Here is a 57,671-nt window from a genome sequence, read left to right as displayed (position 1 = left end):
GCCGCCGCGCGAAGGCCTTGGCCAGGCGCACCGCGGCGGTGAGGCTGACGTCGAAGGTGCGGTCCCAGCCGTCATCGGTGCCGTCGAGAAGTGGGGCGCGCTCCTCCGCGTACGCGCAGTTGACCAGGGTGCGCGGCGGCTCGGCCACGGCGTCTGCGGCGTCTGCGGTGTCTGCGGCGTCGAGGATCCGCTCGGGCGCGTCGGCGTCGGTGAGATCGGCGACGACGGGCCGCAGCCCCGCGTCGGCCAGCTCCTCGACCGCCTTCAGGACGTCCACGGCGACGACCCGGTGCCCGCGCGTCGCGAGGTCGAGCGCGATGACGCGTCCGATGCCCCGGGCGGCTCCCGTGACGACCGCGGTGGTGCCGGTGGTACCGGCCGTTCGCTGCTGCGTGCTGTTCATCGTTTCGACAACCCCTTGTTCAATCCGTCGGCGAGCAGATTGAAACCGATCACCAGGCCGGTGACGACGACCATCGGGCCGATCGCGTACGCCGCGTTGTCCCCCAGGAAATTCACACTCGTTCGCAGCAGCGCGCCCAGCGAGGGATCGGGGGGGGTCACGCCGATACCGACGAAGCTCATCGCGCCCTCGATGAAGACGGCGGTGGACAGGGAGAGCGCGCTCTGCACGATGAGCGGGTCGAGGGTGTTGGGGAGGATGTGACGCAGGAGAATCCTGCGGCGGCTCGCGCCGAGGGCGATCGCCGCGACGACGTACTCACGCCCCTTCTGCGAGAGCACGGCGTCGCGCGCGATCCGCCCGAACAGCGGTACGTTCACTCCCGCGACGGTCCAGAAGACGGCGCCGGTGCCAGGACCGAGGATCGCGGCGAGCGTGACGCCGAGGATCAGCGCGGTGAAGGCCAGCATCACGTCGAAGGCCCGCTGCAGCACCAGGTCGACCGCGGGGTGCGCCCCGCAGGCGAACCCGAGCGCGATGCCCGTGACGGCGCCGAGCGGTACCGCGCTGAAGGCGAGGAGCACGTCCAGGCGGATGCCGTACAGGACGCGGCTGAAGAGGTCGCGGCCGAACTCGTCGGTGCCGAGCAGGTGGTGGCCGCCGGGTCCGGCGAGCGCGTCGGAGCTCTGGTCGAGGGGCGACTGTCCGGCGAGCAGCGGCGCGCCGAGGCCGAGCAGCACCAGGAGGGCGACGAGACCGAGTCCGGCGCGGGCGGCGGGGCTGTGCAGGGCGCGGGAGCGGGCGACGCGGCGGAGGCGGCCGGGGTGGGGTTCGGGGGCGGGGCGGACGGCGGCCTCCTGTACGGGCGCTTCGTGCGTGGCCGTCACACCGCACCGCCCGTCCGGACACGCGGGTCGAGCGCCGCCTGCGCCAGATCGGTGAGGGTCTGCACGGCGACGAAGACCGCGACGGCGAACAGCAGCAGGTCCTGCACCAGCAGGTAGTCGCGCCCGATCACCGCCTGGAGCAGCAGCTGTCCGAGGCCCGGCCAGGCATAGACCGCCTCGACGACGATGGCGCCGCCGAGCAACTGGCCGATCTGGATGCCGAGGACGGAGACGACGGGCGGCAGGGCGCCCGGCAGTACGTGCCGGCCGAGCAGCCGCCGCCGAGACAGGCCCTTGGCGGTGGCCGTCTTCACGTACTCGTCCTCGCGCGCCCGGCGCAGCGACGCGGCGAGGAAGCGGGCCAGGACCGCGCCGGTGGGCAGGGCGAGGCAGACGGCGGGCAGCAGCAGGTACTGGACACCTATCTCCGGATCGGCGAGCAGCGATTCGTGCCCGGAGGCGGGCAGCACCCGCCAGGTCACGGCGAAGACGAGGACTAGCAGGACTCCGGTGACGTACGGCGGCACGGCGAGCGCGAGGCTCACGGCCCCGCCAAGGAGCGTCCGCACCGTGCGCCGCCTGCTGGTGCCGAGCGCGATCCCGGCCGCGCCGCCGCCCACAAGCGCCAACGCCACGGCGGCGAGCGCGAGTTCGAGGGTGTTGCCGAGCCCGCGGCCGATGAGGGTGGCGTTCGGCGCGCCGAGGATGAACGACGTGCCCAGGTCGCCGGTGAGGAGACCGGTCAGCCACGTCCAGTACTGGGCGGGCAGTGAACTGTCGAGCCCCAGCGAGGCACGGACCTCGGCGACGGTGTCCGCCGAGGCGTCGGGTCCGGCGAGGACGACGGCGGGGTCCCCCGGCGCGAGCCGCAGGACGCAGAAGACGAGGACGGACGCGACGGCGAGGACGACGAGGGCGGAGGGGACGCGCCGCAGGGAGTATCGGAGCATGGCGCGTCAGCCGATCGTCGTGCGGTCGAGGTCGAGGTAGTCGAACATCGTCCAGTTCAGGCCGCGAACCTGCTCGGAGACGGTGAAGGTGTGGGAGCTCGCGACGAGGTCGGAGACGAACTGCTCATCCAGGAGCTGGTCGTTGAGCTCGTCGGCGGCCTTCCGTGCGGCCGCCTCGTCGCCTGCCTTCCAGAGCCGGTCGGCGAGGGCGCGGTAGGTGTCGCTGTCGAAGTTGGAGGCGTTCTTGTCGGCGTTGAAGGGGAAGGCGCCCTTCACGAGCGTGGCGGGGTGGAGCTGCCCGAAGCCGTGGCCGTTGATGAACAGGCCAGGCAGCTCACCGGATTGCAGCTTGGCGAGGAAGTCCGGGGCCTGGAGGGGTTCGGCCCGCGCCTCCAGGCCGATCTTCCCGAGGTCGTACTGAACGATCTCGGCGATCTTGGCGTTGGTGGGCAGGCCCGCGTTGTAGACGACCTTGACGTGTTTGCCGCGCGCGCCCGCCGCCTCGATCAGCGCCTTCGCCTTCTTCAGGTCGCGGCTGTAGTGGGCGGCCTTCTTCTTGTCGTACGCGGGTGAACTCGTCGACCAGGGAAGGGAGCTGACGGTGCCGATGCCGCCGAGGACCTGTTTGAGGACGCGTTCGCGGTCGACGGCCCAGGCGACAGCCTGCCGGACGCGCTTGTCGTCCAGTGGCTTCACCTTCACGTTGGACGCGACGTAGAAGGCGGAGTCGTGCGCGTCGGAGACGGTCACTTCGAAGCGGCGGTCGCCCTTGATGGCGGCGGCGTCCAGGGGTGCGACGTCGACGAGGAGGTGTGTGCCGCCGGAGCGCAGGCTCGACACCATCGAGGTGGACTGGGCGACGACGGACACCTCGATGCCGTCGAGCAGGGGCGAGCCCTTCTTCCAGTACGTCTCGTTGCGCTTCAGCTCGATGCCGGTTCCGGCCTGGCGGGAGACGACGCGGAAGGGGCCCGTGCCCACGAACTTGGTGCCCTTGACCAGGTCGTCCACGCTCTCCTTGTCGACGATGAGGAGGAGCTCGAAGAGGTCGAAGAGGTTGCTGACGGGGTGGGCGAGTTCGAGGGTGACGGTGTGCTCGTCGTCCTCGACGACCTTCGTGATCGCCTGGGCGACGTGCTTGAGCTGGGAGGCGGTCGTGTCCTTCGTCAGGTTCTCGAGGGCGAAGGCGACGTCGGCCGAGGTGAAGGGGCGGCCGTTGTGGAAGGTCACACCCTTACGGAGTGCGAAGGTGATCGACCTGCCGTCCTCGGCCTCCTGCCACGACCGGGCGAGCGAGGGCTTGGGCTCCAGGGTCTTGTGGTCGTACTCGGTGAGGGTGTTGAAGACGGTGCGGGCCAGGGTGAAGTTCGGATTGTTGTGGCCGAACAGGGTGGCGGGCGCGATGTCGGCGGTCTGCGCGATCTTGAGGGTCCCGCCCTGCGTGGCGCCACCGGCCTTCCCCTCCTCCTCGACGGCGGAGCGGCAGGCGGGAAGCGCGAGCAGGGCGCCTCCGGCGCCGATGGCGGCGAGGAGGGAGCGGCGGGACATCGCGTAGGAGTTGTTCGTGGATGTCGGGAGCATGACGGGGCCTCCAGAAGGGGGCGGGCGTGTGCGAATGCGGGGTGTGGGCGCGGGTGTGGGTGTGGGTGTGCCGATAGGGCTCGCGGAGGGGCTCGTCAGCCGCGACAGGAGGGGTGCGGTTCGAGACGGCCGCTCCACACGCGGGTCACCGCCGGGTGGTCGGTGTCGAGGTCGAGACCGATGCCGGGGGTGTCGTCCGGCAGGGTGAGACGCCCTTCGCCGATCCGCTCGGCGCCGCGCACGACGGCCGAGCGCCAACTCGCCTCTCCGTAGGCGTATTCGAGCGGCTCGACCGAGCCGCCGCACACGCCGGTGAGGTGGGCGGCGTGCAGGGTGGCGACGGGACCGGAGGGATTGTGGAAGGAGATCCTGGTGCCGGGTGCGGAGCGGGCGAGGTCGCGGGCGCGCAGGGTGCCACCGGCGTGCTTGACGTCAGGCATCAGCACATCGACCAGCCCGTCGACTTTCTCGACCTCGCCGACGTCGCTCGCGAACTCGCCACCGGCGAGGGTGAGTTCGGTCAGGGAGCGGAGCTCGGCGAGTTCGTCGGGGCGGGCGATGCCGACGCCGTCCTCCAGCCAGTAGAGCCCCAGGTCGGCCAACGGCCCGAGCAGCGGGGCGAGTTCGTCGAGGGTGAGCCGTTCATGGGCATCGGCCATCAGCGCGACCGAAGCCCCCACGGCGGCGCGGGCGGCGCCGAGCCGGGCGAGCCCCAGCGCGGGCAGCGGGATCTCCGCGCGGGGATCGGCCACGTCGAACGGAGCGAGCTTGACCGCACGGAACCCGTCCCGCACGGCGGCCCACGCGCAGGCCGCGACGTCGTCCGGTGAGCGACCGCCGGGAACGCGGTTGATGTTGGCGTACAGCTCGATCTCACCGGGGTGCTCCCCGCCGAGCCAGTCCCACAGGGGCAGCCCGTCGCGCCGCGCGGCGGCATCGACACGGGCCTGCTCCACACCTCCGGCGACGGTGCGCGAGAGGAAGCCGCCCTCACCGTCCACCGGCAGCCCCGAGGCCAGCCGCTCGACGACTCGCGGCAGGCTCCCGGCATCCGAGCACTCGCCATGGCCCCGCGTGCCGTCTTCACCGGTGACCCGCAGAACCAGCCACTCGGTACGGGCGCCGACCGCAACCCGGAAGAGCTCCCAACGCTCGGGGCCTGCCGAAGCGTTGACGCTCATGAGGCGCACACCGCCCGCGCCTCGAAGCCGAGCACACCCGAGCCGGAGCCCGCGGACACGCCTCGGGAGAGTTCCCTGCTCGCCCGCTCCGACGGCGTGTTCACGTTCACGATGCCGCCACCGCCCGGCCGCCCGGGCCCACCGTGCCTATCGGGTCCTCGTAGACCGCCTCCAGCAGGGGCATCGCCGAGGCCACGAGCAGGGCGCCCGTGCCGAAAGTCGCGGGGACGACGCGGGTTGCGGCGTCCCAGCCGCGGTGGGCTCGCAACGTCACCTCCGCCCGGAGGTCGTCCAGGTATTCGTCCGCGGCGAGTATGCCACCCGCCAACACGACCCTGCTGGGGTTGAGCAGGTCGACCACCGTGGCGACCGCGCGGCCCGCGTGGCGGGCTCTGCGGCGCAGGACGTCCTGGGCGCGGGGGTCGCCGATGCCGCTCCCCTCGGGGCGTGCCGCGGCGACCAGATGCTCCACCGGGAGCCGCCCGGCATCCGGCAACCGCAGCCCCCGCGCCCGCGCCGCCGCGACGACCGCCGTGTCGCTGGCCAGCAGCGAGAGGCAGCCCGTGCCGCACCGGGGGCAGCGGGCGCCCGGCTCGTCGGTGGCGGGCAGGTGCTCGATGCCGCCCGCCGCCGCACCGGGGCCGCGGTGCACCGCGCGGTCGACCACGAGCGCGGCGCCCAGCACGTTACCGAAGAAGATGTGCACGAAGTCGTCGACCTCACGGCCCGCGCCGAACCACAGCTCCGCGCTCGCCGCGGCCCGCACACTCTGTTCCAGACGCACGGGACCGGGCAGACGCCCGTCCAGCAGGTCGACCAGGCGTACGTCGCGCCAGCCGAGCGCACCGTGCTCGACGACGACGCCGCGCTCGCCGTCGACCCAGCCGCCGAGGCTGATGCCGGTGCCGAGCAGTCGCCGCCCGCCGAGCCGGTCGGCGAGGAACTCCCGTGCCCCGTCGGCCGCTTGGTCGGCTATGCGGCGCGGTGCGAGGCCTCCGTCGCCGGGAGCCTCGTGGTCCAGGACGCGCTGCGCGAGCACCGTGCCGTCCAGGCAGACGAGGCCGAGCGTGGTGCGCAGCAGCCCGATGTGGACGCCGAGCGCCACGGCCCCCGAGGGGTCGACGCCGACGGGCACGCGGGGGCGCCCCTGCGTCGCCTCGGCAGGGGCGTGCTCGCGCAGGAGCCCCGCCTGGACGAGGAGGGCCGTCAACTTCGTGACGCTGGGCGCGGAGAGGCCCGTCGAGCGGGCGATGTCCGCGCGCGGCAGCGGCCCTTCGGTGACCACCGCGCGCAGCACCGCCGACGCGTTCCCGCGCCTCATACCTTCGGGCCTCACGCCGTTCCCCCTCATTCCTCGGCCTCGCCCCGGAGCCTCGCCCGGGTGACTTAGTTTCTGAAATTAAGTCACCCGGAGGAGCCCGCACAAGGCTTCGGACGGCCATCCGACGACAGTCCACGAAGCCGCAATACAGCCGTCACACGCCCTGGCCCGCCCTCATCCGGCGCCACATGGCGTCACACCCGCTTCATCCGCGCGCAAGGACCCTCCACAGCTTTGGATCCTCGAAGCCCAGCGCCCACAGCACGGTGTTGCGCACCCCGTGCCGCCGCAGCACGGGCAGATGTGCGGCGGTCCCGCGCGCGTCCTGGTACCAGACCGTCCGCCGCGTTCTACCTTCCTTGTACGTGAAGTGCGGCGTACTGGAGGCGGGATCGATGCGGTACGGCGCCCCGACCTTGCGGCGCAGCGCCTCGGCCTCCCTCGACGTCAAGTGCCGGGCGTGCTCGCGCTTTCCCACGGTCCAGTCCCAGCCATAGGCCGGCAGCCCCACCTCCAGCTTGTGGCGCGGCACTTCGGCCGTGGCCCGGCGCAGGATCTCGTCGTACCAGGCGGGGGTGGACAGGGGCCCCGGCGCGCCTTCGGCCCAGTGCAGGTTGTACGCCATGATCCGCAGCCGGTCGGCGGCGGCGCCGAGCCGCTTGTAGTCCCAGACGCGGCCGGTGCCCGCGGTCTTCGGGGAGACCGTGATGACGCACTGCTTGCGCAGGGCGTGCAGCTCGCGGCAGAGGTCGGTGACCATCGTGGCGTACCCGGCCCGCACCTTCTCGTACGCGGCGTCACCGGTGGGCGCGATGGTCTCGTAGTCGAGGTCGAGGCCGTCGTAGGCGCGGCTCCTGACCACCCGCAGCAGCGTCTCGACGTGCGTGGCGCGGCGGCGCGCGTCGGTCACGACGGCGGCCAGCGCGCCGCGCGGCATCTTCTCCATGACGGTCGGCACGACCTTGATGCCCGCCTTGTGCAGCCCGTCGACGATGCGCCGCTCCCCCGCGCCGGGGTGCGGGTCGACACGCCCGGCCGCCTTCGCCTCATACCAGAAGGGGCTGACGGTGTGCAGCTGGTCCGCGTGGCGCAGGGCGTTCTTGTACGCGGCGTCCTGGTCCCAGTACGGGAGCCAGGCGGAGGTGGTGCGGGGCGGCGCGGCGGCGTGCGCGGCGGTTGCGGGGCCCGGCTCGGAGGCGGAGGCAGAGGCGGAGGCGGCCGGTATCGGCGCGAGCACCGAGCCCGCGACGGCGAGGACGACGAGGGACCGGATGTTGCGCGTGTGTCGTAGCACCATGGACCGAGCCTGCGGGTCATCCGGCGGTCCCGCTCTGCGGATTGGGCCGGACAGGTTCTACGGTGACCCGTGTGACTGCCTACATCGATGACCCGCACATGTCCGCGTCGCCCGGCCGCTCGGGCGCCACCGCGACCACCGAGGCCGAGCCCCGCGAGGTGGGCCGGGTCCGCACGGAGTACGCGCCGGAGCACGACGGCGATCCCGACCCCGGGGAGATCGTCTGGACGTTCGTGCCGTACGAGGAGAACGACGGGCGCGGCAAGGACCGCCCGGTTCTCGTGGTCGCCCGTGAGGCGTCCGGCACGCTGCTCGCCGTACAACTGTCCAGCAAGCGCCACGACAACGACCGTGAGTGGGTGGCCATCGGCAGCGGGCCCTGGGACCGCGAGGGGCGTGACTCCTGGGTGGACATCGACCGGGTGCTGCGGGTGCACGAGCGCGGGATGCGGCGCGAGGCGTGCGCGCTGGACCGCATGCGGTTCAACCTCGTCGTCCACCGTCTCCGGGAACGCTACGGCTGGCGCTGAGCTCGTGCGCGAACGGCGCTGAGTTCGTGCGCGAACGTCTCCTCGAAGGCGCCACGCGTCACCGCGCCCCTGGTGCGGTCCAGAACCCCGAACACGACGTGCGCGAACTGCCCGGCGAACCGACCGCCTTCGCCGAGCAGCGCCCGGAAGGCGCCCGCGACCTGCGCGGGGTCGTTCATGAAGACGCCGCAGCCCCACGCGCCGAGCACCAGTCGGCGGTACCCGCACGCGACGGCCGTCTCCAGGACCCGCTCGGCGCGCGCGGCCAGGGCGCGCGGTATCTCTGCCGTGCGCTCGGGCGTCCTGCGGCGGATCACCCCGGCGTTCGGCGCCGCCGAGGTCAGGAAGCCGACGGTGTACGCCGTGTCGAGGAGCCGCCCGCGGTCGTCGCGGAAGACGGGGACGCCCGGCGAGCAGATCACGCGATCGCTGTAGAAGGGGTCGCGGTCGGCGCGGTGGTGGTCGTAGAACGCGCGGGCCCGAAGGAGGCAGGCGTAGAGCGCGGAGGCCCGGCACAGCGCCTCCTCCTGCGCCTGGGCGCCGTTGAGATAGCCCCCGCCGGGATTGCGCGCGGAGGAGAAGTTCAGCGCGGCCACCGGCGCATCCCCCTCGGCACGGGAGGCCGTGAGCCTGCGGGCCGCTTCCAGCGTGCTCTCGCCCGTGACCTCCAAGAGCGTGGTCACCGGTGCACGGGACGTCACGTCCACCGGATCCGGCCCGAACATGCGCGTACCGGCGCGGGCCGCGGCCACCGCGTCCGCAATCGCCACGTCGCGGCCGCCCGGCGCGGCATACACTCCCGCGGCGACGATCTGCTCGGTCTCCTGCGCCTGTCCGCGCAGGCGGGCGCTCATGCCCGCGCCTCCATGCCGTCCCCCACGCCGTCCCTCGTGTCGTCCCCCGTGTCGTTCATGAACGCATGGTGAGCCGCGTGCGTCGGGCGGCGCAACAGAAATTCCCGGTGCGAGAACGACCTTAGGGGCACTCTTGTGCGAACGCCCTTGAGGGTTTTGGGTGTTACGAGCACAACTCACGAAAGGGATCCCGACCATGCCTGAGGGAGACTGTACGAAGCACCGCACGACGCGCCCCACACGGGCGCGCGACGCGGTGTCCGAGGCCGAGGTGGAGGCGCTGGTCCGCGGCATCTGCTTCAAGACGGGGCCACCTCGCACCACCGGCGTCGAACTGGAATGGCTCGTCCACGAGCCAGGACTGCCCCACCTGCCGGTGCCCACCGCCCGCCTCGAAGCGGCCTACGCCGCACTGCGGGCCCTGCCCCTGCACTCGTCCGTCACCGTCGAACCCGGCGGCCAGCTGGAGCTCAGCTCGCTGCCCGCCGCCTCGCTGACGGAGTGCATTTCGGCCATGCGGGCCGATCTCCGCGTCGTACGCGACGCGTTACGCCCCCACCGCCTCACCCTCAGCGGGTTCGGCACCGACCCCTGGCGCCCGCCGTCACGGATCCTGCGCGAGCCCCGCTACGACGCGCTGGAGTCCTGCCTCGACCGCGGCGGCCCCGCGGGACGCCGCATGATGTGCTCGACCGCGTCCGTGCAGATCTGTCTGGACGCCGGGTACGAGGAGCCGGGGCCGCTCGGCTACGCACGGCGCTGGCGGCTCGCGCACCTCCTTGGCGCCGTCCTGGTCGCCGCGTTCGCCAACTCGCCGCTGCAGGAGGGCCGTCCCACCGGCTGGCGGTCGACCCGGCAGGCCGTGTGGGCGGGCATCGAGCCCGGCAGATCCGGTGCCCCGCCGCTCGACGGGGAGCCGCGCGAGACCTGGACCCGGCACGCCATGGACGCGCCGGTCATGTGTGTCAAGAGGGCGCCGGGAGAAGGACCCTGGAGCGTGCCCGAAGGGCTCAGCTTCCGTACGTGGGCCCGTGACGGCGCATCGCCCCGTGACGGTGTGCCGCGCCCGCCCACCCGCGACGACCTCGACTACCACCTGACCACGCTGTTCCCGCCGGTCCGCCCGCGCGGCCACCTGGAGCTGCGCATGGTCGACGCGCAGCCGGGCGAGGACGGCTGGATCGTGCCGCTCGCCGTGACCGCCGCCCTGTTCGACGACCCGGAGGCGGCCGAGTCCGCCTACCGCGCCGTCAAGCCGCTGGCCGAACGCGAAGGGCCGCCGGGCTCGCCCGCCGCGCCGCACAGTCCGCTCTGGCTGGACGCGGCGCGCCACGGGCCGGCCGACCCCGAGCTGCGCGAGGCCGCGGTCACCTGTTTCGCCGCCGCCGTCGACGCCCTGCCCCGGATGGGCGTGGGCACGACGGTGCGGGACGCCGTCGAGACGTACGCCGCGCAGTACGTGGCGCGCGGCCGCTGCCCGGCCGACGACCTGCTCGACGCCGCGCGCGACACCCCTCGACTTCACGACGCACCTGGGAAGGACGCCCTCCGATGACCGGCTCCACCGCCGACCCGGAAGCCCTGAGGGAGCGCGCGCTCGCCGCGCTCCTGGCCGCCCGGGACCGCACCACCCTCCTCACCACCTGCGTGGAGGACACCGAACTGACCGCGCAGCACTCGCCGTTGATGTCGCCGCTGGTCTGGGACCTCGCGCACATCGGCAACCAGGAGGAGCAGTGGCTGCTGCGCGCGGTCGCGGGCCGCGACGCCATGCGGCCCGAGATCGACGCGCTGTACGACGCCTTCGAGCACCCCCGCGCCGAGCGGCCGAGCCTTCCGCTGCTCGCGCCCGCCGAGGCCCGTGGCTATGCGGCCGAGGTGCGGGGCCGTGCGCTCGACGTCCTGGAGAGGACGCCGTTCCACGGCACCGCGCTGACCGAGGCGGGGTTCGCCTTCGGGATGATCGCGCAGCACGAGCAGCAGCACGACGAGACCATGCTCATCACGCACCAGCTGCGCTCGGGTCCCACCGCGCTCACCGCCCCCGACCCCGAGCCCTGCGCGCCCTTCACGGGGCCGCCCGAAGTCCTCGTCCCCGGCGGCCCGTTCACCATGGGCACCTCCACCGAGCCGTGGGCCCTGGACAACGAACGCCCGGCGCACCACCGCCTGGTCCCGCCGTTCTTCATCGACACCACGCCGGTGACGAACGCCGCATACCAGCGCTTCATCGACGACGGCGGCTACGACGACGAACGCTGGTGGGCCCCCGAGGGCTGGGCGATGGTCCGTCAGAACAGGCTGCGTGCCCCGCTGTTCTGGCGCCACGAGGGAGGCCGATGGCTGCGGCGTCACTTCGGCACGGTCGAGCCGGTGCCCGCCGACGAGCCCGTGCTGCACGTGAGCTGGTACGAGGCCGACGCCTACGCGCGCTGGGCAGGCCGGCGCCTGCCCAGCGAGGAGGAGTGGGAGAAGGCCGCCCGCTACGACCCGGTGGCCGACCGGTCGATGCGCTATCCGTGGGGCGACGCGGACCCCACGCCCGAGCGCGCGAACCTGGGGCAGCGCCATCTGCGGCCCGCGCCTGCCGGAAGCTATCCGGCGGGTGAATCCCCGCTCGGCGTACGGCAGTTGATCGGCGACGCGTGGGAGTGGACGTCGAGCGGCTTCCTGCCCTACCCGGGCTTTTCCGCCTTCCCCTACCGCGAGTACTCGGACGTGTTCTTCGGCGGCGACTACAAGGTGCTGCGCGGCGGGGCGTTCTCCGTCGACGCGGTGGCCTGCCGGGGCACGTTCCGCAACTGGGACCATCCGGTGCGGCGGCAGATCTTCTCCGGGTTCCGCACCGCGCGGGACGTCGGCCCCGCCGAAGCCGCGGCCGCGGGAGCCCTCTGATGTGCCGTCACCTCGCCTTCCTCGGCCCGCCGGAGCCGCTGGGAAGTCTCCTCGTCGAGCCCGCGCACAGCCTGTACCGCCAGTCGTGGGCGCCCCGGATGCAGCGGCACGGCACCGTCAACGCCGATGGATTCGGGGTGGGTTGGTACGCCGACGGGGACCCCGTGCCCGCGCGCTACCGCCGTGCCGCGCCGATCTGGGGCGACCAGTCCTTCGCCGACCTGGCCCGGGTGGTGCGCTCCGGCGCGGTGCTCGGGGCGGTGCGCGACGCGACCCTGGCGGGCGCGGACGGAGAGGCCGCGGCGGCGCCGTTCGCGGCCGGGCCGTGGCTGTTCAGCCACAACGGCGCGGTGGCGGGCTGGCCCCGCTCGGTCGCGCCGCTCACCCGCGAACTGCCGCCCGATGAGCTTCTGTCCATGGAGGCGCGCTGCGACTCCGCGCTGGTGTGGGCGCTCGTCCTGACCCGGCTGCGCCGCGGCGACGAGGAGGGCCAGGCCCTCGCGGACACCGTCCTGGAGATCGCCGAGGCCGCCCCCGCGTCGCGCCTCAACCTCCTTCTCACCAACGGCGAGACGATCGCCGCGACCGCCTGGGGCGACACCCTCTGGTATCTCGCGGAGCCCGGCCGCCGCACCGTCGTGGCCTCCGAGCCCTACGACGACGACCCCCACTGGCGCGAGGTGCCCGACCGCACCCTGCTCGCCGCCAGCCGCACCGACGTACTGCTGACACCGCTCAAGGAGCCCCCTGCGTGAGCCCGTTCCTGCTGACCCGCACCCTGCCCGAGGACGCCACCGACGCCGCGCTGCGCGCCGACGTCCTGCACGGCCTTACCCGCACCCCGAAGTCGCTGCCGCCCAAGTGGTTCTACGACGCCCGCGGCAGCGCCCTCTTCGAGGAGATCACCACCCTGCCCGAGTACTACCCGACCCGCGCCGAGCGCGAGATCCTGGTCACCCGTGCCACCCGCATCGCGGAGGTCACGGGCGCGCGCACGCTGATCGAGCTCGGCTCGGGCTCCTCGGAGAAGACCCGCCACCTCATCGACGCCTTGTCGTCCCTGCACACGTACGTCCCCGTCGACGTGAGCGAGACCGCGCTGACCGGGGCCGCGAACACGCTGCTCGCGCAGCGGCCCTCGCTCGACGTGCACGCCCTGATCGCCGACTTCACGCGCGGCCTCGCGCTGCCGGGCACTCCCGGGCCGCGCCTGGTCGCGTTCCTCGGCGGCACCATCGGCAACCTGCTGCCCGCCGAACGCGCCGCGTTCCTCTCCTCGGTCCGCGGGCTCCTCTCCCCCGGTGACGCGCTGCTCCTCGGCACGGACCTGGTCAAGGACGAGTCGGTGCTCGTATCGGCGTACGACGACGGGGCGGGCGTGACGGCCTCGTTCAACAAGAACGTCCTGTCGGTCATCAACCGCGAGTTGGAGGCGGACTTCGACCCGACCGCCTTCGAGCACGTCGCCGTCTGGGACCGCGAACACGAGTGGATCGAGATGAGGCTGCGCTCCACGGCCGACCAGACGGTGAAGATCCCCGCGCTCGACCTGGCGGTGGACTTCACCGCGGGCGAGGAGATGCGCACGGAGATCTCGGCGAAGTTCAGGGAGGACGGCGTACGGAGTGAACTCGCCGCCGCGGGACTGACGTTGACCCACTGGTGGACGGACGAGAGGAACCGCTTCGCCCTGTCGCTGAGCACGGCGGAGTAGCTGGTCGGCCCCGCCCGCGCGGGCGGGGCCGCACTGCCGTCAGACGCCGCCGAGGCGCAGTGCCCTGGTGATCCTGGCCGACGCCTTGCGGGCCTCGGCCGCCGGATCGCCGCCGGTCAGGACCTTGGTCATATAGCCCTTGATCGGGTTGTCCGCCTCGACGGCGGCCCAGCGCGGGGAGTTGGGGGTCGCCCGGCCGTTGGCCGCGCCCACCGCCATCGCCGCCGCGCCCTCCTCGCCGGCCACGGCAGGCGCCAGCTTGGCCTTGTTCGGGACGTAGTTCATGGTCCGCGCGAGGTCGGTCTGCCACTTCTTGCCCACCAGCGCCTCGATCACCTCGACCGCGCCCTTGTGGTCGTCGCTGCGGTCGGGCACGACCAGGTCGGAGCCGCCGGTGAACACCGCGCCCGGCTTGCCCGCCGCCTTGCCGGGGACCGGGAAGTAGCCGAGCTTGCCCTTCAGTTCAGGGTTCTTCTCCTCGATGGCCCGCGCCGCCCCCGGCACCGCGACGATCTGGGCGACGTCGCCGCCCGCGAACACCCCGGCCTGCGCCGGGTGCTCCTCGTCGGCGTCGCGCGGGCCGTTCCCCAGCGCCTGCAGCTGCCGGTAGAACTCCATGCCGCGCAGCGCGGCCGGGGTGTGCAGGGTGCCGCGCCAGTCGCCGGAGGACTCCTTCGTCTCCGTGGCGAGGTCACCGCCCTCGTCCCAGATGAATCCCGCCAGCGTGTACCAGTCCTGCCCCGCGAGGTAGATGCCCTGGTTCCCGCCGGTGTTGAGCTTCTCCGTGTCCGCGATCCACTCCGCGCGGGTACGCGGCGGACGCTTGATGCCCGCCTCCTCGAACAGCTTCTTGTTGTAGATGACGACGCGGTTGGCGGCGTACCAGGGAATGCCGTACTGCGCGCCGCGGTAGCGCCCCGGCTCGGCCAGACCCGGCAGCCAGTCGTCCATGCCGAGGTCGCGCGCGGACTCCAGGGTGAGGTCGTACAGGCCGCCCTCGTCGACGTACTGCGCGACCTGGGTGTTGCCCACCTCGATGACGTCGGGCCCGTCGCCGTCCTCGTCCTTGAGCGCCTTCTTCACCTTGGCGCCGATGCCGGTCCACTCCTGGATCCTTATGTCCAGGTCGATGTCGTCGTGCTCCTTCTCGAAGTCCTCGGTGAAGCGCTCGACGAACTCGGGGGACGCGCTGCCCCGCATCAGCCAGACCGTCACGGTCCTGGTGTCGTCGCCGCCGGGCAGCATGCCGCACCCGGAGATCAGGACGGTGGAGGAGAGGGCCAGCGCCAGGGACATGGCGGCGCGTCTGTGCGGCTTCACGTGGGTCACTTTCCGTCTGAGGACAGGGAAGGGCAGCCCGACGTGGGGGTGAGCGGGTGGCTCGAACGGGGTACTGGCTGGATTTTGGTATGTACCAATGGGTCGGTCAAGGGGCAAACGCCACCTCGCGCGTCCGCGCGGGCTGGGGCACGGTGGAGTGACGGCACCACACGACGTCCCCCGCCCGGGAGGAACTCCCTCATGTCGAACCACACCTATCGCGTCACCGAAATCGTCGGCACCTCGCACGAGAGTGGTGTCTCACCCGACGTATAGAGCATACGCGCAGGTCAGAGGATCAGACCTCGTCGCCGTCCTCCAGCCGGAAGCCGACCTTCAGCCCCACCTGATAGTGAGCGATCTGCCCGTCCTCAATGTGGCCGCGCACCTGGGTCACCTCGAACCAGTCCAGGCCCCGCAGGGTCTGAGCAGCACGGGCGACGCCGTTACGGATGGCTTCATCCACCCCAGCGTCTGACGTACCAACGATCTCGGTCACGCGGTAGGTGTGGTTCGACATGGGCGCTCCTTCAGGCGGTCAACGAGACCAGACCTAACCACCGTGGCGCACCCGCCAGCGCTCCGCCATACGAAAGGCCCCGACCAGCGCTCACGGGAATGAGAGAACGCCAGCCGGGGCCGTCTGCGTGCGCCGCCTCGGGGGCAGGACGGCACACGGGTCTAAGTCAGGCTCCGCTCACGCGTGCAATGCGCGCACACGTACCGGGCCTTGCACAGCAGCTCCATAGCTTCGGGGTCCTTGTGCTTCGGGCACAGCCAGGACTGTTCGGACTGGTCCACGCTGTGCCGCTTCAGGTACCGCCGCGCCGTCTTGCGGGCGCTGCCGTCGCCTGACCCCTTACGACTGTCCATCTCCCTCTTCGCCCTCCTCGGGCTCCGGCTCGGGCTCCGGCTCCGGCTCAGCGGCCGAAACGACCTCCTCGCCCGCCACGTCGTACCCGTTGACCTCGTCAATCTTGCCGTCGTCTCCACGACTCATGATGCGCTCTCCTGCCTTGGGTCGTAAGCCAGTTGGGCACTCCCGACCCCCACCCCCCGACGGCGGACCTGTCCATTTGTCTCGCACCGTCAGGGGGTGGGGGCGTTCACCCGAGCCCCCGGCCGGGACGGGACCACTCGGACGAGCGGGCCTCACCGGGGGCCGGGGGCCTATCGGTGTCGCTGCGGCATCGACGCCCACAGCGCGAGCGTCCCCCACAGCAACAGCCACAGCATCGCGGCGGCCACCTTCACGACTCCTCGGCCCGCGCGTGCTCCGCCGCCCGCTCCTTGTGCCGCACACGGGCCTCGTACACCTTCCCCGCCCACGGCTTCGCGGCTAGCTCCAGGTCGTGAACCTCAGCCCGCCGCTCCTGCTCCGCGCGGTCCGCCAGGGTCACGCACGCCATGTCTTCCAACCGCCGGTTGAACAGCGCGTGCCCGGTCTCGGCCCTGTGCCTGCGTAGCGCGTCCTCCCCCGCGTCCACATCGGCCGTAGGGCACAGCGACCACTTGCAGTCAGGCGACATGCAGTCGGCCGACATGGTGCGCTCGCCGTCCGGGTGCGACGTGACCGTGTACCGGATCGGGCGCATGGTGCTGCGGGGGCTCATGCCGTCACCGCCGGGGGGTCGATCGGCAACACGATCTTCGGCGGCTTGTGCGGGTGGTTGCGCAACTCGATGTTGCAGTCAGTCACCCTCGACGCGTCCGCGTACCCGTTGGGCGTGCCAATCCCCGTGCGGTACGCCTCCCGCCAAAGCACCGTGTGCGCACAGCGCGCGCACCTCGGGTGGGCCGTTGGCTCCAACAGCGGTAAGGCCAGGTCCAACGGGGCCTCGGCGTGCGAGTGCGGCGGGGAGAAATAGGCCCGGCTCACGACTCACCCACCGGGCGCGACAGCACGCGAGCGCGCGCACGCTCGGCCGCGTTCGGCTCGCGCACCTGGCCGCGCGTCACCTCCCATGCGGCCCCGCCACCGACCGGCCGCAGCCTCACCGTGTCGCCCAGCTCCTCGACCACCTCGCCGAGTCTCCCGAGGTGATCCACCTTGTACGCCATGACGCCTCGCCGTCCCTCGAATCGTCGCTTCCACAACGACCGTAGGAACATCAGGGAGCGAACTCCCAGCCGGTTGCACGAGGTTGCACGCCAATTAGCCCAGCACGCCCCTGGCGGCTGCGATCAGCGTTCGGGCTCCCTCGCCGTAGACCGCCATGTCGGCCAACTCCGCGAACGTATCGGCGTACGCGGCTACCTCGCTCGGCTGCGTGATCGTGAGATAGCCCGATACCAACTCGACGTTGACCTGCGCCGCGTCGTAGATCCAGAACCCCTCAACCGGCATACGGGAACGATCCGGCCGTTTGGGTACGACGCCCAAGCTGACGTTGGGGCGTCTGGCCACCGTCAGCAGGTGGTCAAGCTGCTCGGTCAATACGGCGGGGCCGCACAGGGCGTTGCCCAACACAGCCTCCTCGACGAGGAAGGCGAAACGGCGGTCCCCCTCGTACACGACACGCTGACGCGCCATGCGCGCATCAACCGCCTCGGCCACGTCGTCCACTGCGACGCGCCGCCGTTGCACCGCCCGCAACACGGCCTCGGTGTAGTCGCGTGTCTGGATCAGGCCCGGCACGAGTCCCGGGGAGTACGAGCGGAACCAGTGCGTTCGCTCATACAGCGGCAAGCGCGCTTCCTGCGCCCGCTTGAGCCCTGCCCGCTCCATGCGCCGCCAGCCGATCCACATGCCCTCGGCCGACCGCAGAGACGCGATCAGGTCCTCTGTCTGATCCTCGGCCCCGCACGCCCGGCACCACGCCCGAATGTCCTCAGCAGAAGGGGGAGTTCGAGCATTCATGATCCGCGACGACTTGGACCGGCTCCACCCGCAGCGCGCGGCGATGTCGAGCCCGGTAAGGCCAGCGTCCCGGCACAGCTCCGCGAGACGATCCGCGAGAGCCTGCCGGGCCTGCTGAGCACTGGAAGAAGGGGATACAGCCATGGTTGGAGGTCAGCGCGGCCGGTACTCCTCGTGCGGCGTGGCCCGTTCCCACACGGCATCGAATGCCGAGTTCACCAGTGCCAACACCGCCGGATCTGTGGACCATTCGCGGTCCACAATCTCACCGACGCCCGAGAAGTACGTGAACAGCACTGACGTGCCGTCGAACGCCCAAAGGTCAGTTCCGGGCAAGGCGATGTCAGCCGCCTTGCGCCGGGGAAGCCAGCGCACAAGCTCCCCAGCCCTGACGTTCGGGAACGTCACGTCGTACTCGTACCGGATGTAGTCCGTCACGGGCTCCGAGATGATCCGGGCCCGCCGCATCTCGACCCCGCGCGCCGTCGTCTCCGTCACCACATCCAGGAAGGGCCGCCACCACGACGAACGGTCAGCGGCCGGGTCGAGCCGCTTGCCGTTCTGCCACGCGATGAACTCGGGGTCGTTGGGCTGGTAGGCGTCGCGCATCTCCAGATGCACAGCCGATTTCGTGGCCTTGGCCAGACCCTCAAGTACGGGGTTCGTCACCGTCGTTGCCCTCCGGGCGGGGGATGTACTGGAGCATCACTTTCGGAAGCCGAATGATCGTCTCGTGATCCGGCACGTCCGTCGAGTGACCCGGGATCGAGCCGACCTCCTGACACTCCTTCACCTCCTCCTCGGTCGCCTTGTACGACTGAATCAGGAGGTCTCCGGTCTCCTCGTGAAGCCAAATCGTCGGGGAGTCCGTGTCGGGGGTGTTCGGGATGATGCCTAGGAACCGTAGTGTCACAGCCACTCCCGTTGTCGAGTCGGTTGCACAGGTGTGCACGAGCCTCACCCTTGCGGTGGATCAGCACAAGGGGGCACTTCCCAGGCTGCGACGAGTTGCAGCTACCGGCTAGACAGGTCGTGCCTCAACTCGCCCTGACACAAGGGGTGTCACGGACGCCGGCTCGACCGTGACAGCTCCTCAACTCCAAACAGAAAAATGGCCCCGCGACCTCCCCAGCGAAGGGAAGGCCACAGGGCCAAGTTCATGTACGTCGCGCTCGCCGCGTGCTCAGCACGCGCTCGCGGTTCTCCCAGTAGTGTGCGCGGGCCTCCTCGCACAGGCAGTCCCGACAGCGCGGGCGCAAGCCGTCCGGCGAGAGGCGGAAGCGGTAGAACGCCGACTCGGGCAGCCACTCGCGGCACGCGCGACAGCGCTTGATCACTGCCGTCGCCCCTTCCGCCGGTCCGGGAATGGGCGGTGCCAGATCCCAGCGGAGTCCTGCATCAATCCAACGCGCTCCGGGGCGACGCAATACCGCTCGCCCGGCGGGCCTTTGCGGTGCATGTCGCCCGCCTTCGCGCCGCCGAATGTCTCGCAGCATGCCGGGCAGTGCTCGCGGGTCGCGCCACTCCACGACTTCTGACACTTCGGGTGGGTAATCGTCGTCGCCATCGTGTCTACCTCCTATGACAGAACAGGGATTTGCGGGCCTCTCGCGGGCCCGCTGGGGTGATCGCCCGTGGAAGGGCTGAAAGGCCGTCCACGCCCTCACGCGGGAGCGGGAAACGGCAAGTGACAGGGACCAGGTCCTACATGTGCGTACGCGCGCCCGCGCGCCCGTGCACCCGCGCGTGGATAGCAGCGGAAAAGCACCCTCCAGCACGCAAAGCCGCAGGTCAGCGGCGATTACGGGGAGTCACGGCCTCAGCCGGGCAAAAGCCCCAGACCTGTACCGAGGGTCGCTTGCTATTGGCCCCCGGGCCGGAGCGAGCCACTGAGGGGGGTCCACCCCTACTCTCTGTTACGAGGACACCTAGCGCGTGACGCTTCGTCAACGCGTCGGCGAGGCAGCGCAGATGCGACACACATGCATGATCATGTGTTGTCGTTCGCGCTCGACGAGCGAGCGAGCAAGCGCGCTTCACGCACGCGCATAAGCGTCGTAAAGCGCCATTAGAACGTCGCCCTGATCACTCGTCAGCCTCGGTGATTCATCGAGCCTCTTCGACATCCACAACAGCGCACGAGCATCCGACTCGGCATCGCGGCCAAGAGCCGCGCCGCCGATCTGCAACGCACCAGCAACCTTGATCCAGCGCATGCACATGACCCCGCACGTCGGACGCGGCGACTGCCCCTCATTCCGCCGCATGCGCGGACGGCGACAACCCGGCCGCCGACAACGTGAACTCACAACAGTCCTCCATGAATTGCACGGGCCCGCGAAGCGTGGCCCCACAGCAGAGAGGGCGGGTAACGAAAGGTCGCCCCGATGGCCCCTCAGTTACCCGCCCCCAGCCGAACACTGCCCGGCGGGAATCCCTACCAGGCCGCCAGAAGATACGCCGCCGCACCAAGCGACCACACCGCCAGATAGGCCAGCGCCACCGCATATAGGGCGAGTTGGCGCGGCGTCATTACGCCTTGCTCTTGCGCGTGTCCCCGCCGCCTCCGCCGGTCGCAATCTTCAGCGGCACCATGCGATTAGTGTCCAGCGCAGTCGCACCCACGAACGTCTGAACAACATTCACATGCGAAAGCTGATCCACTACGTACTGACGAACCGTCGTGAGCGCGAAGCCGTTGTGAGTGTTGGAAGCGCCCGACGCGCCTTCCGGAGCAGCCGGAGCGCGAACAGCCAGCGCCACGGCCTCCCGAGTGAAGGCAACAGCGCCGCCCTTGACGAACGGCGACACAACGACCTCGAACCCCAGAACCCGGCCAAGGGAGCCATTCTGAATCACGTTGGCGTCGCCCGCGAACGCAGCGTTCTGAAGCTCCGGAAGGGCAAGGAACGCTTCCTTTAGGTCCGGTCCAATCGCCAGTACCCGCCCGTCCTCGTCGATCTCACGCGCCGTCATCTCGGCGGAGACCTTAGCCAGTGCGGCAAGGGGAGCGTCCTTGGTGATCTCCTCGGTCGCTCCCTCAATTGCCTTGTTCAGAATTCCAGTTACAGCCTTCTCGCAGTGCTTGGCAACACCGGAAGCCTGAGGAGTCAGCACCTGCGCCCCGAAGTTCCGGATGTCGAAGTTCATCTGACGCTCGTTGAGCTTGATTGCGTTGTAAGCGTGATCCGTCAGCTTGACCTTGAACGTCTGCTCGTTCAGGTCCGAATAGTCAATGTTCTTGCCATCGTCCTTGAGCTTCGCCTCAACGACAGTCGGCAGGGTGACAGTCACTTCGTCGCCAACACCTCCGATGAACGACGACTCAGCGTCGCGCCAAACGCGGCTGCCAAGAACCGACTTGGCCTCCAGCAGGCCAAGCGCAGCGGCGACAATCTCGTCAGTCGTAATCGTGTGAGCCATGGTCAGGCCCTCCTTAGTCCTTAGTTATTGGTTGGAGTCTTCGGCGGCCGGTCAGCGGCCCGTAAGGCGATCTCGAATAGCTGATGCGAGTCGCCGGGGGTCCAGCGGCTCGGGCGTATCAACTGCGTCTCTACCGCCGCCAAATTGCGGCACGGGCCTGCTCTTCAGCGCGGACGGCACAGGAGTTGAGGGACGGGAGATCAGGAACTCAGCCAGCTTCCCGGCATTCACCGAAAGCTCCTCAGCAGTGGAACCCCCAAGGATATCTGCGAGTTCATGCGGGACACCCGATTCGATAACAGCGCGGAGCCGGGCCAGTTCAAGCGCATCGCCCTTCAGTGGCGCAGGCTCCGCCGCGCCTTGCTCCTCGCTCTGAGTAGCCTTCTGTGGGTCTTCCTGCACTGATTCGCTCCGCGCGGGCGCGTCCACCGTGGGAATTCCGGCAGTGCCGGAAGTTCCCTCTCCGGGCTTCTCGTCAGCCACGGCCAGACTCCTTACGCACGGCGCGGATGCGGTCCACCAGGAGGGTGTTCGCCGCGTCCTCGTGCGTGCTGATGACCTCGGCGGCCGGGTGCTTCCGGCGCGTCATCTCCGCGCCGTACAGCTCGGCGAACTCGGCGTCGTTCCTGGTCTGCTTCAGCAGCGAGCGGAAGGGCACACGAAGGGCCGTAGCCATGCGGGTGAACACATCCACGCTCGGCGTCCTGTCGCCTGCCTCGTAGGCGTATACGGCGCGTTCGCTGACACCGGCGCGGGCGGCGAACTGGGCCACGCTCAGATTCAGTCGCTCGCGCCGGGCGCGAGCCTTCTTAGGGTCATACATAGTCGTCCCCATCTCGGGTCGCACGATCGTGCGGAGTTCAGGCAAAAAGAGAGAGGCCGCACCTCAGGCCACCGGGAGAGAGTTGGTGCGGGCGCGGGCCTCATAAGAGTTAAGTGGGGTCGGGGGTACATGAGTTGAAGCCCTCGCGCTCCGGGTGGAGCGAGAGCGGTGCGCGCGCTGGCGGCAGGAATCAGAGCACGTCTTACGCATTGGGCCGCCGCGCGCGGGCCTTCGTACGGTCTCCGTGCAGCCTGGGGCAGCGCAGACCGCAATGCCGTTCACGAGTACGTCCAGCGCGCTCTGTACGCTTTCTGCGGCACTGAAGACATCCCCGAGGGCTGCAAGCTCAGCGTTACGGTCGGGGGCCTCGTAGACCGCGATGAGCCCTCTCATGACGATGTCCGCCTCCATGCGGGCCCGTTCCAAGAGGGCGGCTTTGGTTGTCTCGTACGTCACGGGTGGACCTCTCTCGCAACCACGCTGTCACGGGCGGGCCGCTCTTGTTATGGGGGTGTCACGGGTGCGCCCCTCTCGTGACTGAGAGGCAAATGAAGAGCCCCCCCAGCACTCCGCCAGGGGGGTACGTCATGAGAGTTAAGCGGGGGCGGGGGTACGCGCCCCCGCGCCGGAAGCAAGAAAACCGCTTCCCGTTCCTTCTTTCCCTGACACACACATAGGAAAGAAGGAACGGGAAGCGGTTTTCTTGCTTCAGAGGCCGGGCGCGCGCTGATGCGCGAGGGTGTGGCCGCCCCTCTACGGGCTCGAAAAGGCCCCCGTTTTCCAACCTTGGGAGGACGGGGGCCGGGCTGCCAGAACGGCGCTCAGTGACTCACGCGGCAGCCTCCTCAAGTTCGGCAGGCTCGGCCCATTCGATCGACACTCGGTCATCACCGTGGAAGCGGCTACCCCGCCCGTTGGGGGCCTTGCTGACCCGCACGCGAGCGACAGCCACCCGGATCAGGTCACGCCGGGTCTGCAAGTCGGCCCGCGCCCAAGCCTCTTCCAGTAGCCCCGGGTCTACAAACATGGTCAGGTCAACCGTCGGGCCGGTCAGCGCCTCGGCCTGCTGTTGTGCAGCGTCGAGCCGCGCCGTCGCGTCCCGCATCGAACGGGCGAACACGGCGACTCCCCCGCCCTCGTACGCCCCTGCGTCGAATGCTGCCTGTAGGCGGTCCTGCGCCTTCTTGGCGGCCTTCACGGCCGCCACAGCCTCCCGGGCCTCCTCGGTCTCCTCTGGCCGTGTGAGGGCCGCCCAGCGCTGCGCCATGGCGATCATCAGCGGGTCACCCATGCCCAACTCGCCAAGCTTGTCTCGCCACTTGCTGACCACGTAGTCCTCAAGCAGGCCGCAGACCACCGACGCAGGCGCGTCACATCGCTTCGGGGCGTCATCCTCGGCCGCCGAGTCGTTCGCGCAGCATCGGTACGAGCCCCCCGTGGTCGGCATCCCGTACCCGCAGTGCGAGCACTCGCAGAGGTCTGCCAACAGATGCTTCGGGCGTCCATCCCCGCCCCCTGGGATGATGTTGTGCCCGGCAAGGTTCAGCCGGGCACGGGCCACCTTGTCGGCGTCCACCGCCTCAACTCCCTTGGCCAGCACCCAGACCCGCTCCCCCTTGGCGTTCAGGTACGGCTCTGGCTGAGTCTTGCGAGGGTTGACCACCTGCCAACCCTCGTAGACCGGGTGCCAGACGATCCGGCGCACCTGTGTCGCCGACCAGAGCTTGCCCCGGGCGGTGCGCAGGCCGTCAGCGTTCAGCTTCGCCGCCGTCTTCCGCGCCGATAGCCCGTCGGCCACGGCGTCTATGACCCGCTCAACGACTCCCCAGCGGGACGTTCCCGGCCCCGCCGACGCGGTGTCGTGCTTGAGCTGTCGAGTGCCCTTGTCGGCGATCACCAGGCCGTACGGCGGGGTGGCCAGCCACCCGCCCTCGTTACGCTGCCGCGTCTTGGTGCTCCTGACGTTGTAGCTCAGGCGCTCGCTGTACTCCCGCGCGTCCTCGGCCCTCTGGATGATCCATCGGCGGTCCCGCTCGATGGAGCTGTCCAGCCCTTCGTAGTCGAAGACGATCCGCCGCCCGGCATCCAGGATCGGCAGCACGCTCCCCGCGCCCTTCCGCGAGAACCGGTCGAGCGCGTACACCCAGAGTGCCGGGACCTCGCCGTCCTCCAGCGCCTTCATGGCGGCGTCGTACTTCGGCCGCTCCACGTCGGAGTACGCCGACAGGTTCTCTTTCCAGACCTTGCGGACGCGGTACCCCTCCTGGTCGGCCCACGCCCGGCCCCGGTCCTCCTGCGCACGAATGGAGAGCGCCCGCTCTCCCTCACGGACCACCTTGGATTTCCGGAGGAGTAGGTCTACCTCCGGGCGGCTGCCCTCGCTCATGTATCCACCCTCTGACCTGCGGGTTTCCCCCGCAACTTCTGTGATCGTCGGGTGTGACATCACTTGAAGGCGTGGACCAGGCGATCCGCAACGGCATCGCGCGCGCCTCGCAGACGCTGCGTTCACTGGACTGGTTCGAGGTCACACAGGTGCGGGGGCACATCGAGAACGGGGAGATCCAGCACTACCAGGTGGGCCTGAAGGTGGGGTTCCGTCTGGAGGACGGGGACGAGGCGTAGTTCAGGCAGCCCGACAGAGCTCGGGGCAGCCTCAGGTACGGCCCTCGCGCTCCTGGGCGTCCCTCAGCTCCTCCGAGGTGTCCGCCCAGCGTGCCCGCACCACCCTGAACCCCGCGCGCTCCGCGTCCGCGCACACCAGCTCGTCGTCGTCGACCAGCATGCGGACCTCCCGCTTGCGGGCGAGGTCGCGCAGGATCTCCAGCTTGGTGCGGCGGGCCGGGCGCCGGTCGTCGTCGCGACGCATCCAGATGCGCCCGCTCGGCAGGCCCTGGCGCGCCAGCCAGTCCACCGTGTCCGCCCGGCAGCGCTCGGGACGGCCCGTGAGGTAGACGACCTCGCACTCCTCGGCGCTCTCCAGGGCCAGCGCGACGCCGCGCGCGAGCGGCGGGTCCTGGGGAGCCGCGGCGAAGAACCCGTCCCAGTCGCGGGGCCCCCGCTCCAGGAACCGCTGACGGTGCGCGGTATCCGCGAGCGTCCCGTCCAGGTCGAACACGGCCAGAGGTCTGTTGTCTTCGGTCACGTGACCAGCGTAGAAGCGCCCCGGCGCGGCCCGCGAGGCGCACCGGGAATCCTGGCGGCCCGGAGGTGTTGAACCTTTCGTGAGCTCAGTGATCGAAGCAACCCGGTTCTCCGTACTCGACCGCTCCCGTACCCGCGAGGGGCACGAAGGGCCCGAGGCGCTGCGGGACACCGTGCGTCTGGCGCAGGATCTCGAAGCGCTCGGGTACCACCGCTTCTGGGTCTCCGAGCACCACGGTGTGCCGGGGGTCGCGGGGTCGGCGCCCACCGTGCTCGCTGCGGCCGTCGCCGCGGCCACCCGTACCATCCGGGTCGGCACCGGCGGTGTGATGCTGCCGAACCATCAGTCCCTGGTCGTGGCCGAGCAGTTCGGGGTGCTGGAGTCGCTCTTTCCCGGCCGGATCGACATGGGGCTCGGCCGTTCCGTGGGGTTCACGGACGGGGTGCGCAAGGCGCTGGGGCGCGACAAGCACGACGCCGAGGACTTCGCGGTCCAGCTCGGGGAACTGCTCGACTGGTTCCGTGGCACCTCGGGGACGGGGGTGCGGGCCCGCCCCGCCGAGGGGCTGACCGTCCCTCCGTACGTCCTGGCGGTGGGCGAGGGCGCGACGATCGCCGCCGATGCGGGGCTTCCGCTGGTCATCGGGGACATCAGGGGACGCGAGAAGATGCTGGGCAGCATCGAGACGTACCGGGAGGGATTCCGGCCTTCGCCGTGGCTCGCCGAGCCGTATGTCGTCGTCGCGGGCACCGTCGCCGTGGCGGAGAGCGAGGAGGCCGCCCGGCGGCTGCTGATCTCGGAGGCCTGGTCGATGGCGTACTCCCGCACGCACGGCACGTTCCCGCCGCTTCCGCCGGCCGAGCGCGTGGAGTCCCTGACGATGACGGAGAAGGAGCGCGGCTTCTACGAATCGGGGCTGCGCGGCCATGTGGCCGGAACCGAGGAGCAGGTCGCCGACGAGCTGGAGCGGGTGATCAAGGAGAGCGGGGCGCAGGAGGTGCTGGTCACGACGAGTACGTACGACCGCGCGGGCCTGCGGGACTCCTTCCGGAGGCTGGCCCGCGTGGCGGGTCTGACGCCTGCCTGAGGGGTCGGGCGAGGCGGGGCGAGGCCGGGCGGGGCAAGGCGAGGCAAGGCGGGCGGAACGCGCGAGGTCCCGCCCGCGTCGCGACCCGGGGTCGGCCCGGGTGCGGCGCGGACGGGCGCGGTGCCCCCGTGGCACGGGGGACGATTCCAGCGGAAGCACCGCGGTCTCGGGGACCGCGCGGGGCGGTCCTCGGGTGAGCAGTTCCTCAGGTCAGCAGGTCCTCAGGGGTCCTGGGGTGAGCAGGTCCTCAGGTGCGCAGGTCCGCAGGTCCTCGGGTCCTCGGGTCCTCGGGTCCGCAGATCCTCGGGTCCTCCGGTCTGCAGGTCCTCGGGTCCGCAGGTCATCAGCTCCTCAGGTCTGCAGGTGCGCAGGTCCTCGGGTCCGCAGATCCTCAGGTCCGCAGATCCTCAGGTCCGCAGGTCCTCAGGTCCGCAGATCCTCGGGTCCTCCGGTCCTCAGGTCATCCGGTCCACAGGTCCACAGGTCCTCGGACAAGTCCTCACGTCGTCGCCAGCGCCTCCGTAGGAGGCAGCCTCGCCGCTCGTACCGCCGGATAGAAGCCCGCGAGGCCGCCGATGACCAGCGTGGCTCCCACGCCGCCCGCCATCGCCCAGAACGGGACCACGGAGGGCCAGCCCTGGTAGGAGGCGTAGCCGCCGGTGACCGCGATGCCGAGGATCACGCCGCCGAGCCCGCCGAGCGCGGACAGGAGCAGGGCCTCGGCGAGGAACTGGGTGCGGATCTGGCCGCGGGTCGCGCCCTGGGAGCGGCGCAGGCCGATCTCGGAGCGGCGTTCGAGGACGGAGATGACCATGGTGTTGGCCACGCCGACACCACCCACGAGCAGGGCCACCCCGCCGAGGCCGAGCAGCAGTCCGCTGAGGGCGTCGTCGGTGGCTTCCTTGGCGGCCAGCGCGTCGGAGGGCCGGGAGACCGTGGTCTCGCTCGGGGTCTCCGGGTTGGTGGTGGCGCCGAGCACGCTCTGCACGTCGTTGACGTGCGCTTCCTCTGCGCGCGTGTAGATGGTGGTGGGGTACCCGTCGAAGCCCAGTTCCTGCTTCGCTTCGGTCCAGCCGACCAGCGCCGTCGAGTCCATCGAGGGCACGAGCTCATTGGGCGCGAGCAGGCCGATGACGGTGTACCAGCGCCCGCCGAGCCACACCTTCACGTCCGGTCCCGCCTTGTGCACGCCGAGCTGTTCGGCGGCCTTGGGGCCGAGGACGGTGGTCGGGTAGCGGCTGTTGGCGGCGTTGAGCCAGCGGCCGTCGACGACCTCGGCGCCGACGGACTTGGGCAGGTCGGTCCGCGCCGCGGCGACGCTGAGGCCGCCGGTCTCCTGCTTGGGCGTGCGGTCGTTGCGGTAGACCTTGGCGTCGGTCTTGCCGATGGCGGAGACCGACTCCACGTCGTCCATGTTGCCGATCATCTCGACCGACTCCGCGGGCAGATGAGCGGCGTCGCCGGAGAAGGACTGCCCGGGGGTGACGGTCAGGAGGTTGGTCCCGAGGGACTGGAGCCTGCGGTTGAGGTCCTCGGTGGACGACGTGGAGATGCCGACCACGCCGACCATGGCGGCGATGCCGATGGCGATGCCGAGCGCCGAGAGGAACACCCGCATCGGGCGCGAGCGCAGCCCGGAGCCGCCGACCCGCAGCACGTCCACCGGGTTCATCCGGGCGGGTTTGGGCGGCCGCGGCGGCTCCGTGTCCGCCGGCCGTTCCAGCTCCCTGATCGCGTTCGTCGCGCTCATCGCACGGCCTCCTCTGGCACCAGGAGTCGGGGGTCGCCGCCGTCGGGGCCGCCGGAGTCGTGCTCGATGAGGCCGTCCTTGACGCGTACCTCACGGGGCAGGGTCGAGGCGATGTCCCGGTCGTGGGTGATGACGACGACCGTCGTGCCGGCCTCGTGCAGTTCCTGGAGCAGCTCGATCACGATCGCGCCGGAGCGCGAGTCCAGTGCCCCGGTGGGCTCGTCCGCGAGGAGCAGCGGGGGGTCGCCGAGCACGGCCCGCGCGATGGCCACGCGCTGCTTCTCTCCGCCGGAGAGCTGGTGGGGCTGGTGGTAGAGGCGGTGGCCGAGGCCGACCCTGCGCAGCGCCTGCTCGGCGAGGTGGCGCCGTACGCCGCGCGGCCTGCCGCTGTACAGGAGTCCGTCCGCCACGCTGTCCAACGCCGGTATGCCGGAGGCCAGATGGAACTGCTGGAAGACGAACCCGATGGTGCCGGCCCGCAGCGCGGACAGCTCCCGGTCGCTCAGCGTGGCCACGTCGTGCCCGTCGATGCGCACCATGCCGGCCGTGGGTCGGTCCAGGGTGCCCATGATGTTGAGCATCGTGGACTTGCCCGAGCCCGAGGGGCCGACGATGGCGAGGAGTTCACCGCGCCGGATGACCAGGTCCGCGCCGCGCAGCGCGGCGACGTCCCCGTAGGTCTTGGATACCCCTGCCAGTTCGACCACGGGGCGGGCCGGTGCCGTCAACTCCGGTATCTGCGAGGTCACTTCGGGACCCCCACGACTGTTCCTTCCTTGATGCCGGATCCGGAGACCTCGACCTTGCTGTCGGCGAACATGCCGAGCTCGACCGGGCGGTGCTCGGTGCCGTTCGCCGTGACGACCTCCAGGGCGTAGCCGCCGCCCTCGCGCGCCACCAGGGCGTTGACGGGCACGACGAGCACGTCCTTGCGGGTCTCGGCCTTCAGGGTGACGTCGACTGCGGCGGCCTGGTAGCGGCCGAGCCCCTTCTGGTCCTTCACCGTCAACTCGACGGGCAGGGTGGGGTCTTCGTTGCCCGAGTCGCCGGAGCCGGAGTCCTCGGAGCCGCCCGATCCGGAGTCGCCCTTGGAGGTGGACGGCGTGCCGATGTCCGTGACCTCGGCCTGGACCGTCTTGTCGTCGGGGAGCGTGACCGTGGCCTTGGTGCCCTTCTCCACCAGGTCCTCGTACTGCACGTCCAGGTCGACGCCGATGATCCGCTCGGTGCCCGTCCAGGACAGCAGGGTCCCGCTCAGGGCGGCGCCGGGCGTGGCCTTCACGTCCGCGACGCGCCGTGCCCCGTCGGCCACCACGGCGTCGCCGGGCGTCACGGTGCCGGTCTCCTCGCGGTTCAGGTCGTCCTGCCACTTCTTCACCGCGGCGGCCGTCGACGCGTTGTACTCGTCGTCGACGGTGAACCCGTCGTACCCGAGGGCGCTGAGGTTCTTCTCCAGCATCTCGACGTCGGCGCCCTCGCTGCCCGACTTCAGGGTGCGGTACAGCGGGAAGGAGCCGTACAGGAGCGGGATCTTCTTCTGGTCGACGCGGTAGACGGTGTCGCCACGCTTGAGTACGGCGCCGTCCTCGGGCAGCCAGGTGACGGTGCCGCCGGAGGCATCGTCCTGCGCCGGCTGCCCGCCGCCCGAGGACTGGTCGCTGCCGGTGCCCGCCGCGGCGGCAGGTGCCTCGACGGTGGCCGCGTCGCCGTAGCCGAGGTTGCCGTCCACGGTCTCGCTGTCGGTCAGCGTGGTCCGCTCCACCTTCGCCGTCGCGGGCGGCCCGGAGGGGGCCGCGGCGCCGGATTCGTCGCCGTCGCCGCCGAGGGTCCCGGTGGCGGCGAGCCCCGCCGCCGCCGCGACGGCCGTCGCGGCAAGGACGATCAGGGAGGTGCGCAGTGGGCGGCGCTTGCGGCGGGGCGGTGCCTCCGCCGTGTCGCCGGACGGCTTCTCGGCCACGGCCTTCTCCTCGACCGCCGTCTCCAGCTCGGCCGCCGTCTCCTCCTCGACCGCGGTGTCGAGGGCGCCGGCCGTCTTCGTCGACACCTGTCCCGATGTACGACGCTCAAGGGCCCCGGGGGACTCGCTCGACAGGGCCGACCCGTCGGTCTCGTCCGGAGTCACTGTCCGCCACCCCCGGCGGGCCCGAACATGACGCCGCCGCCCGGGTACTTGCTCTGGCAGGTCTGCATGGCCTTGGTGAACGCGGAGTCCTGCGGGTTCACGCCCGCGGAGACGAGGTCGATGTTCATGGTCGAGCCGTTGATCTCGGGGTCGGGGAACTTCGGTACGCCGTTCTTGCGCAGGCACTTGGCCCAGGCCGCGACCTTGGCCGAGTCGAGGGCCTCACCGCCGCCCCCGGCGCCGCCGAGGCCCTGCGGCGCCTTGTCCTTGCAGGCCTCCTGGGCCTTCTTGAACGCGTCCGAGTTGGGGTCGGCCCCGTCATCGCCCGGCACCAGCTTGACGCCTCCGCTGTCCTGCTGCGGGTCGGGGAAGTCGGGAACTCCGTTGCTCCGCATGCACTTCGAGTAGGCAAGGGCCCGGTCGAAGGCGCTCGTCGGCGATGCCTCGTCGTCCTTCGACGCGGCGGAGGAATCGCCGGAGCAGCTCGTCAGGGCGGCCCCCGTGACGAAGACGGAGGCGGCCAGGAGGGCGGGAGCGATGACTCGCTTGTGTGCGGCTCGCTTGTGTGCGACTCGATTGCGCGCGGTCGCTCGCTTGTGTGTGAGGAACATGGATCCAACTTCTACGCGGCGGGCGGTCACACGGCGGACACAAAGCCCGGCGTCCGCACAGACCGCGCGTCACCAGCGGATTCGTGGCCGGGCATGCCGGACGGCCACGTGCCGTTCGCGCGTGGCCGTCACCGTCCCCCGGGTGTGGGACCCCTCTAGTTCTTCTGCTTCTGCCGCCCGTCCTGCGCGTCCCGTGTCAGCAGGGTGATCGCGCCGGTCGGGCACCTGGCGGCCGCGCCCCGTACCGCCGCGGCCGAACCTGCGTCGGGCAGCGGCGCCTTGACCAGGACCTTGCCGTCCTCGTCCGACTGGTCGAAGACGGCGGGCACGGTACTCATGCACAGACCGGAGCCCGCGCACCGGTCACGATCCACGCGTATCTCCATCCCCATCTCTCCTCTCACGCTCACCAGACCACCGGAAGCCGCTCCACTCCGTACGCGGTCGACCGGTCCCGGAACTCCACGTCCCGCGCGGGGATCGCGAGGCGCAGACCGGGGAAGCGGTGCAGCAACTGCCCGTAGGAGATGCGCAGTTCCATCCGGGCGAGGGCCGCTCCCAGGCAGTGGTGGATGCCGTGGCCGAAGGCGACGTGCGGCACGGGCTCACGGGTGACGTCCAACCGGTCGGGCCCGTCCACGAGCGCGGGGTCCCTGTTGGCCATGGGGATCGAGCAGACGAGGGTGTCCCCCGCCTTGATCCGTCTGCCGCCGAGCGTCATGTCCTCCAGCGCGGTGCGAGGCGTGGGGGCGTGCGGTACGGAGAGGTAGCGGAGGAGTTCCTCGATGGCCCGGTCCAGGGCCACGGGGTCGTCGCGGACCAGCGCGAGCTGGTCGGGGTGCTCCAGGAGCGCAAGGACGCCGAGGCCCAGCATCCCGGAGATGTTGTCGAGGCCCGCGAGCATCAACAGGACGCAGATGCCCCGCAGTTCCTTGTCGGTGAACTCGTCGCCGTGGTCGCGCACCAGCATGCCGATGAAGCCCTCGTCGGGGTCTCTGCGCTGCCGTGCCACCAGCGCGGCGAGGTAGCGGGTGAAGGCCGTCCCCGCGGCCGCCCGCGACCCCAGGTCCTTGCCGGTCTCCAGGTGGGCGTGGCAGCGGCGCAGGAAGTCGTCGCGGTCGTCGCGCGGCACCCCGATGAGTTCGCACAGCACGGGACCGGGGATGGCGGACGCGAACAGCTCCACCAGGTCGGCGGGTCGGCCCGCGCGCTCCACCACGTCGAGGCGCTCCGTGATGATCGTCTCGATGCCGGGCTGGAGTCTGCGCATCCGGCGGACGGTGAACTCGGGCGTGAGCATCTTGCGCAGCCGGGTGTGCTCGGGCGGGTCGTAGTCCATGAGCAGCCCGATGCCCTCGTCGGGGCGCTGGGCCGCGTCCCGTCCGCCCGGTGTCCGCGCGCCGAAGCGGCTGGTGGAGAACCGCACCTGGTCGCCGAGGACTTGGCGTACTTCGTCGTAGCCGGTGACCAGCCACAGCGGCCGTTCGCCGGCCCCGGGGGCCAGGCGCACCCGGCTGACGGGTCCTTCGGCGGACAGGCCGCGCAGCTCGTCGGCCGGGTCGAAGCGGGTGCGGCGGGTGTGCAGCGGGAGCGCGCTCTCGTGCGGCATGTCGTCGCTCCCCTACCAGGCCACCGGCAGCGACTCCACGGACTTCGCCGTGAAGCGCAGCTCGTCGCGTTCCACCGCGAGCCGCACCTTCGGGAAGCGGCGCAGCAGTTCCGAGATGGCGACCCGCAGCTCCATGCGGGCAAGCGACGCGCCCAGGCAGTAGTGCAGTCCGTGCCCGAAGGCCATGTGGCCGCTGTTGTCGCGGGTGATGTCCAGGGTGTCCTGGGGCTCTCCCGGCAGCCGGGTCCCGTTGGCCTCGAGGAGCGAACACGCCACGAACTCACCGGACTTGATGACGTGGTCGCCGATGGTCACGTCCTCCTTCGCGGTACGGGGCGAGGCGTGCGGGATGATCGTCACGCTGCGGATCACCTCCTCCACCGCGTGGTCGATCAGCTCGGGCCGCTCGATGAGCACGGCCAGTTGGTCGGGGTTCTCCAGGAGACCGACGAGGCCGAGCCCGAGGGTGCCGCCGGTGATCGGGATGAGCGAGGCGAGGAGCGTCGCGGCGGTGCCGGTCAGCTCCCCCTCGGTGAGGTTCGTCCCGTGCTTGCGGATCAGCCGGCCCAGCAGGTCGTCCCCGGGGTCGCGGCGTTTTTGCCGCATGAGCTTGCCCAGGTAGACGAGGTAGGCGGTGCCCGCCATGTCCCGCTGTTCCCGGTCGGGGTTGTCGACGCGGTTGGTGTCGAGGTGGCGGGCGAGCTCGGCCTGGTCGTCGCGCGGAATGCCGAGCATCGCGCAGCCGATCAGGCTCGTGGTGGGCCAGACGAAGTGCTGGACGAGGTCGACCGGTTGCCCGGCGCCTTCGAGGGCGTCGAGGCGGTCCTTCACGATGCCTTCGACGAGTGGTTCGAGCTCGCGGACCCGCCGGAGCGTGAACTCGGCCGTCAGCATCCGTCGCAGCCGGGTGTGCTCGGGCGGGTCGTACTGCAGCAGGTTGCCGGGCTGGAGGAGCCGCCGGGAGGCCTCGGCGGTGTCCGCGGGCGGCATGGTGCTGAACCGGTCGTCGCTGAGGATCGCCCGCACCTCGTCGTAGCCGTTGGCGATCCAGGCACGGTCCGAGGTCCCTGGCACGACGGTCTCGACGAGCGGCGCCTGATCAGGGTCCTTCAACGGCTTGGGCATGGACGGTCTCCTTTCCTGTACGAGCTCCTGTGCACGTTCCTGTACGGGCTCCCGCGCACGTTCCTGTACGGGCGCGGGTGGGGTTCACCAGGCCACCGGCAGCTCGTCCACTCCGTAGTTGGGCGTCCAGGTCCGGTACCTGAGCTGCTCGGGCGGCACCGCGAGACGCAGCTTCGGGAACCGGTGCAGCAGGGCCGGCAGGCCGATCCGCAGCTCCAGCCTGGCCAGCGAGGCGCCCAGGCAGTGGTGGATGCCGTGCCCGAAGGCCACGTGGCCGGTGCCGTCCCGGGTGATGTCGAGGGTGTCCTGCGACACCCCGGGCAGCCCCGCGCGGTTGACCGCGAGCATGGAGCACATCACCAACTCGCCTGTCCTGATGACCTGGTCGCCGACCTTTACGTCCTTGAGGGCGTAGCGCGGGATGGCGTTCGGCACGGACGAGACGTACCGCAGGAGCTCCTCCACCGCCTGGTCGGTCAGGTCCGGGCGCTCCAGGAAGAGGGCGAGCTGGTCGGGGTACTGGAACAGGGCGAGCGGGGCGAGGGCCAGCATGCCGCCGACGTTCTCGATGCTGGACCCCAGGAGGGTCGCGGCGGTGCCCGTCAGCTCCTCGTCGGTGATGTTGGTGCCGTGGTCGCGGATGAGCATGCCGAGCAGGTCGTCGCCGGGGTCGCGGCGCTTCTGCCGGACGAGCCTCCTCATGTACGTGACGTACGCGTTCCCCGCGGCCCGCTGCCGCTCACGCTCGCGGGGGTCGGTGCGCTGATCGCCGGCGCCCGCCCGGCTGGAGCTGAAGTTGCGGGCCAGGTCGGCCGCGTCGTCGCGGGGCACCCCGAGCAGGGCGCAGCCGACCAGGCCGGGGATGGGCATGGCGAAGGTGCGCATGAGGTCGGCGGGTTGCCCGGCGCTCTCCAGCGCGTCCAGGCAGTCCGCCACGATCTCCGCGACGAAGGGTTCGAGGCGGCGTATCCGCCGGACCGTGAACTCGGGCGCCAGCATCTTGCGCAGCCGGGTGTGGTCCGGCGGGTCGTACTGCAGGAGATTGCCGATCTCGACGTGTCCCGCGGCGCTGTTCATCTGGGTGGGCGGCGGCAGCATGCTGAACCGGTCGTCGCTGAGGATCGCCCGTACCTCGTCGTAGCCGGTGGCGAGCCAGTGCCAGCCCGTGAACGGCCCGTCGGCGTCGACTTGGACGAGCGGTGTCCGCGCGGTGATGTCCGCGAGTTCGGGCATCGGTTCTATGCCGTTCCTTCGCGTGTGCGCGGCGGTCTTCAGTCGCTTCGGCATTCGGGGGTCCTCCCGCTTTCCGTGTTCCGCGTCAGGGGCATGTCCGGATTCACTCCTTCACGGTGTTGCCGGGGTTGCCGGTGTCGCCGGTGTCGCCGGGTTCGTCGGCCGCCAGGAGCTTCGCCGAGAGGACGCGTGCGATGTCCGACGACGGTGCGGGCTGGAGCATGGTGAAGTGCGTCGCCGCGATCTCGTGCGCCTCGACGTTCCCCGCGACGAAGGGCTTCCAGCTCTCCCGCGCGACCGACACGGGCAGCCCCTCGGGGCGTTCCTGGGCCGCGATGAAGAGCAGCAGGTCGCCTCCGAGGCGGCGGGGCGTGTGGGTCGGGGTGATGCGGCCGAGGTTGGCGATCACGTCCCGCATGTTCGACCGCAGGCCTTCGTCCATGCCCTGGCCGACGTCCTGGCCGCTGGGCAGCCGCAGGTCGTCCATGGGCGTGGAGTCGTCGGCCTGGCCGGTCTCGGGCTGGCGGTAGTCGGCGCCGCCGGTGCCCTCGGGGTAGCCGTCGATCACCGCGACGAGCCGTACCTCTTCGCCCTGTTCCTCCAGGTGGGTCGCGACGGCCTGGGCGATCAGACCGCCGAGGGACCAGCCGAGGAGGTGGTAGGGGCCGGTGGGCTGGACGGTCCTGATCTGCTCGGCGTAGTCGGTCGCCATCTCCTCCATGGTCTGCGGCATGGGCTCGGGTTCGGCGAGCCCGCGGGCCTGCACGCCGTGCACGGGCAGGTCCTGCGGCAGGTGCCGCAGCAGTGCCGCGTAGGCCCAGCTCAGTCCCGTACCGGTGTGGATGCAGAACAGCGGGCGACGGCTGCCCCTCGGGCGCAGCGGCAGCAGGATCTCCAGGTCGCCGTGGTCCGTTCCGGCGTGGCGTGCCGACCGGGCGCCCGCCTTGACGTCCCGGCTCTTGCCGCGCAGGGCGAGCAGGCCCGTGGCCGTCCGCTTCGCGCGCTCCCCGGTGCGCAGCATCCGCTCGCCGTCGGCCCCGAAGGGGCAGGCGACGAACCGCTCGCCGGTCGGGACCGGTCCGTCCGCGTACCCGCGCGCCAGCGCGGATCCCGCGACGTACAGGTCGCCGGTGCCGCCGGGCGGGACCGGGCGCAGGAAGTCGTCCAGGACGTAGGCGCGGGTGCCGGGCAGCGGGCGTCCCGCGGGGGCCTCGGCCGGCAGGGGTGCGCCGGCCGCGGTCCTGTGGGCGAGCCACGCGCCCGCGGTCTCGGCGGTGCCGTGCACGCTGAGGAGCGCGGACCGCGGGTTGCGGCCGAGCCAGTCCCGGGTGTCGCCCACGGTCGTCGCCCCGGTGTCGTCCGCCACGGTGACCGAGGTGAACCGCGGTTCTCCGTCGGCCTGTTCGGGGAGCGTGGGCAGCAACTCGCGGGTGGTGACGAGGCGTTGTGAGCGGTCCGGTGTCGTGTCCTGGTCGGGCACCGCCAGCCGGACGCTGCCGCCTTCGCACAGGGCGGACAGCAGCGGCGTCATGAGCGCGGAGACAGGGGCGCGTACGTCGAGGACGGTCACCGCCCGGCCTGTCGGCGCGACCCGCATCCGGTGCGCGGTCTGGTCGAGGAGCGTCCGGTGGTCGACGACCGCGCCCGCGAGGGAGCCGTCGGCGCCGCCGGGTGCGGTGGCGGGGAGCACGAGCGCCGCCTGTCCGGGCAGTGGCAGCCGTCCGGGCGAGCCGTTGCCCGCGCGCCCGGCGTCCGCTCCGCTCGCCCCCACCGTCCGCAGGCCGTCGAGCAGCACCATCGGCACCGTGACGCCGTCGGACAGGAGCGGGGCCATGCCCACGTCGCAGACCAGGGCCTCCGGATTGGCGCGGCGCATGCAGGACGCGATGTCCTCCATGGGCCGGTTGGGGTCGGCGAACAGGCAGGCGGCACCGGACTTGAGCACCCCGAGCAGCGCGACGAAGAGTGCGGACGTGGGTGGCAGCGCCACAAGGACCACGTCCTCCGCGCCGATCCCCCGCTCCGCGAGACGGCGGGCCAGCTGTCCGGCCGCGGCGTCGAGCACGCCGTGGGTGAGCGGTGCGTGCCGGTCGGCGACGGCAGGGGCGTCCGGGTGCAGCGCAGCCTGTTCGGCGAGGAGGGCCACGACGGTGCCGACGGTGCCGTCCAATGCCTCCGGCGCCGTGTCGTTCCAGGCCTCGGCGTCGTTCCAGGCCTCGACGGCTTCGCGGCGCTCGGCCGGGTCGAGCAGGACGTCCACCTGGCTCAGGCGCAGCGTCGGGTCGGCGGCGACCTGTTCCAGGACGCGGACGAACCGCCGCGCGAACGCGGTGACGGTCGGCCGGTCGAAGAGCTCGACGGCGTACCGGACGGTCCCGTCGACACCGCTGGGCCTGCCCTCGACGCCGTGCCGCTCGGTGAGACCGATCGCCAGGTCCAGTTCGCCCGCCGGTGCGCCCATGGGCAGCCGGGTGGTGCTCAGGCCCGGCAGCTCCGGCGACTCCCACACCTCAGCCGCGTCGCCGTGCACTTCGAGCAGGACCTGGAACACGGGGTGCCGTGTCGCGGCGGCGGGCAGCGCGAGGGTGTCCACGAGGCGCGCGAACGGCACGTCCGGGTTCTGTACCGCCCGCTGGTACATGTCCCGTGCCCTGCCGAGCAGTTCGCGGAACGTGGGGTCGCCGGAGACGTCCGTGCGCAGGGCGAGCGGGTCCGCGAAGGGGCCCACCAGGCCGTCCAGGTCGCCCTCCTCGTCGCGCAGCGGAAGCACCGTGCCGAGGGTGACGTCGGGTCCGGCGCCGAGCCCGGAGAGCAGCAGGCTGAGCGCGGCCTGGAGCACCATGAAGAGCGTGGCTCCGTCGGCCTCCGCCGCCTCCATCAGCCGGGCGTGCGTGTCGCCGTCGAGGACGAGCGGCACCGCGTCGGCCCGGTGCGAGGCGACCTGCGGACGCGGCCTGTCGGTCGGCAGCTCCAGCTCCTCGCCGAGACCGGCGAGGGCCTTCTTCCAGTAGGCGAACTGTTCGCCGATGAGGCTGTCCGGGTCCTGCTCGTCCTGGAGCATCTCGCGCTCCCACAGCGCGTAGTCGGCGAACTGCAGGGGCAGCGGGGCCCGTTCGGGGGTCCGGCCCTCCCTGCGTGCGCCGTACGCCGCCGCCAGGTCGCGCACCAGGACGATCAGCGACGCGTCGTCGGTCGCGATCCGGTGCACCACCATCAGCAGCACGTGCTCGGTCTCCGAGAGTGCGAACAGGCGGCTCACCCAGGGCGTCTCCCGGGTGAGGTCGAACTCGTACCCGGCGTGGTCGGTCAGCAGCCGCGGCAGGTCCTCCTCGGTCGCCGGTGTCACCGGCAGGGCGGGCCGGACCTCGTCGACGTCCTGGACGCGCTGGCACGGCTCGGCGCCCTCGTCGGCCGTGAAGAGCGAGCGCAGGAGGTCGTGCCGAGCGGCGACGTCCCCCAGGGCGGCCTGGAGCGCGTCGCGGTTCAGCTTGCCGTTGAGGCGCAGCGCGACCGAGGCACGCCGGGCCGCGGAGCCGGGGTTCTCCCGCTCCTGGTGCCACACGCGGCGCTGGGCCGCGGTGAGGGGGATGTCGTCGGGGTGGTCGACGGGCCGCAGCTCCGGGAGCTCCTTGGAGGTGAGCAGCCGGGCGACACCGAGGGGCGTGGAGGCGCCGAAGAAGCGCCGCATGCTCAGCTCGATGCCGAACTCCTCGCGGACCCGCGCGGCCAGGCGCATCGCGAGGCCCGAGTCGCCGCCGAGGTCGAAGAAGTTGTCGTCGACGCCCACCCGTTCGAGGTCCAGGATCTCCGCGAACAGTGCGCAGAGCCTGGCCTGGGTCTCATTTTCCGGCTCGCGTCCCGAGACGCGTCCCGCGAAGTCCGGGGCGGGCAGCGCCCTGCGGTTGACCTTTCCGTTGCGCGTCAGCGGCAGCTTCTCCAGGACCACGACCGCGACCGGGACCATGTACTCGGGCAGGACGCCCGCCAGGTGCTCGCGGACCGCCTGCACGTCCACGTCCGTGTCCTCGGCGTCGGGCACGACGTAGCCGATGAGCCGCTTCTCCCCCGGCCGGTCCTCCCGCACGATCGCCACGGCCTGACGGACCCCGTCGTACGAGGCGAGCGCGGCCTCGACCTCGCCCAGCTCCACGCGGAAGCCACGGATCTTCACCTGCTCGTCCGCGCGCCCGGCGAACAGCAGCTGCCCGTCGGCCGTCCAGCGGGCCAGGTCCCCGGTGCGGTACATCCGCCCGCCGCCGGCGAACGGGCATGCCACGAAGCGTTCGGCGGTCAGGTCGGGACGGCCCACGTAGCAGCGCGCCACACCGGGCCCGGCGATGTACACCTCGCCGATCACGCCCGGCGCGACCGGCTGGAGGAAGCCGTCCAGGACATAGGTGCGTACGTTGCCGAGCGGGCGCCCGATCGGCGGCGGCTGGTGCTCGGAGCGGATGTCCTCGTCCACGCGTCCCGCGGTGGCCATGACGGTCGCCTCGGTGGGGCCGTAGGTGTTCCAGATGCGCGCCTGCGGGGTCCAGCGGCTGGCCAGGTCGGCGGTCATCAGCTCGGCGCCGAGGACCCAGTTCTCCACCCCGGTGACGGCGTCCGGGTCCAGGAGGCCGAGGAGTGAGGGCACCACGCTCGCGGTGCTCACCCCGGCGGCCTCGATCATCTCGGCCAGCGCGCCCGGCTCCGCCCGCTCCTGGCCCGAGGCGACGGCCAGTGTGCCCCCGCCCGCCAAGGTCACCGCCACGTCCAGCACGGCCGCGTCGAAGCTGAACGACGCGAACTGCAGCACGACCACGCCCTCGGCCACGCCCAGCGCGGGACGCATCACCTCGGCCAGGTTCGCGACGCCACCGTGCGCCACGGCCACGCCCTTGGGGCGCCCCGTCGAGCCCGATGTGTAGATCACGTACGCGAGTTGGTCCGGCAGGACGTGGGTGCCGAGCGGCTCCGCGGACTGTGCCGCGACCGTCCGGACGGTCTCCACCTCGTCGAGCAGTACGAAGCGACTCGCCCCGGCAGGGATGCCGTCCAGGGACTCACCGGCGCCGATGACGACGTCCGCTCCGCTGTCCTCGATCACGTAGCCGAGGCGGTCGGCCGGGTACTCGGGGTCCAGCGGAACGAACGCCCCGCCCGCCTTCCACACCGCCAACTCACCCACGACCATGTCCACCCCACGCGGCAGGCACAGACCCACCCGCGACTCCGGACCGACCCCGAGACCCACCAGGTGCCGAGCCAGACGATTCGCCCGCGCCTCCAACTCCCCGTACGACACCGCGTCCTCGCCGCCGCGCACGGCCACCAGGTCCGGCGAGCGGTCCGCCCGCTCCGTGAACAGCTCGGGCACCAGTGCGTGCGGGGCGCTCGCCACCGCGGCGTTCCAGCCCTCGGTCACCAGCGTCCGTTCCGCGTCGCCCGTCAGCGCGATCCGGCTGACCGCGAGCGAGGGGTCGGCCGCCATCTGCCTCAGGGCCCGCAGCAGCCGGTCGAGCAGGGCGCGGGCCGCCCGCTCCTCGAAGACGTCCGTGCGGTAGGTCAGCCGCATGCGCAGCCCGCCGAGCGGGTCCACCACCAGGCCGAGCGGGTAGTTGATGGACTCCCGCATCCCCGCCTCGGTGAAGCGGAGGCCCGCCGGTTCGGCCTCGCGCGTGCCCCCGCCGGAGCCGTCCGGCGCGTCTGTGCCCGAGGGGAAGCTCTCGAACGCCATGAGGGAGTCGAAGGTGGCGCCGGGCCCCGCGACGCGCTGGATGTCGCCCAGGCTCAGGTACTGGTGGTCCATCAGCGCCGACTGCCGCGCCTGGACGTCCGCGAGGACCTCCGCGACGGTCTGCGGCGGCTCGAACCGCACCCGTACCGGGACGGTGTTGATGAAGAGCCCCAGCATGTCCTCCATGCCCGGCAGGTCCGCGGGCCTGCCCGCCACCGACGCGCCGAACACGACGTCCTGGCGCCCGGCCAACTGGCCGACGACCAGCGCCCAGGCGGCCTGGACCACCGTGTTCAGCGTCACGTCATGGGTGCGGGTCAGCTCGCCGAGCGCCGCGTCGAGCGCGGGCCCGGCGACGGCGAAGACCTCCTGGGAGTCGCCGTCCGGCCTGACCGTCGTGCCGGGCGTCACCGGGACGACCAGCGTCGGCTCCTCGGCCCCTGCCATCTCCTCGCGCCACGCCTCCTGCGCCGCCTCCTTGTCCTGGCGCGACAGCCAGGAGAGGTAGTCGCGGTACGGGGTCACGGGGGGCAGCCCCTCGGCGGTGCTCCCGGCTTCGTAGCAGGCCCACAGCTCGCGCCGCAGCACCGGCAACGACCAGCCGTCCAGGACGATGTGATGCAGCGTCACCATCATCCGGTAACGGTCCTGGCCGGTCTTGACCAGGAGCACCTTCAGCAGCGGCGGCTTGGCCAGGTCGAAGCCCTTGGTCCGCTCGTCCGTGCCGATCCGCTCCGACTCCTCCCAGGCGGCCTCCTCGTCGAGGTCCGAGAGGTCCTCCTCCCGCCACGGCAGGACGACCTTCGGCATGACGATCTGGACGGCCTGCCCGGACCCGGCCACCTGCCGGAAGCCCACGCGCAGGCTGGCGTGCCGGTCGAGGACCGACTGCCAGGAGGCGCGCAGCACTTCGGTGTCCAGCGGCCCTTCCAGGCCGAGGACCATCTGCTCCACGTACACGTCCGGACCCTCGTCCGCGAACATCGAGTGGAACAGGAGGCCTTCCTGCAGCGGCGAGAGCGGCCAGATGTCGGCGAGGTCGGGCGCCGCGTCCTCCAGCTTCTCGACCTGCTTCTGGGTGAGCGCGACCAGCGGGAAGTCGGAGGGGGTGTGGCCGCCCGCGGTGGGCTCCTCCACATGGGTGGCGAGGCCCTTCAGCATCGCCGCCCAGGCCTCGACGAGGCCGCGTGCCGCCGTCTCGTCCAGGAGGTGTTCCGGGCAGGCCAGGGTCAGCGTGAGCCGCGGTCCTCCTTCGACGTCGTGGACGGCGCCGACGACCTCCAGGGGGTGGGTGACCGGCAGCCGGCCGTCGGCGGGCTCGACCGCGGTGGCCCGCTCGTCGTCCGCCGGTGCGCCGGGGACGCGGCCCAGGTAGGTGAAGCCGACCCGGGCGGTGGGCAGGGCGGCGAGCTGCTGCGCGGTCTCGCGGTTGAGGTGGCGCAGCAGGCCGTGGCCGAGGCCGTCGCCGGGGACCGCCCGCAGCTGTTCCTTGACGCGTTTCACGGCCTCGCCCGCGGCCGGGCCGCCGAAGAGGATGTCCTCGAAGTCGGCGTCGCCCGCGTCCAGGCGCACCGGGTGGGTGCCGGTGAACCAGCCGACCGTGCGGGAGAGGTCCATGCCCTCGGTCAGCTCCACCCGGCCGTGTCCCTCCACGTCCACCAGGAAGCCGCCCGGCGGGTCCTCGCCGTCGCGCCACTGCGCGACCGCGGCGGCCAGACCGGTCAGGAGCACGTCGTCGACGCCCGCGTGGAACGCGGCGGGCACACCGGTCAGCAGGGCCGAGGTGACGGGGACCGGCAGCGTCACCGAGACCCGCCGCACGGTGGCCGCGACATCGCGAGCCGGATCGGCGGGCACCGCGGTCAGCTGCGGGTCGGGGCCTTGGAGCAGCTCGGTCCACCGTTCCAGTTCCGCCGTCCGCTCCGCGCTGTCGGCCTGCTCGGCCAGGGCGCGCGCCCAGTGCCTGAACGACGTGGGGACGGGCTCCAGTTCGGGCTTGCGGTCGGCGGCGAGCGCCGCGCAGGCCTGTTCGAGGTCGGGCAGCAGGATCCGCCACGACACCGCGTCCATCACGAGGTGGTCGACGACCACGACGAGCCGTCCGGCGGTGTCGGGGCCCTGGTCGAGCCAGACCACCTGCAGCATGACGCCGGCCCGCGGGTCGAGGCGCTCGACCGCCGCCCGGGTCTGCTCGGCGATCGTCCGCGGCAGTTCGTCGGCGGGTATCGCGGCGGCGTCGACGCGGCGCACCCACGATCCGGCGGGTGCGGTGCCGGGTCCTGACACGACGAGCCGCGCCTCCGGTTCCGTCACGAGCCGCGCGCGCAGGACGTCGTGGTGGTCGACCACGGCCCGCACGGCGTCGGCCAGCGTCTCGGGACGCAGGGCTGCCGGGGCCTCGACCACGGCGGACTGGACGACCCTGCCGACGTCGTCGGCGCCGACGCGTGCGATCAGTTCGTGCATGACGGGTGTGAGCGGCACCTCGCCGGTGCCGGGGTCGCCGCTGACGGCCGCGGTGTCGGACGGCACGGCCACGAGGGCGAGGGCGGCCGGGGTGCGGTGCTCGAAGACCTGGCGCGCGGTGATCGCGAGGCCCGCGCGGCGGGCGGCGGACACCAGCATCATCGACAGGATCGAGTCGCCGCCGAGGGCGAAGAAGGAGTCGTCGGCGCCGACCCGTTCGACGCCGAGCGCCTCGGCGAACAGCCCGCACAGGACCGACTCGACGGGCGTGTGGGGGTCCCTGCCGCCCCGCACGGCGCGTTCGGGCGCGGGCAGCGCGGCGGGGTCGAGCTTGCCGTTGACCGTGAGCGGCAGCGCGTCCAGGACGACCACCGTGGCGGGCACCATGTACTCGGGCAGCCGGGCGCCCACGAACGCGCGCAGTGCCTCGGGGTCGATCGCGCCGTCGATGCCCTCGGCCTCGGCGGCGGCGTCCGTGACGGGCACGACGTACGCGACGAGCCGCTTGTCGCCGGGCAGGTCCTCGCGGGCGATCACCGCGGCCTGGCCCACCGCGGCGTGTCCGGCGAGCACCGCCTCGACCTCGCCGGGCTCGACGCGGAACCCGCGCAGCTTCACCTGCTCGTCGGCCCGTCCGGCGAACACCAGCTGTCCGTCGGTGGTCCAGCGGGCGAGGTCCCCGGTGCGGTACATCCGTCCGCCCGCGCCGAACGGGCAGGCCACGAAGCGTTCCGCGGTCAGCTCGGGCCGTCCCGTGTAGCCGCGTGCCACGCCGGGCCCCGCGACGTACAGTTCGCCGGTCACGCCGGGCGGCACCGGACGCAGGAAGCCGTCGAGCACGTACGTCCGCATGTTGCCGAGCGGGCGTCCGATCGGCGGCGGTTCGTCGTGCGATCCGATGCCGGTGTCCACCGGGCCGACGGTGGCCATGACGGTCGCCTCGGTGGGGCCGTAGGTGTTCCACACGCGCGCCTGCGCGGTCCAGCGGCTCGCCAGGTCGGCGGTCAGGAGCTCGCCGCCGAGCACCCAGTTGCGTACGCCTGGCACGTCCTGGGGGTCCAGGACGCGCAGCACCGACGGCACGACGCTGGCCGCTGCGACGCCCGTCTCGCGGATCATCCCCGTCAGCGCGGCGGGCTCGGTGCGCTCCTCGGCCGAGGCGACGGCGAGGGTCGCTCCGGAGGCCAGGGCGACCGCCACGTCGAGGACGGATCCGTCGAAGCTGAAGGAGGCGAACTGCAGCATGACCACGCCCGCGCGCAGGTCCAGGGCGGGCCGCATCGACTCCGCGAGGTTGACCACGCCGTGGTGCGCGAGGGCCACGCCCTTGGGGCGTCCCGTGGAGCCCGAGGTGTAGATGACGTAGGCGAGTTGGTCGGACAGGACGGTCACGCCAGGCCGTTCGGCGGGCTGCGCGGCGACGGCCCGCTCGGTCTCCGTGTCGTCGAGGCGCACGACGCGTGCCGTGCCGACCGCTACGTCCGCGAGCGCGTCACCGGTGCCGAGGACGACCTCGGCGGCGCTGTCCTCGATCACGTAACCGAGGCGGTCGGCCGGGTACTCGGGGTCCAGCGGGACGAACGCCCCGCCCGCCTTCCACACCGCCAACTCGGCCACGACCATGTCGATCCCGCGCGGCAGGCACAGACCCACCCGGCCCTCACGGCCGACACCCAGGCCCACCAGATGCCGGGCGAGACGGTTGGCCCGCGCGTCCAACTCCCCGTAGGACAGGGCGTCGACGCCGTGTCGTACCGCGATGGCGTCGGGCGATCGGCCCGCCCACTCCTCGAAGGCCTCCACGACCGAACCCGCGGGCACCGGACGCCCGGTGGCGTTCCACCGCTCCACGACCCGGGTCCGCTCGGCCCGGTCGAGTACGTCGATGTCGCCGACCCGGGCCGAAGGGTCGGCCGCGATCCTCTCCAGGACCCGCACGAACCGCGCGAGGATCGACTCCGCGGCGGCGCGGTCGAACAGGTCGGGGCGGTGGTCCAGCTTGAAGCGCATCCGGTCGCCGCCCGGGACGGCGACGAGCGTGAGCGGGTAGTGCGAGGCATCGCGCGAAGCGCCCGCGGGGCTGAGGGAGACGGTGTCGGGTCCGGGGATCGGCCCGGCCGGGGGCAGCGGGTAGTTCTCGTACAGCACGAGGGTGTCGAACACGGCCGCGGGCCCCGCGAGCTTCTGGACCTCGGCGAGTCCGACGTGCTGATGCGGCAACAGTCCGGACTGGCGCTCCTGGAGCCGGGCCAGCATCTCGGCGACCGGCTGGCCGCCGTCCAGCGGCACCCGTACCGGCAGCGTGTTGATGAAGAGGCCGACCATCGACTCCACGCCGGGCAGTTCGGCGGGCCGTCCCGCGACGGTCGCGCCGAACACCACGTCCGTACGACCGGCGAGGCGCGCGAGGAGCAGCGCCCACGCGCCCTGCACCACGGTGTTGAGCGTGAGGCCCTTGCCGCGCGCCAACTCGGCCAGGGCGTCGGTGAGTTCGCGGGAGACGGTGGTGTGGGCCTGTTCCGGCAGCAGGGGCATGCGGCCGGGGTCGGCCGGTGCCACGAGCGTGGATCCGTCGACCCCGGCGAGCTCGGCCCGCCACGCCGCCGACGCCGCCTCCTTGTCCTGGCGCGAGAGCCACGCCACGTATGCGCCGTACGGCGCCACGCGTCCCAGCGTGGCGGTGTCGCCGCCCGCCGCGTACGTCGCCTGCAGCTCGCCCAGGAGGACCGGCATCGACCAGCCGTCGAGCAGGATGTGATGGAGCGTCATGACAAGGCGGTGCCGGTTGTCGCCGAGCTTGACGAGCAGGAGCCTGAGCAGCGGCGGGACCGCGAGGTCGAACCGCTCGGCCCGCTCCTGCGCACAGAGCCGGTCGACCTCGGCGAGGGCGTCGGCCTGGTCGAGGCCGGAGACGTCCGCCTCGCTCCAGGGCAGGACGACCTCGCGCGGAATGACCTGCACCATGTGCGCGCCGGTGACGGGCCTGAAGCAGGCCCGCAGCGCGGCGTGCCTGCTCAGCAGGGCCTCCCACGACGCCCGCAGCCGATCCGTGTCCACGGGGCCGTTGACGTCCACTGCCGACTGCACGGTGTAGACGTCCGGGCCGTGGTCGTCGAAGGAGGCGTGGAACAACATCCCCTCCTGCAACGGCGAGAGGGGCCACACGTCCTCGACGAGGGATCGGGGTCGGGTCATCGTTCTGTCTCCTCACAACGGCTTGTGCTGGGCTACTCGCCGGCGAATCCGGCTTCGAGTTCCTCGATCTGGTGTTGTGCGAGGTCCAGGAGGTGGAAGTCGGACGGGGTGTGTCCGCCCGCCGCGGGATCAGCGGTGTGGGTGGCCAGTCCGTCGAGCATCTTCAGCCAGGTCGCGCCGAGCCGTTCCGCGTCCGCCTCCTCCAGCAGCCGGCTCGTCCAGCTCAGGGTGATCGTCAGCTCGGGTCCTTCGGCGGTGTCCCTGACCACCGCGCCCGCGTCCAGCACGTGTGCGGCGGGCATGCCGAGGTCGACCGAGCCGCCGATCGCGGTCTCGCCCGCCGGCTGCCACGGCCCGACCGGTCCCGCGCCCTGCGCACCGCCCGCTCCCGCGCCGCCGCCCGCGGCGAACCGGCCCAGGTAGTTGAAGCCGATCTGCGCGGTCGGCGCGGCCGCCAGGACGGGGCCCGCCACGGGGTCGAGATGACGCAGCAGTTCATGGCCGAGGCCGTCACCGGGCACCCCCCGGGCCTGTTCCTTGACGGCCTTCACCAAGCTACCCGCAGCCCTGCCACCGGCCATAGCGCCGTCCAACTGCGCACCGGCCAACTCAAGGCGGACCGGTCGCACGCTGGTGAACCAGCCGACCGTGCGCAGCAGATCCACGCCGTCCAGGGGCTCACGGCCGTGCCCCTCGACGTCGACGAGCAGCCCGGTCGTGGTGCTCGGCCGCCAGTGCCCGACGGCGCCCGCGAGCGTCGCGAGCAGCACGTCGTCCACGCCGCAGTGGAAGGCGGCGGGAGTCCGGCCCACGAGCGTGGCCGCCTGCTCGGCCGGCACGACCCACGTCCGGTTCCGCAGGGTGCGTACGGTGTCCACCTCCGGGTCCAAGGGGGCTTTGCCGAGCGGGGGTTGGTGTGCACCGAGCAGGGCGAGCCAGTCGTCCAGTTCGGCCGCCCGCTGCTCGCCGGTCGCCTGGGCCGTGAGCAGCTCGGCCCAGCGGCGGAACGACGTCCCCACCGGGTCCAGCGCCACGTCCTGCCCGGCGGCGGCCGCCTCGCAGGCGATCCGCAGGTCCGGGAGGAGGATCCGCCAGGACACCCCGTCCACCACCAGGTGGTGGACGACGAGCACGACTCGCCCTGTTCGTCCGGGTCCCGCGTCCACCCAGACCGCCCGCGCCATCACACCGGAGGCCGGGTCGAGCCGCTCGACGGCCTCGCGCGCCGCCCGCCCCGCGATCTCGTCCAGGGCGGCGTCGTCCGCCGCTCCGGCCGCTTCCACGCGGGCGACCAGCCGCGCGGCGTCCACCGCGCCGCGTTCGCCGACGACCAGCTTCGGCTCTCCTTCAACGGTCCGCGCCCGCAGCATGTCGTGCGTGTCCAGGACGGTGCCGAGCCCGGTGGCCAGCACGTCGATGCCGAGTGCGGCCGGGGCCCCGACGACCACCCACTGGGCGAAGCCGGGCCGCGCGGAGCGCTCACCGAGCGCCCGCATGACCGGCGTCCAGGGCACCTCGCCGACACCGACGTCGTCGACGGCGGGCTCGTCCTCGGCGAACTCCACGACCTGCGCGAGGCGTTCGGGTGTCTTCTCCTCGAAGACCTGCCGCGAGGTGAGCACGAGCCCCGCCCTGCGCGCCCGGGACGCGAGCTGCATCGACATGATGGAGTCGCCACCCAGCTCGAAGAAACCGTCCCCGACGCCGACGCGTTCCAGGTTCAGCACCTCGGCGAACAGGTCGCACAGGAGCCGCTCGGTGTCCGTGCGCGGCTCGCCGCCCGTGACCCGCTCGGCGAAGTCGGGGGCGGGCAGCGCGGCCCGGTCCACCTTGCCGTTCGCCGTGAGGGGCAGCTGTTCCAGGACGACCACCGCCGCCGGTACCAGGTACTCCGGCAGCCGCTCGGCCACGTACGCGCGCACCTCGTCGGCGTCGACGTCCCGCTGCCTCTCGGGCACGACGTACCCGATCAGACGGCTGCCGTCGGGGCGGTCGCGGCGCGCGACGACCACGGCCTGCACGACGTCCGGGCGGCCGGTCAGGACCGCCTCGATCTCGCCGGGCTCGACACGGTGTCCGCGGATCTTGATCTGGTCGTCGGCGCGGCCGACGAAGAGCAGTTCGCCCTCGTCCGTCCAGCGCGCCACGTCACCGGTGCGGTACATCCGCTCCCCCGCCGCGAACGGGCAGGCCACGAACCGCTCCGCCGTGAGCCCCGCGCGCCCCAGGTACCCGCGCGCGAGCCCGGCACCGGCGACATACAGCTCACCGGCCACGCCGGGCGGCGCGGGCAGCAGGAACTCGTCCAGGACGAACACCCTTGTGTTCGCCGCCGGGTGGCCCAGCGGCACGACGTCCCTGCCCGGTATCAAGGGCTCGCTCATCGCCGCGCAGACCGTCGTCTCGGTGGGCCCGTAGGCGTTCACCATGCGCCGCCCCGGCGACCACCGGTCCACGAGCCCCGGCGGGCAGGCCTCGCCCGCCACCACCACGGTCCGCAGCGTGTCCGGCAGCTCCTCCTCGGCCGCGAGGACGCTGGGGGGCACCGTCACATGGCTCGCGCGCGCCCGGCGCACGGCCTCGTCGAGCGACACCCGGGGCGGCAGGTCGTCGGGGCCCGCCACCACGAGCGCCGCGCCGGACAGGAGCGCCATGCAGAGTTCGGAGACCGCCGCGTCGAAGCTCAGCGAGGCGAACTGCAGCACCCGCGCGTCCGCCCGTACGTCGAAGCGGTCGATCTGGGCCCGCGCGAGGTTGCCGAGGCCCGCGTGGGTGACCGCGACGCCCTTGGGTGTGCCCGTCGATCCCGATGTGTGGATGACGTACGCGGTGTTGGCCGCCCGCAGGGGCGCCGACCGCTCCTCGTCCCGCAGCGGGCCGCCCGCGCACCGCCGCACCTCGTCGGCCACGCACGGGTCGTCGGTCACCACGACGCGGCCCGGGAATCCCGCGGGCACCGTGCCCAGCGAATCGCGTGTGCACAGCGCCACCGCCGGGGCCGCGTCGGCCAGTACGTACGCGATCCGCTCCGCCGGGTATCCGGCGTCCACCGGGACGAACGCGCCACCGGCCATCGACACCGCGAGGAGCGACTCCACCATGGTCGCCGACCGCTCGCCGACGACGGCGACCCGGCACTCCGGGCCGACCCCGACCCGGGTGAGATACCGCGCGAGACGCCCGGCCCTGTCGGTCAACTCCCGGTAGGACAGGGCGCGTTCACCCGACACCAGGGCCATCGCCTCGGGGGTCAGCTCCGCCTGCCGGCCGACGAGTTCGGGCAGCGGCGCCGTGCTCGCCGCCGGGTCGAGCGTGCGGTTCCACTCGCGCACGACGAGATCGCGCCCCTCGGCATCCACCACCTCGACCCGGCCCACGGGCGCCGACGGATCGGCGACCAGCTGCTCGAAGACGCACACCAGCGACCCGACCATCGCCTCGGCCCGCGCACGGTCGCACACGTCCGGGCGGAAGACGAAGTCGCCCTGCATGCGCTCTCCCGGTGACACGACGAAGGTCAGCGGGTAGTGGCCCATGTCCTGCGGCTCCCCGTCGGGGCGGATGCGCAGGGAGTCCGGGGCCGGGGATGCCGCCGAGGGCGGGTGCGGGTAGTTCTCGTAGACCACGAGCGTGTCGAAGACCGCGCCGGGGCCCACGAGTTGGTGGATCTCGGAGAGACCCATGTGCTGATGGGCCATCAACGCGACCTGGCGTTCCTGCAGTTCGGCGAGGAGCTCGGCGACCGGCTGTCCGGCCGCCAGGGGCACACGCACGGGCAGGGTGTTGATGAACAGGCCGATGGCCGACTCCGCGCCGGGCAGGTCCGTGGGCCGGCCCGCCACGGTCGCGCCGAACACCACATCCGTACGCCCCGCGAGCCGTGCGAGGAACAGCGCCCACACGCCCTGCACCACCGTGTTCACCGTGAGGCCGTGGCTGCGGGCCAGCTCGGCGACGCCTTGGGACAGGTCCTTCGAGAAGGCGAACCGGATCCGGTCGGGCACGACAGGTACCCGTACCGACTCGGCGGGCACGACCAGCGTCGGCTCGTCGAGACCGGCGAGCTCCGCCCGCCAGGCCTCCCGCGCGACGCCCTTGTCCTGCCGGTTCAGCCAGGCCAGGTAGTCGCGGTAGGACGTGATCGAGGGGAGGCCGCGGTTGTCGGGGCGGGTGGTGTGTGCCTCGTAGGCCGCGGAGAGCTCTCCGATGAGGACCGGCAGGGACCAGCCGTCCATCGTGATGTGGTGGCTGGTGATGACCAGGCGGTGCCGGTGCTCGCCGAGGCGGATCAGGAGCAGCCGCAGCAGCGGGGCGCGTGTCACGTCGATCCGTTCCGCCGCGTCGGCCGCGGCCAGGCGCTCCGCCTCGGCGAGCGCGGCGGTCTCCGTGAGGCCCGACAAGTCCGCCTCGGTCCACGGCAGTTCCACGTCCCGCGCCACGACCTGCACGGCCTCGCCGGACGCGAGTCGGTGGAAGCTCGCCCGCAGGATCGGGTGCCTGCGCAGCACCGCCTCCCATGCCGCGCGCAGCCTGGCCGCGTCCAGCGGGCCCTCCAGGGCGAGGGCACGCTGCCCTTCGTACACGTCCGGCGCGGCCTCGTCGAAGGTGGCGTGGAAGAGCATGCCCGCCTGGAGGGGCGACAGCGGCCATACGTCTTCCAGGCCGGGGACCGCCCTCTCCAGCTCCTCGACTCCGGTCTGGGTCAGGGCGGCCTGCGTCGACGGCGCCTTCGAGGCGGCCAGGAGGGGGAAGTCGGAGGGGCTGTGTCCGCCCGAGGCCGGGTCGGCGGTGTGCGCGGCCAGGCCGCCAAGCATCTCCACCCAGCTCCGGCCGATCCGTTCGGCCTCGTCCTCCGGCAGCAGGTCGCCGGGCCAGTTCAGGGTGAGCGTCAGCTCGGGCCCGTCCGGGGTGTCCCGCACGGCCGCCCCGGCAGCGAGGACGTGGGTGACGGGCATGTCGGGGTCGACGGAGCCGCCGATGGCGGTCTCGCCGGCCATCTGCCAGGGGGCGCCTGGTCCTGGGGCTGCGCTTGTGTCTGTACCTGAGCCTGAACCTGCGCCTGCGCCTGCGCCTGCGCCTGCGCCTGCGCCTGCGCCTGCGCCTGCGCCGGATGTTGCTCCGAAGCGACCCAGGTAGTTGAAGCTGATCTGCGGGGCCGGTGCGGCCGTGAGGGCAGGGGCCGTCTCGCGGTTGAGGTGGCGCAGGAGTTCGTATCCGAGCCCGTCGCCCGGCACCGCCCGCACCTGTTCCTTGACCGCCTTCAACAGCCGTCCCGCGGCGGGGCCCCCGGCCAGGACCTGCGCCGGGTCCACCCCGTCCGCACTCAGCCGCACCGGGTGGGCGCTGGTGAACCAGCCGACCGTGCGGGACAGGTCCGCGCCCCCAAGGGGCTCGCGCCCGTGTCCCTCGACCTCGACCAGAACCCCGGAGGCGGCATCCGGCCGCCACTGCCCGACGGCACCTGCCAAGGCCGCGAGGAGTACGTCGTCCACACCGCAGTGGAAGGCGTTCGGGGTCCGCCCGACCAGGGTGGCCGTCTGTTCCGGCGGCACGGCCCACGACGTACGGCGCAGGGTCCGCGCGGTGTCCACTGCCGGGTCCAACTCCCGCTGTCCCAAGGGGGACTGGTCCTTGCCGAGCAGGGCAAGCCAGCCGTCCAGTTCGGCCACCCGCCGCTCCTCGGCCGCCTCCGAGGTGAGCACTTCGGCCCAGCGGCGGAACGACGTGCCCGCCGGGTCCAGCTCCGGCACGCGCCCCGCGGCCACCGCCTCGCACGCGGCTTGGAGATCGGGGAGGAGAATCCGCCAGGACACGCCGTCCACCACCAAGTGATGGGCGACGAGGACCAGTCGGCCGACCTCGCCGGGCCCCGCGTCCACCCACACCGCGCGCAGCATCACGCCAGAGGCAGGCTCCAGTTGCCCCACGGCCTCGCGCGCCGCCCGCTCCGCGACCGCACCGACCTCACCGGGCACCGCTTCGACGCGGGACACCAGGACCGAGGCGTCCACCGTTCCCCGCTCGCCGACGATCAGCTTCGGCTCGCCGGGGACCGCGCGGGCCCGCAGCATGTCGTGCGCGTCGAGGACGGCGCCGAGTCCGGCGGCCAGCACATCCAGGCCGAGCCCCGCCGGGGCGCCGACCACCACCCACTGCGCGAGCCCCACGCCCGTGGCGCGGTCGCCGAACGTCCGCATGACCGGGGTCCAGGGAACCTCGCCCACGCCGACGTCGTCGACAGCGGCCGTCCCGTGACCGGCGGCCTCCACGACCAGGGCGAGGCGTTCGGGCGTCTTCTCCTCGAAGACCTGCCGGGGCGTCACCACCAGACCCGCACGACGCGCCCGCGACGCCAGCTGCATCGAGCTGATCGAGTCGCCGCCGAGCGCGAAGAAGCCGTCCTCGACGCCGACCCGCTCCAGGCCGAGGACCTCGGCGAACACCTCGCACAGGACGCGCTCGGTTTCCGTGCGCGGCTCCCGGCCCGACACGCGGGCGGCGAAGTCGGGAGCGGGCAGGGCCGCCCGGTCCACCTTGCCGTTCACGGTCAACGGCAGCGCGTCGAGGACCAGGACCGCCGCCGGAACCATGTACTCCGGCAACCGCTCCCCCACGTACGCGCGCATCTCCTCCGGGACCACCTCCGCCCCGTCCACACCCACCACGTACCCGACCAACCGCTTGTCCCCCGGACCGTCCTGCCGGGCCACCACCACCGCGTGACCCACCGAGCCGTGCCCGGCAAGAACCGACTCCACCTCGCCCAACTCCACCCGGAACCCACGGACCTTCACCTGCTCATCCGCACGCCCCACGAACAACAACTCACCCTCGACAGACCACCGCGCGAGATCCCCCGTGCGATACATCCGACCCGCGCCCCCCGGCATCCCGAACGGACACGCCACGAAACGCCCCGCCGACAACCCCGGCCTGCGGAGATATCCGCGCGCCAGGCCCGGACCCGTCACGTACAGCTCGCCGACGGTCCCGGGGGCGACCGGCTTGAGGAAGTCGTCCAGGACGTAGACCCGGGTGTTGACGAGAGGGCGGCCCACCGGCACCGGCCCGTCGGCCGTGGCCCGCAGCGGCCGACTCATCGCGGCGCAGACGGTCACCTCGGTCGGTCCGTACGCGTTGACGAGGCGCCGTCCCGACCAGCGTTCGGCCAGCCAGGCCGGGCACTCCTCGCCCGCGACCACCAGCGTCTCCACGACCTCCGGCAGCGCGTCGACCGTCGCGAGGACGGACGGCGGCACCGTCATGTGCGTCACCCCGAACTCGGCGGCGACGTCCGCGAGCGAGCCGTGCGGGGGCAGCCGGTCCCCGCCGACCACCACGAGCGCCGCCCCCGACAGAAGCGCCATGCACATCTCGGAGACCGCGGCGTCGAAGCTCCACGACGCCAGCTGCAGGACGCGGGACTCGCCCCGTACGGCGAACCGCTCGATCTGGCCGGTCGCCAGGTTGCCGATGCCGCCGTGGGTGACCACGACGCCCTTCGGCGTTCCCGTCGATCCGGACGTGTAGATGACGTACGCCGGATCCGTCGCGCGGACCGCGGCGCCCTCGGCCCGGCGCCCCCGCCCGGCGAGGGGCACCACGGCACCCGGCGCATCGCCCATGTCGCATGCGTCGTGCGCGTCGCCCACGCCGTATGCGTCGTGCGCCTCTCGCACCCATCGGACCGCCGTCTCGGGAACCACCGCTTCGGTCTCGGGTGTACACACCACGAGCGCCGGGTCGGCGTCGGCCAGCACGTGCGCGATGCGCTCCTCGGGGTACGCCGGGTCGATCGGCACGAAGGCCGCGCCCGCCTTGGCCACGCCGAGGAGGACCGCCACGACGTCGGCCGACCGTTCCATCACGACGCCGACCAGGTCACCCCTGCCCACTCCGCGCGCCGACAGTTGGTGGGCCACGCGGTCGGCGGCCCGGTCGAGTTCGGTGTACGTCCACTGCCGGTCCGCCGCGAGCACGGCCACCGCGTCCGGGGAGCGGCGGGCCTGCGCCTCGAACAGCTCCCCCAACGTCCCCGCGGGGACCGGCCGGTCGGTGGCGTTCCAGCGCCCGACCACCGTGGCGCGCTCGGCCGCCTCCAGTACGTCGATGTCGCCCACCCGCAGCGCCGGATCGTCCGCGAGCTGCTCCAGGACCCGCACCAACTGCCTGCCCACGTGGAGGGCCCGGCGCCCGTCGAACACGTCCGGCCGATAGGTGACGCGGACGCCGAGGCGCTCGTCGGGTACGACTCCGATCGCCAGGGGATAGTGGGTCCCGATCTGGCTGTCCACCTGGACAAGTTCGAGGCTCACGGCGGCCTCGGCGCGATCCGGCTCCGGGGCCGTGCCGCGCGGGTAGTTCTCGAACATCAGCATCGTGTCGAAGACGGCTCCCGCGCCGCCGACCGCCTGGATCTCCGACAGGCCTGCGTGCTGATGCGCCATCAATTCGGTCTGGCGTTCCTGGAGTTGGGTGAGCAACTCCAGGAACGGCTGCCGGGCGTCGAGCCGCACCCGCACCGGTAGCGTGTTGATGAACAGGCCGATCATCGACTCGACGCCGGGGACCTCCGGAGGCCGTCCCGCGACGGTGGTGCCGAACACCACGTCCGTGCGCCGCGCGAGACGCGCGAGGACCAGCGCCCAGGCGCCCTGCAGCACGGTGTTCACCGTCAACCCCTGCGCTCGAGCCAGCTCCGTCACGGCCTGTGTCGCCTCGCGGGACAGGCGCACCGAGCGCTCCTCGGACAGCGTCCGCGCTCCGCCCAGGTCGGCCGGTGCCACGAGGGTCGGCTCGTCCGCCCCTGCCAACTCCGCCCGCCATGCGGCACGGGCCGCCTCCTTGTCCTGGCGGGCCAGCCACGCCAGATAGTCCGCGTAGGAGGCGGTGCGCCCCGGCAGGGCGGGCTCACCGTGCGCCCCGTAGGCCTCCGCGACCTCGCCCAGCAGGATCGGCGTCGACCAGCCGTCCGCCACGATGTGGTGGCTGGTGACGACCAGGCGGTGCCGGTGCTCGCCCAGGCGAATCAGGAGCAGCCGCAGCAGCGGGGCGTGTGTCAGGTCGAGACGCTCCGCCGCGTCGGCCGCGGCCAGGCGCTCCGCCTCGGCGAGCGCGGCGGTCTCCGTGAGGCCCGTCAAGTCGGCCTCGCGCCAGGGCAGTTCCACGTCCCGTGCCACGACCTGCACGGCGTCGCCCGACGCGAGGCGGTGGAAACTCGCACGCAGGGCGTCGTGCCGCGCGAGCAGCGCCTGCCAGGCCGCCCGCAGCCGGGCGGGGTCCAGCGGTCCGTCCACGGCGAGCACGCGCTGGCTCTGGTAGGCGTCAGGGCCTTCGTCGTCGAAGGTGGCGTGGAAGAGCATGCCTTCCTGTAGCGGCGACAGCGGCCATACGTCGATCAGGTCCGGTACGGCCGACTCCAGGCGCTCGACTCCGTCCTGCGTCAGGGCCTCGGCTCCGTCCTGCGTCAGGGCCTCGGCTCCGTCCTGGGGCAAGGCCGCGCGCCCGTCCTGGGGCAAGGCCTCGCGCGCCACCCTGCCGAGGAGGGGGAAGTCGGAGGGGGTGTGTCCGCCGGAGGCCGGGTCGGCGGTGTGCGCGGCCAGGCCTCCGAGCATCTCCACCCAGGTCCGGCCCAGCCGCTCGGCCTCGGTGTCCGCCAGGAGCGTGGCGGGCCAGCTCAGCCGGATCTCCACCTCGGGGCCGTCCGCGGTGTCCCGGACGGTGGCGTTGGCTTGCAGGGTGTGCGGCAGGGGCGTGTCGGGGTCGACCGAGCCGCCGAGCGCGGTGGCGCCGCCCGTCTGCCAGGGGGCGACCTCACCGGTGGTGGTGCCGCCTGTGGCGAAGCGCCCCAGGTAGTTGAAGCCGATCTGCGGGGTCGGCGCGGCGGCGAGGGCGGGGGCGGCCTCGGGGTTGAGGTGGCGCAGGAGTTCATGACCGAGCCCGTCTCCGGGCACGGCGCGCGCCTGCTCCTTGACCGCCTTCAGCAGCCGGCCCGCCGCCGGCCCGCCCGCCAGGACCTGGGCCGGATCGATTCCGGCCGTGTCGAGGCGTGCGGGGCGAGCGGTGGTGAACCATCCGACGGTGCGGGACAGGTCCGCGCCGTCCAGGGGCTCGCGACCGTGCCCCTCGACCTCGACGAGCAGCCCGGAGGCGACATCCGGTCGCCAGTGCCCGACCGCTCCCGCCAGAGCGGCGAGGAGTACGTCGTCGACTCGGCAGTGGAAGGCGTTCGGTGTCCGGCCCACCAGGGTGGCCGCCTGCTCGGGCGGCACCACCCAGGTCTGCTGACGGAGGGTCCGTACGGTGTCCAGGTCAGGGTCCAACTGCCGGTCCCCGAGTGGTGGTTGGTGCTCGCCGAGCAGGGCGAGCCAGTCGTCCAGCTCGGCCGCCCGCCGCTCACTGGTCGCTTCGGCGGACAGGAGCTCGGCCCAGCGGCGGAACGACGTCCCCACCGCGTCCAGCTGCGGCGCACGGCCCGCGGCCGCCGCCTCGCAGGCCGCTTGCAGGTCGGGAAGGAGGATCCGCCAGGACACTCCGTCGACCACCAGGTGGTGTACGACGAGAACGACTCGCCCTGTACGTCCGGGTCCTGCGTCCACCCAGACCGCCTGTGCCATCACACCGGACGCAGGATCGAGGCGCTCGACGGCCTCGCGCGCCGCCTGCCCCGCGCTCTCGTCGAGCGTGGCTGCTGCGTGGCCCACCGCGTCCACGCGCAGGACCAGGCTCCCGGCGTCCACGGCGCCGCGCTCGCCGACGATCAGCTTCGGCTCGCCGGGGACCGCGCGGGCCCGCAGCATGTCGTGCGCGTCGAGGACGGCGCCGAGCCCGGTGGCGAGCACGTCGAGGCCGAGCCCCGCCGGGGCGCCGACCGTCATCCACTGCGCGAATCCCGGCCGTGCGGCGCGCTCCCCCAGGGCCCGCATCACCGGCGTCCAGGGCACCTCGCCCACACCGACGTCATCACGGCCCGAGGCCGCCGCCTTCTCCACGGCCTCCGCCACGACCGCGAGGCGTTCGGGCGTCTTCTCCTCGAAGATCTGCCGGGGCGTCATGACCAGGCCCGCACGACGAGCCCGGGACGCCAGTTGCATCGAGCTGATCGAGTCGCCGCCGAGTGCGAAGAAGCCGTCCTCGACGCCGACCCGCTCCAGGCCGAGGACCTCGGCGAACACCTCGCACAGGACGCGCTCGGCCTCCGTACGCGGCTCCCGGCCCGACACGCGGGCGGCGAAGTCGGGGGCGGGCAGGGCCGCCCGGTCCACCTTGCCGTTCACGGTCAACGGCAGCGCGTCGAGGACCAGGACCGCCGCCGGAACCATGTACTCCGGCAGCCGCTCGGCGACGTACGCGCGCAGCGCCTGGGTGTCGGTTTCGGTGCCGGTGTCATCCGGCTTCTCCGTGACGACGTACCCGATCAGTCGCTTGTCCCCCGGACCGTCCTGCCGGGCCACCACCACCGCCTGACCCACCGAGCCGTGCCCGGCAAGAACCGACTCCACCTCGCCCAACTCCACCCGGAACCCACGGACCTTCACCTGCTCATCCGCACGCCCCACGAACAACAACTC

Annotated in this window: 40 protein-coding genes (1 of these 40 running past the window's edge); 7 read left to right on the top strand and 33 right to left on the bottom strand. The window is 72.1% G+C overall.

Annotation, left to right across the window (positions count from 1 at the left end):
- The 7 genes from AB0B50_RS00200 to AB0B50_RS00170 all read right to left on the bottom strand — a co-directional run.
- Positions 1–403: the 5' portion of an SDR family oxidoreductase gene (locus tag AB0B50_RS00200; RefSeq protein WP_362323156.1), read on the bottom strand. 389 nt of this gene lie to the left of the window's left edge; the window shows 403 of its 792 coding nt (coding positions 1–403); its start codon is at positions 401–403; its stop codon lies off the left edge, out of view.
- Positions 400–1,290, bottom strand: a complete 891-nt coding sequence (locus tag AB0B50_RS00195) for an ABC transporter permease (protein ID WP_362323153.1) — start codon at positions 1,288–1,290, stop codon at positions 400–402. The genes AB0B50_RS00200 and AB0B50_RS00195 overlap by 4 nt, the downstream gene beginning before the upstream one ends.
- Positions 1,287–2,240: an ABC transporter permease gene (locus tag AB0B50_RS00190; protein ID WP_362323150.1), complete on the bottom strand. Its 954-nt coding sequence runs from the start codon at positions 2,238–2,240 to the stop codon at positions 1,287–1,289. The genes AB0B50_RS00195 and AB0B50_RS00190 overlap by 4 nt, the downstream gene beginning before the upstream one ends.
- A gap of 6 nt (positions 2,241–2,246) precedes the next feature.
- Positions 2,247–3,821 carry an ABC transporter substrate-binding protein gene (locus AB0B50_RS00185; protein ID WP_362323148.1) on the bottom strand — a complete coding sequence of 525 codons (1,575 nt, stop codon included), beginning with the start codon at positions 3,819–3,821 and terminating at the stop codon, positions 2,247–2,249.
- Between the two features lie 95 nt (positions 3,822–3,916).
- Complete coding sequence (locus AB0B50_RS00180) at positions 3,917–5,002, bottom strand: enolase C-terminal domain-like protein (RefSeq protein ID WP_362323145.1); 1,086 nt, start codon at positions 5,000–5,002, stop codon at positions 3,917–3,919.
- 106 nt (positions 5,003–5,108) lie between these two features.
- Entirely contained in the window at positions 5,109–6,323 is a 1,215-nt protein-coding gene (locus AB0B50_RS00175) for an ROK family transcriptional regulator (protein WP_362323142.1), read from the bottom strand.
- 205 nt (positions 6,324–6,528) lie between these two features.
- Positions 6,529–7,620: a glycosyl hydrolase family 18 protein gene (locus AB0B50_RS00170; RefSeq protein ID WP_362323139.1), complete on the bottom strand. Its 1,092-nt coding sequence runs from the start codon at positions 7,618–7,620 to the stop codon at positions 6,529–6,531.
- A 98-nt stretch (positions 7,621–7,718) separates the two neighbouring features.
- Here AB0B50_RS00170 and AB0B50_RS00165 point away from each other — a divergent pair, with 98 nt between their 5' ends.
- Complete coding sequence (locus AB0B50_RS00165) at positions 7,719–8,150, top strand: type II toxin-antitoxin system PemK/MazF family toxin (RefSeq protein ID WP_362324984.1); 432 nt, start codon at positions 7,719–7,721, stop codon at positions 8,148–8,150.
- On the opposite strand, the gene AB0B50_RS00160 is transcribed toward AB0B50_RS00165, so the two are convergent.
- Complete coding sequence (locus tag AB0B50_RS00160) at positions 8,135–9,004, bottom strand: TIGR02452 family protein (protein WP_362323136.1); 870 nt, start codon at positions 9,002–9,004, stop codon at positions 8,135–8,137. The two genes, AB0B50_RS00165 and AB0B50_RS00160, sit on opposite strands and share 16 nt — an antisense overlap.
- 196 nt (positions 9,005–9,200) lie before the next feature.
- Here AB0B50_RS00160 and egtA point away from each other — a divergent pair, with 196 nt between their 5' ends.
- The 4 genes from egtA to egtD are packed head-to-tail and all read left to right on the top strand — an operon-like array spanning position 9,201 to position 13,613.
- Positions 9,201–10,559 carry an ergothioneine biosynthesis glutamate--cysteine ligase EgtA gene (egtA, locus tag AB0B50_RS00155; protein WP_362323133.1) on the top strand — a complete coding sequence of 453 codons (1,359 nt, stop codon included), beginning with the start codon at positions 9,201–9,203 and terminating at the stop codon, positions 10,557–10,559.
- Positions 10,556–11,899, top strand: coding sequence for an ergothioneine biosynthesis protein EgtB (egtB, locus tag AB0B50_RS00150; RefSeq protein WP_362323130.1), 1,344 nt, complete (start codon positions 10,556–10,558; stop codon positions 11,897–11,899). The genes egtA and egtB overlap by 4 nt, the downstream gene beginning before the upstream one ends.
- Positions 11,899–12,654, top strand: a complete 756-nt coding sequence (gene egtC / locus AB0B50_RS00145; protein WP_362323127.1) for an ergothioneine biosynthesis protein EgtC — start codon at positions 11,899–11,901, stop codon at positions 12,652–12,654. The genes egtB and egtC overlap by 1 nt, the downstream gene beginning before the upstream one ends.
- Positions 12,651–13,613, top strand: a complete 963-nt coding sequence (gene egtD / locus AB0B50_RS00140) for an L-histidine N(alpha)-methyltransferase (RefSeq protein WP_362323124.1) — start codon at positions 12,651–12,653, stop codon at positions 13,611–13,613. The genes egtC and egtD overlap by 4 nt, the downstream gene beginning before the upstream one ends.
- Before the next feature lie 39 nt (positions 13,614–13,652).
- On the opposite strand, the gene AB0B50_RS00135 is transcribed toward egtD, so the two are convergent.
- From AB0B50_RS00135 to AB0B50_RS00070, 14 genes are all read right to left on the bottom strand, one after another.
- Positions 13,653–14,909: an extracellular solute-binding protein gene (locus AB0B50_RS00135; protein ID WP_362324981.1), complete on the bottom strand. Its 1,257-nt coding sequence runs from the start codon at positions 14,907–14,909 to the stop codon at positions 13,653–13,655.
- A 322-nt stretch (positions 14,910–15,231) separates the two neighbouring features.
- Positions 15,232–15,453, bottom strand: a complete 222-nt coding sequence (locus tag AB0B50_RS00130) for a dodecin (RefSeq protein ID WP_362323121.1) — start codon at positions 15,451–15,453, stop codon at positions 15,232–15,234.
- A 161-nt stretch (positions 15,454–15,614) separates the two neighbouring features.
- A complete protein-coding gene (locus tag AB0B50_RS00125; protein ID WP_362323118.1) occupies positions 15,615–15,806 on the bottom strand; it encodes a hypothetical protein in 192 nt (63 codons plus the stop codon).
- On the bottom strand, positions 15,793–15,933 hold the full coding sequence (locus AB0B50_RS00120; protein ID WP_362323115.1) for a hypothetical protein: 141 nt from the start codon (positions 15,931–15,933) through the stop codon (positions 15,793–15,795). Before AB0B50_RS00120 ends, AB0B50_RS00125 begins: the two co-directional genes overlap by 14 nt.
- 250 nt (positions 15,934–16,183) lie before the next feature.
- Positions 16,184–16,546 carry a hypothetical protein gene (locus tag AB0B50_RS00115; RefSeq protein WP_362323112.1) on the bottom strand — a complete coding sequence of 121 codons (363 nt, stop codon included), beginning with the start codon at positions 16,544–16,546 and terminating at the stop codon, positions 16,184–16,186.
- A gap of 262 nt (positions 16,547–16,808) precedes the next feature.
- On the bottom strand, positions 16,809–16,994 hold the full coding sequence (locus AB0B50_RS00110) for a hypothetical protein (RefSeq protein WP_362323109.1): 186 nt from the start codon (positions 16,992–16,994) through the stop codon (positions 16,809–16,811).
- 94 nt (positions 16,995–17,088) lie between these two features.
- Entirely contained in the window at positions 17,089–17,937 is an 849-nt protein-coding gene (locus AB0B50_RS00105; RefSeq protein ID WP_362323106.1) for a helix-turn-helix transcriptional regulator, read from the bottom strand.
- A 9-nt stretch (positions 17,938–17,946) separates the two neighbouring features.
- A complete protein-coding gene (locus AB0B50_RS00100) occupies positions 17,947–18,462 on the bottom strand; it encodes a DUF6879 family protein (protein ID WP_362323104.1) in 516 nt (171 codons plus the stop codon).
- The gene (locus AB0B50_RS00095) at positions 18,443–18,706 is read right to left on the bottom strand and encodes a hypothetical protein (RefSeq protein ID WP_362323101.1); all 264 of its coding nucleotides are present in this window, start codon (positions 18,704–18,706) and stop codon (positions 18,443–18,445) included. The genes AB0B50_RS00100 and AB0B50_RS00095 overlap by 20 nt, the downstream gene beginning before the upstream one ends.
- A 1,123-nt stretch (positions 18,707–19,829) precedes the next feature.
- Complete coding sequence (locus AB0B50_RS00090; RefSeq protein WP_362323098.1) at positions 19,830–20,009, bottom strand: hypothetical protein; 180 nt, start codon at positions 20,007–20,009, stop codon at positions 19,830–19,832.
- A 316-nt stretch (positions 20,010–20,325) separates the two neighbouring features.
- Positions 20,326–21,216: a hypothetical protein gene (locus AB0B50_RS00085; protein WP_362323095.1), complete on the bottom strand. Its 891-nt coding sequence runs from the start codon at positions 21,214–21,216 to the stop codon at positions 20,326–20,328.
- A gap of 51 nt (positions 21,217–21,267) precedes the next feature.
- Positions 21,268–21,699 (bottom strand): hypothetical protein, encoded by a 432-nt coding sequence (locus tag AB0B50_RS00080; RefSeq protein ID WP_362323092.1) that lies wholly within the window; start codon positions 21,697–21,699, stop codon positions 21,268–21,270.
- Positions 21,692–22,039 carry a helix-turn-helix transcriptional regulator gene (locus tag AB0B50_RS00075; RefSeq protein WP_362323089.1) on the bottom strand — a complete coding sequence of 116 codons (348 nt, stop codon included), beginning with the start codon at positions 22,037–22,039 and terminating at the stop codon, positions 21,692–21,694. Before AB0B50_RS00075 ends, AB0B50_RS00080 begins: the two co-directional genes overlap by 8 nt.
- 829 nt (positions 22,040–22,868) lie before the next feature.
- On the bottom strand, positions 22,869–24,425 hold the full coding sequence (locus AB0B50_RS00070) for a recombinase family protein (RefSeq protein WP_362323086.1): 1,557 nt from the start codon (positions 24,423–24,425) through the stop codon (positions 22,869–22,871).
- A gap of 53 nt (positions 24,426–24,478) precedes the next feature.
- Here AB0B50_RS00070 and AB0B50_RS00065 point away from each other — a divergent pair, with 53 nt between their 5' ends.
- On the top strand, positions 24,479–24,664 hold the full coding sequence (locus tag AB0B50_RS00065) for a dodecin (RefSeq protein WP_362323083.1): 186 nt from the start codon (positions 24,479–24,481) through the stop codon (positions 24,662–24,664).
- Between the two features lie 31 nt (positions 24,665–24,695).
- Here the strand turns inward: AB0B50_RS00065 and AB0B50_RS00060 are convergent, their stop codons facing one another.
- Positions 24,696–25,184: a hypothetical protein gene (locus tag AB0B50_RS00060; RefSeq protein WP_362323080.1), complete on the bottom strand. Its 489-nt coding sequence runs from the start codon at positions 25,182–25,184 to the stop codon at positions 24,696–24,698.
- A gap of 79 nt (positions 25,185–25,263) precedes the next feature.
- Between AB0B50_RS00060 and AB0B50_RS00055 the strand changes: the two genes are divergently transcribed.
- On the top strand, positions 25,264–26,271 hold the full coding sequence (locus tag AB0B50_RS00055; protein WP_362323077.1) for an MsnO8 family LLM class oxidoreductase: 1,008 nt from the start codon (positions 25,264–25,266) through the stop codon (positions 26,269–26,271).
- A gap of 499 nt (positions 26,272–26,770) precedes the next feature.
- Here the strand turns inward: AB0B50_RS00055 and AB0B50_RS00050 are convergent, their stop codons facing one another.
- The 10 genes from AB0B50_RS00050 to AB0B50_RS00005 form a co-directional block, all read right to left on the bottom strand.
- The gene (locus AB0B50_RS00050; protein WP_362323074.1) at positions 26,771–28,021 is read right to left on the bottom strand and encodes an ABC transporter permease; all 1,251 of its coding nucleotides are present in this window, start codon (positions 28,019–28,021) and stop codon (positions 26,771–26,773) included.
- Positions 28,018–28,749 carry an ABC transporter ATP-binding protein gene (locus AB0B50_RS00045; protein WP_362324978.1) on the bottom strand — a complete coding sequence of 244 codons (732 nt, stop codon included), beginning with the start codon at positions 28,747–28,749 and terminating at the stop codon, positions 28,018–28,020. The genes AB0B50_RS00050 and AB0B50_RS00045 overlap by 4 nt, the downstream gene beginning before the upstream one ends.
- Before the next feature lie 17 nt (positions 28,750–28,766).
- Entirely contained in the window at positions 28,767–30,065 is a 1,299-nt protein-coding gene (locus AB0B50_RS00040) for a peptidoglycan-binding protein (protein WP_362323071.1), read from the bottom strand.
- A gap of 74 nt (positions 30,066–30,139) precedes the next feature.
- Complete coding sequence (locus AB0B50_RS00035; protein ID WP_362323068.1) at positions 30,140–30,754, bottom strand: hypothetical protein; 615 nt, start codon at positions 30,752–30,754, stop codon at positions 30,140–30,142.
- A gap of 155 nt (positions 30,755–30,909) precedes the next feature.
- A complete protein-coding gene (locus AB0B50_RS00030) occupies positions 30,910–31,140 on the bottom strand; it encodes a ferredoxin (RefSeq protein ID WP_362323065.1) in 231 nt (76 codons plus the stop codon).
- Between the two features lie 20 nt (positions 31,141–31,160).
- Positions 31,161–32,363 (bottom strand): cytochrome P450, encoded by a 1,203-nt coding sequence (locus AB0B50_RS00025; protein ID WP_362323062.1) that lies wholly within the window; start codon positions 32,361–32,363, stop codon positions 31,161–31,163.
- Between the two features lie 12 nt (positions 32,364–32,375).
- On the bottom strand, positions 32,376–33,488 hold the full coding sequence (locus AB0B50_RS00020) for a cytochrome P450 (protein ID WP_362323059.1): 1,113 nt from the start codon (positions 33,486–33,488) through the stop codon (positions 32,376–32,378).
- An 84-nt stretch (positions 33,489–33,572) separates the two neighbouring features.
- A complete protein-coding gene (locus AB0B50_RS00015) occupies positions 33,573–34,775 on the bottom strand; it encodes a cytochrome P450 (RefSeq protein WP_362323056.1) in 1,203 nt (400 codons plus the stop codon).
- Positions 34,776–34,824: 49 nt separating this feature from the next.
- Positions 34,825–46,101, bottom strand: a complete 11,277-nt coding sequence (locus AB0B50_RS00010) for an amino acid adenylation domain-containing protein (protein WP_362323053.1) — start codon at positions 46,099–46,101, stop codon at positions 34,825–34,827.
- Between the two features lie 32 nt (positions 46,102–46,133).
- The gene (locus AB0B50_RS00005) at positions 46,134–57,659 is read right to left on the bottom strand and encodes an amino acid adenylation domain-containing protein (protein WP_362323050.1); all 11,526 of its coding nucleotides are present in this window, start codon (positions 57,657–57,659) and stop codon (positions 46,134–46,136) included.
- Between the last annotated feature and the right edge of the window lie 12 nt (positions 57,660–57,671).

It is taken from the genome of Streptomyces sp. NPDC041068, from assembly GCF_040647455.1.
Classification (GTDB): domain Bacteria; phylum Actinomycetota; class Actinomycetes; order Streptomycetales; family Streptomycetaceae; genus Streptomyces.
Note: the sequence above shows the minus strand (reverse complement) of the source record. Positions and strands in the feature narration are given on the sequence as shown.

What these genes read in the sequence shown, in the direction of transcription:
- AB0B50_RS00190 (WP_362323150.1), bottom strand. Translation starts at nt 2,240, where the DNA reads ATGCTCCGATACTCCCTGCGGCGCGTCCCCTCCGCCCTCGTCGTCCTC.
- AB0B50_RS00185 (WP_362323148.1), bottom strand. Translation starts at nt 3,821, where the DNA reads ATGCTCCCGACATCCACGAACAACTCCTACGCGATGTCCCGCCGCTCC.
- AB0B50_RS00180 (WP_362323145.1), bottom strand. Translation starts at nt 5,002, where the DNA reads ATGAGCGTCAACGCTTCGGCAGGCCCCGAGCGTTGGGAGCTCTTCCGG.
- AB0B50_RS00175 (WP_362323142.1), bottom strand. Translation starts at nt 6,323, where the DNA reads ATGAGGCGCGGGAACGCGTCGGCGGTGCTGCGCGCGGTGGTCACCGAA.
- AB0B50_RS00170 (WP_362323139.1), bottom strand. Translation starts at nt 7,620, where the DNA reads ATGGTGCTACGACACACGCGCAACATCCGGTCCCTCGTCGTCCTCGCC.
- AB0B50_RS00165 (WP_362324984.1), top strand. Translation starts at nt 7,719, where the DNA reads ATGTCCGCGTCGCCCGGCCGCTCGGGCGCCACCGCGACCACCGAGGCC.
- AB0B50_RS00160 (WP_362323136.1), bottom strand. Translation starts at nt 9,004, where the DNA reads ATGAGCGCCCGCCTGCGCGGACAGGCGCAGGAGACCGAGCAGATCGTC.
- egtA (WP_362323133.1), top strand. Translation starts at nt 9,201, where the DNA reads ATGCCTGAGGGAGACTGTACGAAGCACCGCACGACGCGCCCCACACGG.
- egtB (WP_362323130.1), top strand. Translation starts at nt 10,556, where the DNA reads ATGACCGGCTCCACCGCCGACCCGGAAGCCCTGAGGGAGCGCGCGCTC.
- egtC (WP_362323127.1), top strand. Translation starts at nt 11,899, where the DNA reads ATGTGCCGTCACCTCGCCTTCCTCGGCCCGCCGGAGCCGCTGGGAAGT.
- AB0B50_RS00135 (WP_362324981.1), bottom strand. Translation starts at nt 14,909, where the DNA reads ATGTCCCTGGCGCTGGCCCTCTCCTCCACCGTCCTGATCTCCGGGTGC.
- AB0B50_RS00130 (WP_362323121.1), bottom strand. Translation starts at nt 15,453, where the DNA reads ATGTCGAACCACACCTACCGCGTGACCGAGATCGTTGGTACGTCAGAC.
- AB0B50_RS00125 (WP_362323118.1), bottom strand. Translation starts at nt 15,806, where the DNA reads ATGGACAGTCGTAAGGGGTCAGGCGACGGCAGCGCCCGCAAGACGGCG.
- AB0B50_RS00120 (WP_362323115.1), bottom strand. Translation starts at nt 15,933, where the DNA reads ATGAGTCGTGGAGACGACGGCAAGATTGACGAGGTCAACGGGTACGAC.
- AB0B50_RS00115 (WP_362323112.1), bottom strand. Translation starts at nt 16,546, where the DNA reads ATGAGCCCCCGCAGCACCATGCGCCCGATCCGGTACACGGTCACGTCG.
- AB0B50_RS00110 (WP_362323109.1), bottom strand. Translation starts at nt 16,994, where the DNA reads ATGGCGTACAAGGTGGATCACCTCGGGAGACTCGGCGAGGTGGTCGAG.
- AB0B50_RS00105 (WP_362323106.1), bottom strand. Translation starts at nt 17,937, where the DNA reads ATGGCTGTATCCCCTTCTTCCAGTGCTCAGCAGGCCCGGCAGGCTCTC.
- AB0B50_RS00090 (WP_362323098.1), bottom strand. Translation starts at nt 20,009, where the DNA reads ATGCGCTGGATCAAGGTTGCTGGTGCGTTGCAGATCGGCGGCGCGGCT.
- AB0B50_RS00085 (WP_362323095.1), bottom strand. Translation starts at nt 21,216, where the DNA reads ATGGCTCACACGATTACGACTGACGAGATTGTCGCCGCTGCGCTTGGC.
- AB0B50_RS00075 (WP_362323089.1), bottom strand. Translation starts at nt 22,039, where the DNA reads ATGTATGACCCTAAGAAGGCTCGCGCCCGGCGCGAGCGACTGAATCTG.
- AB0B50_RS00070 (WP_362323086.1), bottom strand. Translation starts at nt 24,425, where the DNA reads ATGAGCGAGGGCAGCCGCCCGGAGGTAGACCTACTCCTCCGGAAATCC.
- AB0B50_RS00050 (WP_362323074.1), bottom strand. Translation starts at nt 28,021, where the DNA reads ATGAGCGCGACGAACGCGATCAGGGAGCTGGAACGGCCGGCGGACACG.
- AB0B50_RS00035 (WP_362323068.1), bottom strand. Translation starts at nt 30,754, where the DNA reads ATGTTCCTCACACACAAGCGAGCGACCGCGCGCAATCGAGTCGCACAC.
- AB0B50_RS00030 (WP_362323065.1), bottom strand. Translation starts at nt 31,140, where the DNA reads ATGGAGATACGCGTGGATCGTGACCGGTGCGCGGGCTCCGGTCTGTGC.
- AB0B50_RS00025 (WP_362323062.1), bottom strand. Translation starts at nt 32,363, where the DNA reads ATGCCGCACGAGAGCGCGCTCCCGCTGCACACCCGCCGCACCCGCTTC.
- AB0B50_RS00020 (WP_362323059.1), bottom strand. Translation starts at nt 33,488, where the DNA reads ATGCCCAAGCCGTTGAAGGACCCTGATCAGGCGCCGCTCGTCGAGACC.
- AB0B50_RS00015 (WP_362323056.1), bottom strand. Translation starts at nt 34,775, where the DNA reads ATGCCGAAGCGACTGAAGACCGCCGCGCACACGCGAAGGAACGGCATA.
- AB0B50_RS00010 (WP_362323053.1), bottom strand. Translation starts at nt 46,101, where the DNA reads ATGACCCGACCCCGATCCCTCGTCGAGGACGTGTGGCCCCTCTCGCCG.